This window comes from Sorangium sp. So ce363 (assembly GCF_051520435.1).
GTDB classification, from domain to species: domain Bacteria; phylum Myxococcota_A; class Polyangia; order Polyangiales; family Polyangiaceae; genus Sorangium; species Sorangium cellulosum_B.
Genome location: NZ_CP150333.1, coordinates 7,280,145 through 7,337,815, shown reverse-complemented (window position 1 = coordinate 7,337,815; position 57,671 = coordinate 7,280,145). Strand labels below are relative to the sequence as shown.

Below are 57,671 nucleotides of genomic sequence, written 5' to 3'. Positions count from 1 at the left end.
CGGGGAATGTCCGGTCGATCGACCCGATGAGCTCGTCGGCCCAGGCGGCGTCGAGCGGCGCGATCGAGACGGCGGGCGTCGCGTAGTCCTCGGTGACGCACGAGTACGGGTGAGCGCAGCTGCTCCGGGACACCTTGTTGCACGTGCCCGCGCGGTTGGGACAGCGCTCGCCGATGTCACCGCAGATGACGTCCGTGTTCTGGGAGCAGACGCCGATGTCGATGCACTCGTCGCCGTCCGGGCAGTCCGAGTCGGCGACGCAGACCTGGAGGCCCGTGCGGGCGTCGAACGAGCTGCGACAGGCCCGGAGCGCGCACGGCCCGCTGACGCCGCACTCCTCGTTGGTCCTGCAGCTCATGGGCTGGCCGGCGTTCAGCAGAGGGAAGTACTGGAGCCCGACGCCGAGCCCCTCCGACTTGGGGTCGGTGAAGAAGGCCTCGAGCGCGTCGGTCACGGCGGTCCACTTGGTGCCGCCCGTCGCGAGCTGATCTCTCATCGACCCCGACGAGTCGAGCATGATGTAGAGGTCGAGCGGCACGAGCTCCGCCGTCTTCGTCTCCCCCGCGCACGACGCCTCGCCGCCGGCGCCCTCTCCGGCGCCGCTGCTGGGCCCGGTGGTGATCTCTCCAGGCCCGTCGGTGCCATATCCGGTGCTCGTCTCCCCGCCTGTTCCCGGGCCATTCCCCGAGCCATTCCCCGGGCCTGTCCCCGTGCTGGCCCCGGCACCCGCTCCGCCGGCTCCGCCGGCGGAGACCGAGCCATCGGCCCCCCCGCACGCCGCGAAGATCACGCTGATCCCCGTCGCGGCGAGCGCCACCATCGTTGACCGGTTCCTCATGAGAAGAATCGAAACACCCTGGAAGCGCTTTGTCGAGCGCGTTGACTCGAACCCTCTGTCCGCGCTCCGGTTCGGTGTGGGACGGGGTGAGACGCTTCAGGGGAGGTCGGGCGGCAGCTGAGCTCCCCGTGTGCTTGCGGGCACAGGATTGCTCCGAAGCACAGGATTGCTCCGGCCCGCAAGGTGCTTTGGAGCACACGTCTGCTCCGGAGCTTAGGGCTCCGCCGCAGCGCAGCGTGCTTTGGAGTACAGGGGCCTCCGGCGCGTGGCGCTTTGCCGGAATGCAGGGGTCGGGAGCGCCGGGGGGCTCCGTAGGGCGGCGCGGCGCCGAGCTCAGGGGTGCTTCTTCGGACCGACGAGGCTGCGGAGGACGGCGCGGGCGACCTCGGCCCCCGTCGCGTCGCGCAGGCTCACCGGGATATCGTACTCCCTGCGCTCGCTGGTCTCCGGGAGAGGGCACTCGCAGACGGCGCGGATCGTCCCGCGCGCCTTCTTCACGTACTCGATCGAGAGGCCCGCGACGATGAACCGGGCGTCATCGGGGAGCGCGTAGGACAGCGCCGTGTTGCCGGTGAGCTCGGCGAGGTTGACGAGCGCGACGGCGTGCACCGAGCGGAGGTGGTTGCGCAGCCCCGGCCGGTCGCGCATCGACACCTCCGCGCGGCCGCGCTCGAGGACCTCGACCTCGGCGCGGATCGTCCCCGTGTACGGGGCCATCGCGCCGATGAGCCGGCTGAACAGGCGCTTGCCCCCTGGCAGGAGGCTCAGCTTGTCCCAGACGTCGCGGATGGTGTTGCGGCGCGAGCTCGCCGCGATCGATGCAAGAGAGAAGTCGGTGAGCTTCATGCGCTGGATCCGCCGGGCGGGGGCGCCAGCCTGCCTCGAGTCGCGCGCGGACGCACCCGGAATCCCCGGCGAGCCGGTGCGTCCCGGCGCCTCCTCGCGCCGCAACCTGGGCGCAGCATGATTCATTCTCAGCATGAATTGTACTTCAGAATGATATTCGATAATCGGATGGCTCCGGAGCGCCCTGGCGCCCCCGTTTTCGCGAGGATTCTGCGGCATTTCCGGGCTCCGGACGCCCGTGAGCAGCCGTCCGGGCCCCCCGTCCGTCGCGCATGGCCTGCTTCGGGCGGCAATCTCCCGTCCGTGCCCGGAACTGGACTTGTGTATGACAAGACCTCGACGTCCGGGCCAAGGTGGCCCACCCGAGAAAGAGCGCGCTTTCGAGCTTCTCTTTCGTGAGCAAACCTCCGCGCTCGTAGGGCGCTGGCTGACGGGCCTGGGGGTCCCGCTGCGCGATCGCAAGGACCTCGCGCAGGAGGTCCTGTTCGCGGCGTACCTCAGCTTCAACAAATACAATCCCGAGATCTCCCGGCCCGAGCGCTGGCTGAACAGGATCACGGTCCACACGGCCTCGCACTACCTGCAGCGGGCCCAGCACCGCTACGAAGAGCTCGTGCCCGACGATGAGCTCCCTCCCCTCGTCGACCCCTCCAAGACCTCGGAAGAGCTGCTGATCTCGGATCAGGAGCGGCTCGTCGTGCTGGAGCTCATGCAGCAGCTCGACGCCGACGCGCACTGGATCCTGGTCGGGCACGATCTCCACAGCACCCCGATGGCGGATCTCGCGCAGCAGCGCGGCATCCCGCTGTCCACCGCGTACAAGTGGCGCGCGCGCGCCATCCGCCTGTTCCACGACATCGTCGTGAAGCGCCGGCGCGAGGACCGGAAGAGGGAGGGCTTTCGCCTCGTGTTGCCCCTGGATCTGGCGGCGCTCCTCGCCACCGCGCGGATCTCGCCGCGCGTGCCCGACGACGTCCGGGTCTCGATCCTCCGCGGCGTGCAGGAGTCGGTGGGGGCGCTCAAGGCGGGCAGCGCCGGGAACGCCGCCGGGGGCGTCGGCCAGGCGCTGAGCGACGCCGCGGCGTGGCTCAAGGGCCTCGCGAAGCTCGTCCAGGTGCCGACCCTGGGCGTGGCCGCGCCCGTCGCGGCCACGGCGGCGGCGGCCACGGGGGCGGCATGGCTCGCGCTCCAGGCCCCGGAGCCGCCGCCTCCGCAGGAGGTGAGGCACGTCGTGCCCGCGCTCATCGCCGCCATGCCGCCGCGCCGGCCCGCCGAGCCGCCGGCGCCGCCCGTCGCGCCGCCGGCGGCCCCGGCGCCCGTCGAGGCGCCGCGGCCGAGCCCCCCGGCCCAGCGGCGCGCGCGCGTGCCGCCGCGCGACCGGGGGGAGCGCTCGCCGGCGCCGGTCGCCGCCGAGACGATCGAGAAGCTCAAGATCGAGATCGACGGGCCCGGCAGCAATCACGACATCGCCCTGTTCGACGCGGTCACCGAGGCGCTGCAGGCGCGCGATCCGGACCGGGCGACCGCGGCGCTCCAGCGCTACGAGCGCGAGATGCCGAACACCCTCTTCGCGTCGGAGCGCAAGGTGCTCTGGATCCGGGCGTTCGTGATCGCGAGGCGTTACCCGGAGGCGCGCGCCCTGCTCGAGGAGGTGCGGCTCGATACCGCGATCCAGCGGCAGGCGATCGAGGAGCTGGACATGATCCTGAACCCCCGGTGAGCGGGCGACCGGGCCGCCGCGCGCCCCGCGCCGCGGCGGCTCAGTCGCCGGCGTAGGTGCCGAAGCTCGCCCGGCCGCTCGTGGAGACCTGCGGGGCGGCCTGGCCCACCTGCACGACCGCGGACACGAACGCGGCGGGCTTGAGCCCCTCGTCGGGCCCGGCGTCGTTGGTGATGTACTCGAGCCCGAGCCCCGCCAGGAAGCCGAACGACGTGGTGTTGCCGCCCGAGCCGAGGATGGGGATCGTCGGCGCGACGCCGACGTAGCCGAGGAGGCCGACCCGCCCCTCGCCGAGCGTCTGCACGAAGCCGCCGAGCTGCGCCGCGATCGGGAAGGCCCGGCGCTCCACCGGGTCGTAGCGGTCGATCGCGAGCGCGACGCCGACGGCGCTGAGCACGCTCCGCGTGACGAGGGGCTTCTCCACCCACGGCGCGCGGGTGACCTGCAGCGTCGCCAGCATCGCCGGGACGGTGAGGTACGCGCGGAAGCAGGTCCCCGCGGCCTCGAGCGTCTGGAAGTTGTCCTCGCCGCACAGCGGGACCGAGTGGATCGCCACCGATCCCACGAGGCGCCGGGCGCGCTCCGGCTCGCCGGGCTCGTTCGAGCGCAGCGAGCTCGCGACGCGGCCCGCGTCGGAGACGAGCACCACCTTGCCCTGCGGGCTCAGCGGATCGCTGTAGACGGCCAGCCGGAGCCGCGCGTCCCCGTCGAAGTCCTCCGCGAGCGGCGGGAGCGCGAACTCCGCGCTGCTCGGCGTGACGATCCACGTGCCGTTCTGGAGGAGCTCGATCGGCGTGCCGCTCCGCATCTGATCGGTGCGCGTCAGCGAGACATGGAGCGCGAGCGGCGCCACGAGCCGGTGCTTGGCCTGGCCCGTCAGCCGGATCCGGCAGTTGCCCAGCCGGAGCGGCGCCGGCGAGATGACGACCGCGCCGTGCGCGAGCGGTTGTGGCCCGGGGCGCGATGGATCCACGTCGGGCGCCCGGCGAGGAGGCGGCAGCCCGGCCGGCGGCTGGGCCTGCGCCGGAGGCGGGGCCTGCTCCACCGCGCCGGGCTGCGCCGTCGGACCGGCCTGCGCCGCCGTCGAGGGCCGCCGGCCGGCGCCTGCGCCGCCCTGGAGCTGTCCATTCGCGCGCGCAGGTACCCGGCCCGCCGGCGGGGCAGGGGACGCCGCCCGCGGCCCGGGCGGACGGGCGCTCCCGGGCGGCGGGAGGCTCCCGGCATCCGCGCGGGGCGCGATCGGCGTGGGGCCGCAGTCGACCTTCAGGTCGTCGGCGAGCGGATCGGGGAAGAGGAGCCGCGCCGGGTTCGACTCGACGAGGTTCTCGAGCGGCGGGATGGTGACCCGGTACGTCGCGTTGACGACGTTGGCCGCCGCGGGCGCGTGGAGGTTGAAGGCGGTGACCCGGAGCCAGCCGCCGCCCGGGAAGACGCGGAGGACCTTGCCATCGGGGCGCCCGCAGCCGCCCGAGGCGACCTCGAGGACCGGCACGGTGAACGTGCGCTGGAACGGCTGCACCCGGGCGTTGCCGCAGCTGTCGACGATGGCGAGGTAGTGGAAATCGGCCATCTCCGACTGCTTCGGCCACTGCATGCCCAGCGTGAGCTCGCCCGCGTCGGCCGGCGGCGGCTCGGGCCGGCCGTCGCGGCAGACGTCCACGCGATCGGACGACAGCGGCGATAGCGGCGACGGCGGCGACGGCGCGGCGGGCGCGCCCACGGGAGACCGCGGGGCGTCGGCGACCGGGCGGTAGGCGCAGACGTGCCGGTACGAGCGGCGGCCGAGCAGCACCGGGTCGAAGTCGAGCAGGCGCTGGCCGTCCTCGGTGAGCCGCCCCCACACCGTGAGCGGCAGGGGCAGCGTCGGGGTCTGGAGCTTGATCGAGCGCAGCATCTGGTCGCCGATCGGGCTCTGCCCGGGATCGCCGGTCTGCGCGGCGCAGCCGCCGCCGCTGCACAGCCAGCGGCCGCCGCGGCGCGCGGCCTCGATCGGGACCGGATCGGTGTCGCGGACGCTCATCCAGACGCGGCGCGCGTCCGGGAAGATCTCCGGCCCGCCGGCCGACGAAGCGGCGCTGGCCGTGCCCGCCGGCGCGCGCACGACCTGCAGGCTGCCGCCGAAGTCGGCGGGGACGGCCATCGGCGCCGCGTCGGTCGGGCGCCTCAGGGAGGTGGCCGGCTCCGGCGTCTCCTCGTCTTCGGTCTCCCCGGTGTCCGTCTCGGGATCGTCCTGCGCCGGCGCGGTGGCGGGCGCGGCGATCGCGAGCGCGAGCGCCACGGCCGACAGGAACATGGCGGATCTGCGTGCGCTCACGGCGAGCCTCCCCCTCCGGCGCCCGGCTCAGGCTCCGGCTCCGTCTCCGTTTCGGCGTCCTCTTCCGGCTTTGGCTCCGGCGTGACGGTGATGGGCTCGGAGGAGCACTCCGGGCTCGCGAGCAGGCGGGGCGTCACACGGAGCGTCGTCGTCCCCGGCGCGACAGCGACGCCCTGGATGATCGTCGCCTCGCTGTCCTCGCCGTGCAGGGTCACGGACGCCTCGCCGAGCGCGATCACCTGGTCGTCGCCGACGGTCAGGTCGACGGGGACGGCGATGCGCACGCGCTCGGCGTTGTAGGCGCTCACCTCGAAGAGATCGCCGGGCGTCCCCGCGGCGACGACGCTCCGGAGGGCGCGCACGCGGAGCAGGCGCGGCTCGGGGTCGACGGTGAGCGAGGGGATCGGGTCGAGCGCCTTCTGCCCCGAGCTCACGGCGATCTTCACCTCGCCGCCGAGGTCGCTGAAGCACAGGATGAAGGGCGGGCTCTCCCCGGTCGCGCCGAGCAGCACGCGCAGGCGTGAGGCCCGCTCGAGGCAATCGGGGGTGAGCGAGAGGGCGGCCTCGCTGTGCAGCGACTCGATGATCACCGGCGCGTGCTCCACGACGCCCGGCGCGTCCAGGGGAGGCGACGCGCGGACGCGCGCCTCGCGCGCCCGGATCGCGCCTGGCCGCCAGGTGGCGCCGAGATCGTCCGGCAGGGGGCCGATCGTGCACATGAGGGGGACGTAGGTCGCGAGCACCCGGTCGCTGTCGCCGAGGCCCCCCGCGATGAGCGCGAAGTTGGTGGCGTCCTCCGGCAAGCCCGCGGGGAGGATCGTGATCGGGAGCTCCTCGGTGCGGTCGGCCCACGAGACGACGAGCCGCGCCTCGCCGGACCAGTCGCCCTCCGAGGCGGCGGTGAAGCGGGCGTAGCCCTGGGTTCCGGCGGTGCAGCGGAACGCGCCGTCCTTCAGGCCGCACGAGGCCCCGTTTTCCTGGTCGCGTTCCACGGGGTGCAGCGCGAGCGCCTCGCTCGGGACGGCGCGGACCTCGACGTAGCCGCCGTACGCCGGCTCGTTCGCCTCGGTCAGCTTGAGCGAGACCGCGGTCCGCCAGGGGCTCTGGCGGGGCAGCACCGGCTTGCCCGCCTCGTCGAGCGTGTCGGCGGCGAACAGCGGCCCGGCGACGTCGGCGCGGAGCTCGACCTGCCCGCTCCCGGCGAGGGGATAACCGCGCTCGATGCAGGCCGAGGCGAGCGAGGCGAGGAGGAGCGCGCCGGCGGCCGCCGCGAGGAGCGGCGCGCTCGGTCGGCGCAGGCGGCGCGGGCGAGCTTTCGCGTGGAGCGCGCGTGGAGCGCGAGGCGCGCGAGGCGCGCGCGGGCAGGAGCGGGGCACGGCCGGCCGGGGCGCGCTCACTTCTGGTAGATCTCGGTGTACTCGGTCCCGAGCGGGTGGCGGTGCCAGGCGTAGGCGCTCTGCGGGAACCCGCTCTCGTCGGTGTAGTCGCAAGGGCCGAGCTCCCACTCGGTGTGCCAGACGCTCGCGCCCGTCGCGGGGTCGACGGACATCCCGTGGGCGGTCACGTCGCTCTCCGGCTCGGCGGGGTCGTGCACGACGCGCGTGGCCTCGTCGAGGTAGCGCTCGAGGACCGCGACGGGGATGCGCGCCACGCGCTTGCCGGGCATCGGGATGAGGAACACGTCGCTCTTGTCATCGGTGCTGGTCATGGAGCTCTCTCCTGGCGAGCAGCGGGGGGCGGCGTTCCGGGCCGCGGAGCGCCGGCTCCGTGGCCGCGGGTCGCGCCGGAGCGCGGGCTCTCGCTGGTGCTCGGCGCCATCCCTCCAACGCGGCGCAGAGCATACCTGCTTCCCGCAACGCGAGGGAGCGCTTCGCGCGGCGCGCGTCAGGGAGGCGATGTCTGCAGAGGCGTGCCGGGCGGCAGCTCCTTGAGGTCGGTGACGAGCGACGTCGGGTACCGCTCCCAGTCGACGACGAACGTGAACTCGATCGTGTCGTCGAGCGCCAGGCCATCGAGCGACACCTCTCGGGCGACGCCGAACGGCATCGCCATCGAGGCCATGCCCCTCTTGCGGCCGTCGCGGCTCACGAAGTCGGGGATCGGCTCGTGATGGATGAGCAAGACCCGCTGACCGTCCGGATACGCGATGTTGCGGAGCACGCCCCGGCTGTGATAGCGGGCGCCGTCCTCGCCTCCGCCGCGGCAGGCGAGGACGGTCATCAGCGGGGCGAGCGCGAGCCTCGCGAGGGTGCTTCGGGGCGGCGTCACGGGTGGACCGGCGGCAGCTGGCTGACCTCGGCGGGCGCGCGGGGCGCGACGCCGATGCCGGGGCGCTTTTCTTGCGGGAGCATCCAGAGGATCTGCTCCAGCATGACGTCGGGGTTCGTCAGGCAGGGGCACGCGGCCCACTGCTGGTGGGCCACGTTCCCGTACAGGACCACGCCGATATGCGACGATGCGCTCCCGTCGATCTCCGGATCGGGGTCGACGAAGCCGAGCTTGCGCCGCACGAGATCGAGATCGCCGGCGCTCCCTGTCAGGAAGAGCCAGCCCGGCTTGACGCCGTGGGCCGCCGCGTACGTGCGCAGCACGTCGGGCGTGTCTTCTTCGGGCTTGAGGGTGAACGAATACATGAAGACGTCGCGGCCGACCGCGTCCCCGAGCCTGTTTTGCACCCTGCGCAGGTTGGCGGTGGTGCCCGGGCAGATCCCCTCGCAGCGCGCATACATGAAGTTGATGACGACGACCTTGTCCTTGAGGAGGTCGTCATAGAGGCGAACCTCCTTTCCCTCGTGGGTGCGCAGCGTCACGTCGGGAAAGTAGTCGGCGCCGAAGCCGCCCGGGCTGGGCGCGAAGCGCGCCACCGCCCGCGGCTTCGCCGGGAGCCCCTCGCTGGCCATGACGTAGGCCGCCGGGGCGAGCGCGCACAGCGCGTACAGGCCCCAGCGGAGCATCCGGACACGGTTCGACATACGGCGTCTCCAGCTCCGGTCAGGGGATGATGTCCCAGCGGAGCATCATGGCGTGGTCCTCGTGGAGCGTGTTGTGACAGTGCATCACGTAGCGCCCGACATAATCGCGGAACCGCATGAAGATCTGAATCTCTGAGCCCGTGAGTCGACCCACGTCGATGACGTCCTTCCGCCCGGCGAGGCGCGGCGGCGGCGGCGCGCCGTCGATGCTGAGGATCCGGAACTCTTCGTGGTGAATGTGGAGCGGGTGCGACCATCCGCCCGACGAGTTGTTCAAGGTCCAGATCTCGGCGGTGCCTCGGGTCGGGTTCGCCCGGACGACGTTCGGGTCGTAGAACTGGCCGTTGATGGCCCACGCGCCGTTCGTTCGCTCCAGCTCCCACGTGCGCGTCGCGACGACCTCGTTCAGGTTGACTGGCGGCAGCTGGCGCAGCGTGGCGGGCACCTGGCTCGGGTCGGGGGCGTTGCGGTCGACCTCGAAGCGCAGGACGGCATTGCCCTGCCCTGCGGGCAGGATGTCTTCATCCGGCCCGCGGCCGTCGTCCTGGGCCTGGCGGTTCTCGAGGATGATGTTGGTGCCGATCGCCGCGTTCGTGAAATCGATGATGACGTCGACCCGCTCGGCCACGGCGAGCCGCACGCTCTGCGCGGTGATGGGCGCCGGCAGCAGGTTGCCGTCGCTCGAGATGATCGTGAAATTGGCCCCGTTGCTCAGGTAGAACCGGTAGTAGCGCGACGGCCCGCCGTTGAGCAGGCGGAATCGGTACTTGCGCCGGGCGACCTTGAAGAATGGCTGGATCTTGCCATTGACGAGGAACTTGTCTCCCAGGATGCCGTCGAAGTTGAACATGTCGAAGTAGATCTGGCCGTCCTCGTCGAAGACCCGATCGGTGAACAGGAGCGGCACGTCGTACTCGCCGCTCGGGAGCCGGAGCGCCGTCGGGCTCGTGTCTCCCTCGTCGCCCGAGTCGACGTCGTCGAAGAGCAGATAGAAGCCGGCGAGGCCACGGTAGACGTTCTGCGACGTGAAATCGGCGCGGTGGTCGTGATACCAGAGCGTGCCGAGCGCCTCGCGCGGGTCGCCGAGCGGGAAGTACGCGGGCGTGTCGAAGCCGGCGTACGCGTTGATGTAATGGTGATCCTTGAACAGGCCCGTGGCGTAGAAATCGTTGGGGAAGCCGTCGCTCGGCGGCGCCGTGTGCAGGTTGTGCAGGTGGGTCGAGACCTCGGGCCGGCCGAAGCCCGCGTGCGCCGAGAGCGCCGGCAATTCGTTGTGAAAGCGCACGGAGATCGGCTCGCCATAACGCGCCATGATCGTCTTGCCCGGCAACGTGCCGCCCCAGCCCCACGCCGTGTTCGAGGGCAGCTCAGGGTGGTAGCTGTGCTGGAACACCTGGGCCCGGAGCTCGTACTTCTTCTGGGGCAAGAAGCGGGTCCAGAACGGGTGCGCCGCCCGCGGCGCTTCCCCGGTCACGGCGAGCTCCGCCGGCGCCGGCGTCAAGGTGACGGGGGAGGCAACGGGCGGAACGACCAGCGGCTGAGACCACGGCGTCGTGGGCGGGCTCTCGGGCTCGTCGCTGGCGCGCGCGCTCAGCCCGCTCTTGGTGACCAGGTACCCGCTGCCCGCCATGAGCCCCATCTTGACGAGATCGCGCCGGGTGAGGCCGGCCTGGATGAGCTCCTGTCGGTTCCTCCGGGCGGTGACGGCCAGCTTGCTAGGTTTGTATTTCAGCAGTCGCATCCATTTCTCCTGAGCGGATGACACGAGCGATTCACGCGCTGCCGCAGATCCCGGCCAGGCGCGGCGATAACCGGCCAGGAGCGCGCAACGACGCACGCCCGGCGGCCGAGCGCGTGCTCGCCAGCGTGCGAATGCGATCGCCCCGCCTCCTCGTGATTCGACGCCTTGAAGCGCACGCTTCCTATACCGCCAATCGATGCTCCTGGAGAAGTGTTATTCGCAATGTGATTGCAGATAACATTCAAGTGACACAGGCGTGCGGCGCCGGTGAATGACGCGATGCGTTGCCGTGGGGCTTGCGCCGATCCGAAGGAGCGGCTTCGCCCAACCCGGGCTCCGTCGCGGAGACCACGTGAGAGCCCCGGGCGAACATGCCGAGCGGGGGCTCGGGCGCCGCTCTCTCTCCCGAGGACACCTCACGGTGGGACGGAAACCGCCGATGGCGGGGCGTCGGCGCCCCCTGTGGTAAGCTGCCGCCGCCGTGGCCCCTCCCGAGCTCGTCCCGGTCGCGGCCGCCTCATGCTCTCTCCGGATTGCCCGCTCGTCCTTGGTGGCCGTTACCGTCTCCTGAGCGAGATCGGCCGCGGCGGCGCGGGCGTGGTGTACATGGCCGACGACCTCGACGGAGGCGGTCAGGTCGCGGTGAAGGTCCTGCTCCGGACACACGCGGCCGGCACGGCGGCGGCCTCCCGGTTCGAGCGCGAGATCCGGGCCATGCGGCTCCTCGACGCGCCCGGGTTCGTGCGCATGCTCGACGCCGGCTTCGCCCGCGAGCTCGACGATGCCCCCTTCCTGGTGATGGAGCTGCTCCGGGGCCACGACCTGGAGCAGCTCGTCACCACCCAGGGCAGGCGCTCGCCCGGCGAAGTGCAGCGCTGGCTCGGCGAGGTCGCCGAGACCCTCGAGCTCGCCCACGCGCGGGGCCTCTCCCACCGCGATCTCAAGCCCGCGAACCTCTTCCTCGCGATCGGCGACGACGGGCGGGAGCGCGTGAAGATCCTCGACCTCGGCCTGGTCAAGGCGGTCGACCCGGGCGCGCTCGGCGCGTCGGGCGGGATCACCGCCACGGGCACGGCGATCGGCACGCCCATCTACATGGCCCCCGAGCAGGCGCGCGGGCGCTCGGACCAGATCGGCCCCGCGGCGGACGTGTGGGCGATCGGCCTCATCGCCGTCCGCCTCCTGACCGGCGACATCTACTGGACCGCGAACAGCATGGCCGAGCTGATGGCGGCGCTCCTCGTGATGCGGCTCTACCCGCCGTCGACGCGCTGGCGGTGGCTCCCGCCCGCGTTCGACGCGTGGTTCTTGCGGTCGTGCGACCGCGACCCGGCCGGGCGTTTTCCTTCGGTCCGCCAGCAGAGCCTCGCGCTGCGCGCAGCGCTCGAGGGCTCTTCGGCGGCCGCCGAGCCGCCCGGCGCCGGCGGGCCGGCGTCGCGCAGGGGCGGCGTGCCCGCGGACATGCTCAGCACCGACACCATCGAGCTCGCGGGCACGGTCGAGGCCCCGCCCCAGGCGCTCCCCGGCGGCGCGCACCGCGACTCGGACCGCTTCTTGCCGCCGCCCGGCCTCCACGGCACCTCGCCGCCCGGCCTCCACGGCGCTCCGCCGCTCGGCCTCCACGGCGCTCCGCCGCTCGGCCCCCACGGCACCTTGCCGCCCGGCACCTCGCTGCCGCTCGGCTCCTATGGCACGCCGCCGCTCGGCACCTCGCCGCCGCCGCCCGGCTCCTACAGCACGCCGCCGCTCGGCCTGTTCGGCTCGCCGGAGGCCGAGCGGCCGCGCCACAACCTGCCGGTCCAGCGCACGCCGTTCGTGGGCCGCGCCCGCGAGCGCGCCGAGATCGCCGCGCTCCTGCTCGACCCCGAGGCCGGCCTGCTCACGCTCACCGGCGTCGGCGGCACCGGCAAGACCCGGCTCGCGCTCCAGGTCGCCGAGGAGCTCGTCCCCGTGTTCCCGGGCGGCGTCTGCTTCGTGCCCCTCGCGTCGCTGCGCGAGGCGGCGCTGGTGCCCTCGGCGATCGCGCAGGCGCTCTGCCTCGGCGAGGGCGGCGCGCGGCCGGATCTCGAGCGCGTGGTCCAGTTCCTCCGCGACCGCCGCCTGCTGCTCCTGCTCGACAACCTCGAGCACCTGACGGCCGCGGCGCCGGCGATCGCGCACCTCTCCGCGAGCTGCCCGCACCTCTCGCTCCTCGTGACGAGCCGCGCCGCGCTGAACCTCTCGGGCGAGCGGCGCTACGTCGTGCCGCCGCTGGAGGTGCCGGAGCCGCGCGACGTCACGGTCGACGCCGCGCTGGCGAGCTCGGCGGTGAGCCTGTTCTGCCGCCGGGCCGCCGCGATCAAGCCCGGCTTCCAGCTCGGCCCCGACAACGCCGCGGAGATCGTGGAGATCTGCGCGCGCCTCGACGGCCTGCCGCTCGCGATCGAGCTCGCCGCGTCGCGCCTCCGGGTCCTCACCCCCGCGGCGCTGCTCTCGCGCTTCGGCGACCGCGGGGCCGCCGGGCGTTCCTCCGCGCCCGCGGGCTCGTTCCGCCTGCTCACGGGCGGCGCGCGCGATCTGCCCGAGCGCCAGCAGACCATGCGCGCCGCCATCGACTGGAGCTACGGCCTCCTCGATCCGGAGGAGCAGCTGGCGTTCCGCACGCTCGCCGTGTTCGCGGGCGGCTTCTCGCTGGCCATGGCGGACCAGATGTGCGCCTCCCGCGATCCGGCGCTCGACACGCTCGGGATCCTCGAGTCGCTGATCGACAAGAGCCTCGTGCTCCAGGTCGCGGGCGAGGAGCCGCGGTTCCAGATGCTCACGATCCTCCGCGAGTACGGCCTCGATCGGCTCGCGGAGGAGGGCGCCGCCGAGGCGTGCAACCGGCGCTTCGTCGAGCTCTCGCTGGAGCTCGCCGATCGCGCGGCCGAGGCGCTCGGCGGGACCGAGCAGGCCGCGTGGCTCGCGGCGCTCGATCTCGAGCACGACAACCTCCGCCTCGCCCTGGAGCTCGCGCTCGCGGGCGCCGACGCGGGCGCCGCGGTGCGCCTCGCCGCGGCGCTCTCGCGGTTCTGGTACATCCACGGGCACTACCAGGAGGGCCGCGCGTGGCTCGGCCGGGCGCTCGCGGGCGCCGGGGGCGTCGCGCCCGAGCACGTGGCGTCGGCGCTCCGGGGCGCGGGGAGGCTCGCGCTCCTCCAGTGCGACTACCGCGAGGCGCGCGCGCTGCTCGAGCGGGGCGCGACGCTCTACCGCGAGCTCGGGGACGAGGGCGGGCTCGCGTCGGTGATCCAGATCCTCGGGAGCGTCGCCCGCGAGCAGGGCGACTACGAGCGCGCGCTCTCGCTGCACGGCGAGAGCCTCGCGCTGGCCACGCGCCGCGGCGACACGCTCGAGGCGGCGCGCGCGCTCGGCTACTCGGGCTTCGCGGCGTGGCTCTCGGGCGACACCGCGCGCGCGGAGGGCGCGTGCCGCCTCGCCCTGCCGGAGCTCCGTCGCGCGGGCGATCGCGAGGGGACCGCGACGGCGCTGCTCTACCTCGGCTGCGCGGCGTTCTACCGCGGGGAGCTCGGCGAGGCGGTCCGCCTCTGCGAGGAGAGCGAGGGCCTGTCGCGGCAGGTCAAATTCAAGGAGGGGATCGCCTGGACGAGCAACATCCTGGGCCTCATCGCCATCGAGCGCGGCGATCTCGCCCTCGCGGAGCGGCGCCTGCGGGCGAGCCTGCGGCTGCACCGGGAGCTCGGCGATCTCTGGCGCTCCGCGAGCGTGCTGGAGGCGCTGGCGTGCGCGGCGGTGCGGGCGGGGAAGGCGGAGCGCGGCGCGCGCCTGCTCGGCGGCGCCGCGGCGCTCCGCGAGGCCATCGGCACGCCGGTGCCGCCCATCGAGCGGCCGGCGCTCGAGGCGTGCGTCGAGGCCGCGCGCGCGGCGCTGGGGGAGGCGATCGACGATGCGCGCTTCCTCGAGGGCCGGGGCGCCGGGCTCGACGCGACGATCGCGGCGGCGCTCTCGGAGTGAGCCTGTTCGCGTCGCGTGAGGGGACAGGTCTTCAACATGGGTGAACGGGGCGGATCGAGCAGGATTTTGCGCCCTGGAAACAGTGCGGTTCGCTTCCGTTATCGAGCGCGCTGTGCTCGATGGTGGATATGAAGAGCGCACGATGGGTGTTCGCAGGGTTGATGGGGATGATGTTGGCCTTGCCCGCATGCTCCGATGACACGCAGGAAGGCCCGGGCGGCAGCACGGGAGAGGGCGGCGGCGGCAGCACCGGAGAGGGCGGCGGGGCGGGGGGATTCACGGTCACCGGACCGATCACGGGGGAGACGGCTCCAGAGGGCGCCGTGGTGGCCGTCGTCTGGATCGTGAGCTCGTCCAGCCCCGACTACGGCTTCAACTTCGGCGAGGGGAGCCTCTCCGGCGCGACGTTCACCGTCGGCTTCGGGTCGGCGCCGCCGCGCGAGGCGCTCAACAGCAACGGTGTCGGCATGGGCTTCGTCATGCTCCTCGCGCCGGGCACCCAGATGCCCGGGGGCGAGATCGACCCCGACGTGCTCGATACAGCGCTCCTCGGGGTGAGCTCGCGGCACGTCATCGTCTGGCGCGACGACTCCGGCCAGGGGTTCGACTGGTCCGAGAGCTTCCCGGCCGGGTTCGGCTGCGGCAAGTGCGTCGCGGCGCCGCAAGGCGAGGGGTTCGACTCCTACGAGCCTGTCGACTGCTCTGAAGTGGAAGTCCAGGTCGCATCGGACCCGGATTCGCTCGAGTTCTGCAACTGGACCTGACGTCGCGACCTGCTCACCGTGCGCGCTTCGCCGCCGGCAGATCCCATCTTTTCAGGATGCCTCTCGCCCGCGCAGGCGCGGCGTGGCGACGCCGGCCTTTCACCGCGCGCCTGGGCCTTCTCCCGCCGCCCCGCTCCGCCCCGCGGCCCGGCCGAGGCGCTCGGCGAGGCGGCGGAGCTGGTCGATGAGCTCCTCGGGCTCGTGCACCTCGAACTCGAACCCCATGAACCCGAGGTGGAACGCGAGCGCGTCGAGGCTCCCGCCGCCGGTGTGGACCACGCAGCGGTCCGGCGAAAGCGCCTCGATGCGCCCCGCCACGCCCGAGAGCCGCTCCGAGACGGCCTGCGCGGGGGCGTGCACGGTCACGCGCGCGCGGATCGGGTAGGCGTCCGTGGAGACCGACCTCGACACGTAGGCGGCCACGTCCTCCGCGGGCAGCGGGCGCGGCTTGAAGCGGCCCGCGGCCTTCGGCCTGCCCTGGATGCGATCGACGCGGAACGTCCGCCAGGCGTCTCGCTGGAGATCGTACGCGAGCAGGTACCAGCGGCGGCTCGTGTGCACGAGCCGGTAGGGCTCGACGGCGCGCGTGCTCGCGGCGCCGCTGTGGCTGCTGTAGTCGAAGCGCAGGGCCTCGGCGTCGCGGCACGCGTTCGCCATGGCGGCGAGCGCGTCCGCGTCGACGGTGGGGCCGCTGTCGCCCAGCCGCACGCTCACGGCGCCCAGCGCGGTCACCTTGCGCCGGAGCCGCTTGGGGAGCACCTGCTCGAGCTTCCCGAGCGCGCGGACCGACGCCTCCTCCAGCCCTCTCACCGGTCCGGTCGCCGCCGCGCGCAGCCCCACGGCGACGGCGACGGCCTCGTCGTCCTCGAGCGGCAGCGGCGGCAGCTCCTTCCCGGCGCCGAGCTGGTAGCCGCCGCCGATGCCGGTGGCCGCGTGGACGGGGTACCCGAGGCTCCGGAGCCGGTCCACGTCGCGCCGGACGCTGCGCTCGGTGATCGCGAGCTCGCGGGCCAGCTCGCCGCCCGTCCAGAAGCGTCGGGATTGCAGCAGCGACAAGAGCTTCAGCAGCCGCGCGGAGGTCTGGACCATGTGTCGCCTGTCTCCTTGCGGACCGAATCTGTCCGCAATCCAGTCTAGCTTCCTCTCATCCCGCGGGCGAGGCGCCCGAAGGCGCGTCTCGACGAGCCCTACGGCCCCCGCCCCCAAATCCCTGGAGCCACCGCCCATGAGCAACGCCGCTTCCGAGCACACAACGACGCCCCCCGGCCTCCGGACCTACAAGGGCAGCTGCGCTTGCCACGCCGTCCGCTTCGAGGCCGACTTCGACCCGAGCGCCGGGACGGGGCAGTGCAACTGCACGATCTGCGCGAAGACAAGGTGGTGGGGCATCATCGTGAAGCCGAGCGCCTTCCGCCTGCTCGCCGGCGAGGAGGTCCTCGGCGACCACTCGCGATCGGAGGCCGGCCATGCCCGGTTCTGCAAGACCTGCGGTATCCGCGTGTTCGCGCACGGGCACCTCCCGATGCTCGGCGGCGATTACTGCTCCGTGAACCTGAACTGCCTCGACGACGCGGACCTCACCGGCGTTCCGGTGGTGTACGTCGATGGGCTCCACAACACGTGGGCGCCGATCGGCTCCATGACGTACGTGGACCCGTTCCGCGCCGCAAAAGGAGCTTGATACCGCCTCTCCTTGCGGACCGAATCTGTCCGCAATCCAGTCTAGCTTCCTCTCATCCCGCGGGCGAGGCGCCCGAAGGCGCGTCTCGACGAGCCCTACGGCCCCCGCCCCCCATCCCTGGAGCCACCGCCCATGAGCAACGCCGCTTCCGAGCACACAACGACCACCGCCGGCATCCGAACCTACAAGGGCAGCTGCGTTTGCCGCGCCGTCCGCTTCGAGGCCGACTTCGACCCGAGCGCCGGGACGACGCAGTGCAACTGCACGATCTGCACGAAGACGAGGTGGTGGGGCACCATCGTGAAGCCGAGCGCCTTCCGCCTGCTCGCCGGCGAGGAGGTCCTCGGCGACTATTCGCGGTTCGAGGCCGGCCATGCCCGGTTCTGCAAGACCTGCGGTATCCGCGTCTTCGGGCACGGAAACATCCCGGAGCTCGGCGGGGAGTTCTGCTCCGTGAACCTGAACTGCCTCGACGACGCAGACCTCACGGGCGTCCCGGTGGTGTACCTCGACGGGCGCCACGACACCTGGGCACAGATCGGCGCCACGACGTACGTGAATCCGTTCTCCGCCGCAAAGGGGGCTTGAGCCGGGGCGCGCCGCGGCTCGGCCTCGCCGCTGCGATGGCGACGGCGCTCCCGGCGTGAGCGGCTCTCAGCGCCCCCCGGCGTCGTCGGGGAGCCCGTCGAGCAACGGGACGAGCACCCCGGCGTCGATCGGCTTGACGAGGTGCAGCCGGAAGCCCGCTGCGTCGCTGCTGCGCTTGTCGCTGTCCTGGCCGTAACCGCTGAGGGCGATCAGGATCGGCGGGGCGTCCTGGAGGCGCGTGTGGAGCTCGCGCCCGAGCGTGTAGCCGTCCATCACGGGCAAGCCGATGTCGAGGATGGCGATCTGGGGCCGGAAGGCGTCCACGAGCGACAGCGCGCGTGACGCGTCGTGAGCGATGCGCACCTCGTGGCCGCTCTTGCTCAACATCTCCGCGATCAGCTCGGCGCCGTCTCGGTTGTCGTCCACGACCAGGACGCGCCGGCGCCGCGTCTGCGGCGGCCGCGATTGAGGCGGGCGAGCCTCGGGCGCCGCCGAGGGCGGGGCCGCCGCCGCTGGAAGACGCACCGTGAACTCGCTGCCTCGACCGACGCCGGCGCTCTTCGCGCTCACGACGCCCCCGTGCATCATCGTCAGCGTTCGCACAAGGGACAGCCCGAGGCCGAGCCCGCCCAGGGCTCGGTCCGAGCCACGTTCCCCTTGCACGAACATCTCGAACACGTGGGGCAGCAGGCTCGAATCGATGCCCTCGCCGTCGTCCCGGACGCGCAGCACGACATCGCCGCCCTCGCGGCGGGCGGTCACCTCGATGTGGCCTCCGGGCGGGGTGTAGCGCGCGGCGTTCGTGAGCAGGTTGTTGACCACCTGGGTGAGGCGGACCTCGTCGCCCTCGATCGGGAGGCCCTCGGTGGGCACCGACAAGGTGAGCTTGTGCCTTCGCTGCGCCAGGAGAGGCTCCGTCGCCTCGACCGCCTGCTCCACGACCCTCGCCAGCTCGAGCCACTTCTTCGAGAGCGTGACCTTGCCGCGCGCCACCCGCGCGACGTCGAGCAGGTCGTCGACGAGCCGTATCAGGTGCTGCGCCTGGCGCGCGATCACCTCGCGTTCGCGCGGCGTCGCGACGTTGCCGCGCAGCTCCATCAGCTGGACCGCCGTGAGGATGGGGGCGAGCGGATTGCGGAGCTCGTGGGACAGGAGCGCCAGAAACTCGTCCTTCTGGCGCGCCACCTCGTGGAGCCGAGCCTCTGTCTCCTTGAGCCGCGTCACGTCGACGAGCGCGCTGATGGCGCCGCGCGCCTCGCCGCTCGGCTCGCGCAGCGTCACCGCCCCGCCGTACAGGTGGATCGCGCGCCCGTCCGGGAACTCGAGCACGATCTCGTGGGGCGTCACCTCGTCGCCGCGCGCCGCCCGCTGGAGGGGCAGCTCCCCCGGGGGCAGGTTCACGCCGTCGACCAGCACCTTGAAGCCGCGGTCGTCTACCGCGTCGTCGCCCGCGCCCAGGGCCGTCCGTGCCAGGTTTTGCCCCGGATCGCTCCCGAGCAGCGCGTGCAAGGCGCGGTTGCCGTGCAGCTCCTGGCAGCCTGGGTCGCGGGCGACGAGCACCGCGGCCGGGACGGCATCCATCAGCACCGCGAGCTCATCTGCGCGCGCTCGCGCGAGCGCTTCGGCCTCCTTTTGATCATGCATGTCGAACACGGCGGCCACCCATCGCGTGACCTTGCCGTCGTCGCCCCGAATCGGCACCACCCGGCCGAGGTGGAAGCGATAGACACCCGCCCGGGTGCGGAGCCGGTATTCCATCTCGCACGTGCTGGAGGTGGAGAGGGCCTCGGCGAAGCACCGCTGTACGTGCGCCCGATCGTCGGGGTGCACGGCGGCGAGCGCACCCTTGTCCCGGAGCGACTCCTCGCGGCCGAGGCCGGTGAGCTCCGTCCATCGATCGTTGACCCAATCCAGGCGTCCCTCGGCGTCGCACGTCCAGATGATCTGAGGCAGCGCGTTGGCGAGTTTCCTGTAGTCCCCCTGATCGCCGTCGTCAGAGCTCATATTCCCTCGCCTTCCTCGACGCGTGGGACCGGCCTTTCACGCCCAGATGACCTCCGACCAGGACAATCTCGTTCGTCTCGGGCGGCTTGATCGGCGCGCGGACGGGCATGATAAGGCCACTTATCATTTATAGGACCGACAGACAATCATTGCATCTTCGATGCTCGCCCCGTCGAAGAGACGGGCGCGGGGGCTCGAATGCGAGCGCTGCGGGGGATCTGGGACGCGCACCTTGGGCGGATTCGCCGCGCTCGGCGTGCCAGCGGAGGACGGCGGCGGAGCGACGAGCCACCGCGAGCTCCGCGGGGCGCAGGCGATCGCGACGGATCGCCGCCGCCCTTGGTTACGGGGAGGTCGCTTTGACGACGGCGTTGATGATCGCGTCCAGGTCCACCGCGTTCGCCATCGCCTGGTACCCGGCGTCATTCGGGTGCAGCTTGTCCGCGTCGTAGGCCGGGAGCAGGCGGCTCGGATCGGCCGGGTCGCGCAGGGCCTTGTCGAAGTCGATCACCCCGTCGAAGGCGCCGCTCGTGCGGATCCACGTGTTCAGCTTCTGCCGCTCCTGCTCGCCCTTGGCGGTGCCGTAGTCGCCCTTGTAGGTGCCGTTCGAGCCGGCGAAGGGCACCAGGGTGCCGCCGTAGATCTTGAGCCCGGCGGCGCGGGCAGACTGGATGATCTGCTGGATCGCCGGGATCAGATCCGCGGCCTTGGCGGAGCGATCGCCGATGTCGTTGATGCCTGCCAGCAGGATGATCGCGCGCGCTCCGGGCTGGGTCAGCACGTCGCGCGCGAGGCGGGCAGGGACCGGATACCCGAACTGGAGCTGCGGACGGACGGTGAGCAGCTCGTTCCCGATGATCCCGGCGTTCGCCACGGCGAGGGTCGGCCCCTTCCGGCTGGCGAGGCGCTGCGCGAGGTAATCGGGGTAGCGATGGTTGTCGTTCTTGGTCGACAGGTATCCATCCGTGATCGAATCGCCGAGCGTGATCAGGGTGCCGACGACGTCCGGTGAGGCCTTGACGTCGACGCCCGACACGGCCATCCAGCACGAGATCTTCCGTGTGAACTGCTTGTCGGCGCCGTTCCCTGTCTGGTTGCCCGCAGCGAGGAAGTTGTCCTGTGCTGCAAAGTAGTGTTGCGTGATCGGCCCGGTCTTGCCCGGAAGGTAGACGTTCACCGCCAGCGCCTGCAGCGGCTGGACCTTCAGCGCCACGGGGTCGCTCACCGCCTCGCCGCCCGCGGCGATGACGATCGAGGTCTGGCCTCCGAAGCGCAGCGGCAGTGAGCTCCCCGCGACCGTGGCGGCTCCACCGGCCGAGAGCGCGACCGACGCCGAGCCCACCTTGAGCGGCTCGCTGCCGCCGGCGTTGGAGATGCGCACGCGCGCCGAGCTCCCGCCGGCGCTCACGCGGACGATGTTCCGGACCGTCTGGTCGGCGAGGCCGACGTCCGAGGGACAATCCTGCGAGTTGAACGTGCCGCCGGGCGTCGGGCTGCTGTGCCATCCAGCGACCCATCGCCCCTCAGGCGCCTTGTCCGCGGCCAGCGCGGGGCGCCCCGGCGCGCTGGTGATCAGCGCGACCACCGCGGCGACGAGGGAGACCCGCGATGAGCGACCGACCTTCGCTAGCAGCTCGAGCGAGGAGCGCCGGGCGTCGCGGCGCGGTGAGGTGACCCCGTCATGTCTCTGTCTATCTGCCATCGGCTCTCTCCCGGTTGTTGGCGTGGAGCGCGGAAGACCCCCTGGCTCGTCGGTCGCAACGCGCTCGCTTCGCCTGGATCCGCTCGGACTGTGTTGTCGGTCTCGCCATGAGCGCGCCCAGGGGGCGGGCTGCCGGCGCGGAGGAAGGAAATGCAAACGCGTCGGAGGCGTCAAGCCGCGGCGGGCGTCGCGCGGCGGTGCAGAGAGGCCGCCGAGGAATGCGCCCCAGCGCATTTGCGTTGAATTTGCCGTGGCGCGGTGCGGTAATCGCCCGAGGGGCCCCCCGGATGCTCGGGGAACGCGGCTCGCGGGATCACCATGGACAGGGACGCGTGACGGGCGGACGAGACAGCGGCGGGGACCTTCCGGCGGGCGAGAGCGTCCCGCCCGCGCCCGTCGAGGCGAGCGGCCCCGAGGGCGCGCCCGGGGCCGAGCTGCGGTCGGTCGCGGCGGGCGGCGCCACGCTCTGGCTCACGCAGGCGCCCGGGTTCTCGCTGTGGCGCGGCGAGGTGGCCGCGCCGGATCGGCTGCGGATCGAGGGGCGCGACGGCTACCTCCACGAGCTCCGGCTCGAGCCGGTCGGCGCGCTGCGGCTCGGCCGCGTGGAGCACGTGGGCGACGAGCGCAACGAGCTCGTCTACCCCGACGTGGCGTCGCGGCTCGCGGCCTCGCTGCGCCACGACGGCGTGCGCTGGTGGCTGCGCCGCCGCGAGGAGTGCAGCGTGCCCGTGCAGGTCGGCGCGCGGCACCTCGCGCGCGGGGAGGAGTCGCCGCTCGTGCACGGCACCTTCGTCTGCGTGGGCGGCATGCGCGCGACGTTCTTCGACCGCCGCTACGCCGCGCTGTCGGTCCCTGCCGGGGCGGTGGACCCGGCGACGGGCCTGCTCGCGCGCGCTGGGCTGGAGCAGGAGTGCGCGTCGCTGCTCGCGCGGAAGGGCCAGGGCGCGCTCGTCCTGCTGCGGCCGATCGAGGCGGGCGCGCCCTCGCGCGCGGCGGCCGCGCTGGTCGCGGTGCACCGGCTTTGGCCGGATCGGCCGGTCGGCGACGCGGACGGCACGGCGGTGGTGCTCGTGCGGGGCGGCGCCGCGGAGGCGGCCGCCGCGGCCCGGCAGGCCCTGGAGGCCGCGGAGGCCGCGGGGCTCGGGGCGTTCGCGTGCGGTTACTTCACGGTCGCCGGCGAGGCGGACGTCGCCGGCCGCGAGGTCGAGCTCGGCCTGCACGCGATCGCGTCGCTCGCGGCGGAGCGCGAGCGGGGCGCCTCGCTCGCGGCGGAGCGCGAGCGCGGCGCGGCGGGCGTGGACGGCGCGTCCACCCCCGTGGCGGAGCTCCGCGACAGCGCGGCCAGCGCGCGTTTCGCCGCGCCGTTCGAGGTGATCGAGGCGTCGCGGAGCGGGCGCCGGGCGACGGTCCTGTTCGGCATCGAGGAGCAGAGCGCGCTCGGCGGCGTCGGGCCGCACGTCATCGGGGCGCTCGCGCAGGAGCTCGCGGCGGTCGTCGCGACCCACGCGGGCGCCGGCGCGCTGATCGCGCCGCTCGCGCCTGGCGTGGTCGCCGCGTGTGTGCCCCGCAAGGCGGATCCGGCGGTGATGGCGAGCGCGGTGCAGTGCGACTGGCATGGCCGGCCGCCCATCCTGGACGGGAGGGTCGAGCACGCGCGGACCCTGTCGTGGGAGCTCCTGCACGACGCCGACGCGGGCGCGCGGGCGGCGGAGATCTCGCGCGAGTGCGGCGATCCGCACGGGGTGCTCTCGGCGCTGAGCGGCGGGCTGCCCTATCCCATCGCGGGGCGGGTGCGGGCGGCGATCGGGGCGTCGAGCGCGATCGAGCGGGTGAAGATGCTGTTCGACGTGCTCGAGGGCACGTGGCGCTTCATCGCGACGGTGCTCGTCTCGGCCTTCTTCAGCGGCGGCAGCGCGCCCCCGACCTCGGCGCGCAGCGGCGTCGCGAGCGGGCCGGGCGCGGGCGGGGGGAGCGCGGGCGCGAGCGGTCCGGGCGCGGGCGGGGCGCCTCCCGGGTGGGGCGCGTTGCTCGATTTCCACGGCCGCACGCGCACGCGCGACGGCCTGGCGCTCGGCGCGTGGCGCGAGCTCGCGCGCACGGCCGCGCGGGCGTTCGGCGATCGCGACGATCCGATCGGCTCGATGGCGAGGGAGGTGCTCGACGTCAAGCTGTCGCACAACCAGACGTTCGAGACGCTCTCGAACCTGATGCAGGCCGAGCGCAACCAGTTCGCGCACGGCCACTACACCGAGGCGCGGGCGGCCGCGGATCTGCCCGACTTCGAGCAGATGACGCGCGCGCTCCTGCGGGCGCAGCGGCCGCTCTGCGCGTGGACGCTGGTGACGGTCGAGAAGACGGAGCCGGACCTCTACGGCGATCTCCAGACGGTGGAGTTCATCGATCACACGGGCCCTTACGCGTCCGGGACGCGGCGGCGCATCGGGCTGAACTCCCCTGTTCGCCTGTCGAACGTGGTCTATCTGGCCCGCTTCCGCGAGGGGCTGATGCTGCCGCTCGAGCCGATGGTGCGGCGTCTCGCGCCGGACGACCGGTTCGATCTCTACTGGATGGATCACCTGCCGCGGCCAGGGACGTGCCATATGAGCGCGGTCGTCGCGGGCCGGGCGGTGAAGGCGCCCTGCGATCCGCGGCGCACGCCGCCGCTCCTGCGCGCGATGCTGGACGCCGCGGGCGGCTGAGGGGCCGCGACGAGCGCGGCTCGCCTGGCAGCCGCTGCCTCGGCCTGTCGATGTCGCAGAGGTAACCGTCGTGGTATCGTCCACGGCAGGCCATGTCAGCCGTTGAATCCACGGCCCGCCCGTCCGCTGCATCTCGTCCGGCCGCCGCACCCCGCCGCCGGATGGGAGCCCACGTCTACAGCCGCCCGCCCGAGCCGGTGTACTTCCCCGAGGCCGAAGAAGTGCCCGAGACGAACCGCCACCTGGAGCTCCGCACCGCGCTGTACCTCATCCTCAAGCGCGAGCTCGCGCACACGGCGACCCTCGGCTCCGACCAGTTCGTCTACTGGGACCCGAGGACCTCGAAGAAGCGCCTCGCCCCCGACGCCTTCGTCCGGCTGGGTATGCCTCATCGGACCTTCCGCACCTGGAAGATCTGGCTGCACGGGGCGCCCGACCTCGGGGTCGAGATCGTGAGCGACTCGGACGAGGGCGAGCCCGACTGGGACGAGAAGCTCGAGCGCTACCGCGCCGCGGGCATCCCGGAGGTCGTGCGCTTCGATCCCGAGGATCGAGAGCGACCGATCCGCATCTGGGACGCCCTGGAGGGCGATCTCGTGGAGCGGGCGTCCGGCGACCCCGATCTGCGCGCTTGCGAGACGCTGGGCCTCTGGTGGACCGTCGTGCAAGACCAGTCGCTCGGCCCGATGCTCCGGCTGGCGCGCGACCGCGAAGGCCACGATCTGCTGCCGACGCCGGACGAGGCCGAGAGCAAGGCGCGCGAGGCCGAGAGCAAGGCGCGCGAGGCCGAGAGCAAGGCGCGCGAAGCGAACGACAAGCTGCAGGCCGAGGTGCAGGCGCTGCGGGCAGAGCTGGCGCAAGCCCGAGGGAAGCGGAAGACGCGGCGACGCTCCCCGGGATGAGGCGCCCGCTCGGCCGGAAGGCGTCCAGGACCATCTCGGAAGCTAGGTGGACTTCGCCGGAAGCGCCGGACCACGTTCCAGCTCGCCGTCCGCACTGCGCCGGAGGTGGCCGTCTGGCTCAGCTTCCGCGACCGGTGAGCCCTGCGGTCACTGGAGGTTCGGCGGCGTCCACGTCATCCACCGGCTCAGGTCGGCCTTCGCCCCGTCGCTCTCGAGCAGGTTGGTGTCGTCGGTGCCGCCTCCGACGAGGAACTTCTTCACGTACGCCTCGAGGATCGCCCTCTGCTGCGCGGGGAACTGGCAGTGCTCATGGCCGCCGAGCTGTGAGTAAGCCATCCTGTCGGGCACGCCTAGCCCCTCCCAGATCGCGTGGGCGATGGACCCGGCCGTGAAGGTGCTGTCGATGCCGAGCCAATCGATTCGATTGTCGACGACGAGGAGCGCGCGCGGAGCGACGAGACCCATGACCATGTGATGATCGAAGGGGAGCGTCGTCACCTTGTTGCCGAAGGTCGAGCCGAAGCTCTCACGGAACCATGGCTGCTCACCGGCCGCATGGGAGAGGGTCTGCACGTTCTCCCCGGCGTCCTTCGCCGCCTGTGAGACGCGCCAGCTCGCCGAGCCGCCGGCGCCCGACTCCTGCGGGATCGTCAGCACGATGCGCTCGTCGAACGCTCCTGCCGTCAGAGCCCCCTTTCCATCTCGCGAACAACCCGTCACGGCGATGCGCCTCGGATCGATGTTGGCCGAAGGGGTCTTCTCCAGCGCGTCGATGATCCGGCTGATGCCCCAGGCCCACGCGATCATCGAGCTGGCCGGGTGGTCCTTGCCGTAGAGGTCATAGAAGATCCCCGTCCCACGCGTGCCGCCGCCGCCCTGGGCGCCCATGTCGTTGTTGTTGAAGAGGGCCGTCGCGACGCCGTTCTGGCTGAACACGCTCGCGTCCAGGGTCACGCTGCCAAAGCCATAGAGACTGATGAGGAGTGGAATCGGAGCGGAGGGCGCCCCGGCAGGCCGGTTGATGTCGATGGAGAAGGAGACGCTCTTCGAGCCCTCGTTGACGCCGACCGTCAGCTTGTTCCCCGAAAAATCCCCCGTCACGTCATCCTTGGACACCGCGGGCTTCGGTCCGGACTCGTACTCCTCGATCTGCGCCTTGATCTCTGCGCGTCGACATGCCCATTCCGACTTCTTCGTGATGCGCGATCCATCCAGCATCGTGAACGGATCGTGATGCGTTTCGTATACAGGGAGAGACGCCGCGGCAGGCAACGTCGGCTCGGGGCAGCTCGCGCTGCTGTCTTCGACGCCGCTTGGGCCACCCGTGCCGGTGGATCCACTCCCACCCCCTCCCGAGACCGACGAGCTGCCGGAAGAGCCCGCTCCGCCGCTGTTGTCCCCGCCGGTCGACGTCGTGGTGTCGGAGGGATCATCACCGCAGCCGGGGATCGACACGAACAGCAGAGCCAGAAGAATTTTTCTCATTGTCCTCGATGCCCGAAAGTTGGTTTGGTTCGCGACCGCTCGAGTTGCTCAGCGGAGCAGCGCCGAGAGCGTGTCCGCCGCTCCTGCGCAGGCGTGGTCCGGTTCGCGCGAAGAGCGCATTGGGTCGCGTGGCGCTGTCCGCTGTACGTCGATGTCCATGTGAGCGCTCACAATATCATGCCACTCTCACGCAATAATTGCTGTATCATAAGAGAAGTCGAAATTCTACTCACGCGCCTCGCCCCGGCGCCTTGCAAACCAGCGGATTTGCCGGGCGAAAGCAAACTTGCGCCAAGACGAAAATACGAGAAAACTCGTGATCTGCGACCCGCGACAAGGCATCCTGATGTCTGGGCGATGCTCGATGTGAGAGCCCCTCGGATGAGGTGAGTTCTATGGACACGTGGGCGAGACGGTTCATCGTTCCTGTGCTGCTCACGGCGAGTTATGCAGCCATGGGCGGTTGCACCGCGATGATAGGCGGCGATGACCCGGAGGCGAGCAGCGGCTCTGGCGACGGGCCTGGGAGCGGCTCTGGCGACGGGCCTGGGAGCGGCTCTGGCAACGGGTCTGGCAGCGGAGACGGCGCCGGAGGGGACGGCTCGGCGGGGGGCGGCCCCGGCGTCGAGCCGACGGTGTGCGTGCCGGGCGTCCCGCGAACGTCGGCGCTGCCGCGTCTGACGAGGGCGCAATACGACAACACGATTCGCGATCTGGTCGGCATCGACAACCAGCCGTCGTCGATGCTCGCGCCGGACGGGGTCGGGAGCGTCGATCAGCGCGCGTGGGACGGGTACAAGACCGCCGCAGCGACGGTCGCGGCGGCGGTGATGGCAGACCCGAGGGCGCGCGCCAAGACCATCCCCTGCGCTCCGGCCGGCGACGGCGCCGCGTGCGCGCACCAGCTCATCGATACGCTGGGACGGCGCGCCTTCCGGCGCCCGCTCACCGACGAGGAGAGAGGGCTCTTCCAGGCCCTCTACGCTCGCCGCCAGGCGCTCACGCCGACCGGCTCGTTCGACGACGGCGCCCAGCTGATCATCGAAGGGTTCTTGCTCTCGCCCTCCTTCCTGATGCGCGCAGAGATCAGCGAGAAGCCCGAGGGTGAGTACTTCGTGCTGAACAGCCACGAGGTGGCGTCGCGCCTCTCGTACCTGATCTGGGGAACCATGCCGGACGACGAGCTGTTCGCCGCAGCAGACGAAGGCGCGCTGCAGACGCCGGAGCAGATCCTCGCGCAGGCGCAGCGAATGCTGGCGGATCCGAAGAGCCGCGGGATGGTCAAGGCCTTCCACGAGCTCTACCTCCACATGGGCCCCGGCACGCGCTGGTCGGACATCCAGCGTGATCCGGCCGCCTTCCCGGACTTCAAAGCGTCGATGATCCCGCTGCTGTCGGAGGAGACCGATCGCTTCATCGAGCACGTGGTCTTCGACCAGGCCGGGACGTTCCAGGATCTGGTCACCACGCCGGTGGGCTTCGTCAACGCTTCGCTCGCGCCGCTCTATGACCTGGATCCTGCGGAGTTCAACGGCGCGGAGCTCGTGCCGGTCGAGCTCGACCCGACGCAGCGCTCTGGCCTCTTCACTCGCCTGGGCTTCCTGGTGTCGCACTCGGGGTACGACCGGACGTCGCCCATCCTGCGCGGGGCGTTCTTGCAGAAGGAGGTCCTCTGCGCGGACATCCCGCCGCCACCTCCGATGGTGGAGGGCACGCCGCTGCCCACGGACGCGAGCCTCACGACCAACCGTGCTCGGGTCGACGCGCAGACGGCGGGAGACTCCTGCAAGTTCTGCCATCACACGTACATCAACCCGGCGGGCTTCGCGCTCGAGGCGTACGACGCCGTCGGCGCCTACCAGCAGACCGAATCGTTTTCGGGCGCACCCATCGACACACGGGTGGACGTCGGCGTGGGCGAGGACCTCGTGGCGATCGACGGCCCGGTGGCGCTCTCCGAGGCGATCGCGAGCTCCCCGGCAGCGCACAAGTGCTACGTGCGAAAGTGGGTCTCGTTCGCTTACCAGCGCGAGCTGAACAGCGAGGACTCCTGCACCGTGGACGAGCTGACAGCCAAGCTCACCCAGGGCGGCTACACGGTGCTCGACCTCATCGCAGACCTCACACAGAGTCAATCGTTCCGAGTTCGTGCACTGCAGGCGGAGGTGGAGCCGTGAACCGAAGACTGTTCCTGCGTGGAATTGGTGGCGCGGCGCTCGCCGTCCCCTTCTTGAACTCGCTCGGCCGCTCCGCGCGAGCGCAGGAGGTGCCGTCGCCGCGCCGCCTGGTGATCTTCTACACCAACAACGGTTGCCTGACGAACCGCTGGTTCCCGACGATCGAGAACGGGGCCGGGAGCGTCACCGCGGCGTCCCTGGAGACGACGCAGGCGGACGGGAAGCCCCGGACCCTCGCCCCGCTCGCGCCCTTCGCGGCGAAGCTGCTCTTCCCGCGCGGGCTCGCGATGCCGCTGAACGGCTTCAACAACAAGGTGGACGGCACGGAATATTTCGATCCCCACGATCAGGGCATGGGCAGCAAGCTGACCTGCGCTCCCCTCGATCCCGCCGGGGATCACTGGGCGCTGTCGCACTCGCTCGACCACGAGATCGCGCAGCGCTTCAACCCGGGCACCAACAAGGTCCCGCTCGTGCTCTCCGTCGGCAATGCCTTCACGAACGTCAAGGGCATCGTGTCGTACTCGGCGCCGAAGACGCCGTACGCGCCCGTGACCAACGCGCGCACGGTGTACAGCAGCCTGACCGGGCTCTTCGTGAGCGGCTCCGAGACGGAAGCGGATTATCGCGTGGCTCGCGGCGAGAGCATCATCGATCTGGTCAGCCGCGATCTGAACGCCTACAAGGCCCGCAAGATGAGCGGCGCCGATCGGAAGAAGATCGACGACTGGCTCTCCCTGCTCCGCGAGACCGAGCAGCGGGTCGTCCCCTCTGCGTGCACCGCGGAGTCAGCAACCGCGCTCGGCGTCACGGACGCCGCCCTCACGCAGGCGGGCTACCCCGCTCGCGGCGGCGGCTTCCCCAACAGCGAGACGGTGTACACGCTCGGCAGCGAGATGATGATCCGGCTCATCGCCCTCACGATGATGTGCGACAACAACCGATCCATCGTGCTCCAGTGGCCGGGCTTCGTGACGTTCAAGTGGGACGGCATCGCGCACACCCACGATCATCACGGGCTCTCGCACCGGAACGGGAGCGCCGCTGTCGGCGGCCAGTGCGTGAGCGGCGTCATCGAGCAGATCCACGAGATCGACCGCTGGTACGCGGGTCGGTACGCCAAGCTGGTCAAGACCCTCGACAGCATCGAGGAGGGGGGCGGCACCATGCTCGACAACTCCGCGGTCATGTGGCTGCCCGAGCTCGCCGACGGCAACGCGCACAACAACAACAACCTGCCCATCGTGATCGCCGGCAGCGCGGGCGGTTACCTCAAGCAGGGCGTCTCGGTGAACGTCGCGGGCGGGAAGCTCGAGGCAGGCAACAGCGAAGCCACCTGCTCGAGCGGCACGGAGGGCGAGAACAACAGCGGCAACACCGGCTCGTCGGGCGGAACCGTCCCGCTGAACAAGCTCTACACGACGTTGATCAACGCGCTCGGCGCCGGGACGCCCGACTGGACTCCGGTCGATCGCTTCGGCGTCTCGGATGCGGTCGCGGTTGGCTTCGGTGGCAGCGGCCCGTCGTTCACCACCGACGGCGCAGGCAAGGTCACCGACGGGCCTGGCATCAGCAACCCGGGGGAGCTCGACGCCATCAAGGCGTGAGGCGACCGAAAGTACGCCGCAGGCCCGGGCCAGCACGTGCACGAGAGCGCCGTCGGCGCTCTCTGACTTTCACGATCGGTTTTGAGCGTGACCGCCCGACCCTCACCTCGCCGGCGGGCGCGCGCGGGCTGGCCCCGAGGACAGCGGCGCGCTGATCCCGGTCGACTGCCCGGCGCGGCGGAGCGCATAGGCGATGCCGCTCTGAAGGGTGCCCATGGTGACGATGGACTTCAGCTCGATGTCCAGGCTCACCATCGCCTGGGCGACCTCGGCGCGCGTGCCGGTGAGCACGGCCTCCGTGCCGAGCAGCCGCAGCGCGTTGGCGGTCCCCACGAGCGTCTGCGCGATCTGGGTATCGATGTGTTTCATCCCGGTGATGTCCAGGATCACGACGCGCGCCTGGTGGCGCTGGGCGCCGTCGAGCGCGACCTCCAGCACCTGAGCTGCCCGCGCGGCGTCCATGGTGCCGATGAGCGGCATCACCATGATCCGGTCGGTGATCGGGATGAGCGGCGTCGAGAGCTCTGCCAGCCTCGACTGCTGCGCCTCGAACATCTGCCGCTGCAGCGCGGCCCGCTCCCGCTCCGCCTGCTCGCGCTGCGCGAGCTCGATCTGCAGGCGCTCGTTGCTCGCGCTGAGCTGCGTGTTGGAGCGCTGGAGCTCCTCGGTGCGCTGCGCGACCTCGGCCTCGAGCCGCCGGTTGGCGTTCTGGACCTGCTCCTTCACCTCCCGCATGCCCGAGAGGAGCAGCGCGTTCTCGATGGATATCGCGGCCTGGGACGACAGAAGGCCGAGCAGCTCGACGCGGCTCGCGTTGAACGCCCTGCTCGCGGCGTTGTTCTCCAGGTAAAGGACGCCGTTCATGCGGCTCTGGTGGAGCAGCGGAAGGCACAGGACGGATCGCGTGCCCTGCCCGAGGATGCAGGGATCGTCGGAGAACCGGGCATCGGCGCTGGCGTCGTCGAGGACCAGCGGCTCGCGGGTGCGAGCGACGAACAGCGCCACCTTGTGCGGCAGATCGGGGCGCGTATCGAGCGGCTCGCTCGGCCCGAGCGCGAGCGTCCCGGGCTCGACCCCGAAGGTCGCCTCGACGAAGAGCCGCCCGTCCCGCTCCAGGACGAGCGCCCCCCGCTGCGCGCCGGAGTTCCCGAGCACGAGCGTCACCAGGCGTTCGATCACCCGCTCGAGCTCCGTCTCGCCGGCGATGCCCTGCACGGCGCGCACGATCAGGGCGGCATCCCGCAGGTTGCCGACCGTCGTCCGGCCGAGGATGGTCCCCGCGTGCGCCGGGCCCGACGTCGCCGAGGGGATGGACGAGATCGGCACGCTGTCGCTCGAAGAGGGCAGCAGCGCGGCGTGATCGCGCGCGAGCGCGTCCGCCTTGGCCGTCGCTCCCCAGTGCCGGTAGCCGAGGTACGCGTCAGCCATGTACGCGCGCGCCACCTTCGTCCTGCCCTCGTGGAGGTGCAGCTTCGCGCACAGCTCGTTCGCGAGCGCCTCGTCGTGAGGAAACTCGTTCTCCCGGGCCAGGGAGATCGCCCGGTCGTAAAGGCCCATGGCCTCGAGCTGGTCGCCGGCGACGCGCGCCTCCTCGGCCTGGATGAGCAGCAGCAGGTGCTGGAAGTTCATGGGAGCGCTCGCCGCGAGGCCCGCGATCCGCTCCTTGTGGCGGGTGATGGTCCGCGCGCGGCGCTCCGCGTCTTCGGGCGACGCCGCGGCGGGCAGCCCAAGGAACGCCATGCAAGCGTAGAAATGCAGCTTCGTCGGTTGATACAAACCGAGCATGCCGGCGCCGTAGGCCTCGGCGTCCGCGGCGTTCGCCGCGGCCTTCTCGCAGTCGCCGTACAGATAGGGAAGCTGCAGCTTGAGCAGCGCGTAAAAGAAGAGGCCCGCGATCAAGTCCCTCTCTTTGAGGCGCGCGACGAACTCGTCCTCGTCGAAATGGTCGTCGCTCAGGCTGCCCGGGGCCCGCGTCCGCCCCTGCAGGCTCGCGATCGCCTGCCTCATGAGCGTCATCACGGCTGTGCCGCTGACGTCCCCGGTTCGCCGTAACACGACGAGGCCTCGCTCCACCTCCTCGCGCAGCTCCTCGAGCGGATAGCCCGCGGTGAACATGTTGCTGGTCACGCAGTTCCATACGTTGCTGAGATGGGCGAAGTCGCCCGATTCCAGCAGCCCTTGCCGCGCCTGCAGGAAGCGAGAAATCCCGTCGCGCACGTCGTGGAACAGGTGGGAATACGTGGCGAAGACGTAGTTCACCCTGGCGGCCAGAGCGGCGTTCGAGAACTTGTCGCTCAAGGTGATGGCGAGGCGGCCGAACGCGTGGCCGTCCGCGGGCCGCCCCTGCAAGACCGCGAGCAGGAATCCGTACGAGGTGTACGCGAGGGCGGACACGTCCGCGTGGCCGTACCGCAGGGAGATGTTGACCTGCTTGAGGACGAACAGCGGGTAAAGCTCCGGCCTCAGGCAGAAGACCGGCCCCATCATATCGCTGATGAGCTGGACGAGCGCCCTTTGCTCCGGGTTGTCCATCACCGGCGCGTCGATCAGGTCTTCTATGCGCCGGCCCGCCAGGTTCGCGTCCACCTCTGCAAGCTCGGCCCCGACGCGCGCCTGCAGCTCCGCCTCGCTGCTCGGCAGCGTGAAGCCGAGAACGCCGATGCCCTCGCCGCCCAGGCGCACCGCGTCCGCGAGGTTCCCCAGCGTCACGTGGAGCAGCACGCGGAGGCTGTAGATCTGCGCCCGCTCCACGTTCGACCGCGCCAGGGGCATGAGGGACGTGAAGAGCTCCTCGGCCCGCTCGGGCGCGCCGCTCAGGTACACGCACTCCGCGTTCTCGCGGCTGAGCGCGAAGCAGAGCTCCTCGTGGCGCGCCCAGCGCGCGTCCCCGAGAAGCTCGATCCCCGCGCTGAAGTGGTCTGCGGCCGCCCGATAGGCTGTCCTGATCTTGGCCGCCCTGCCCGCCCGCTGGTTGAGCCGGGCCAGGGCCAGCCGCCCGGCCTCGTCGGCGATGCCCCGCGCACCCAGGTTCAGGTGGCGGACGATCTCGATCAGGTCCTCGTCCGGCGGCGTCTCGCCGGCCCGCGCCCAGAGCAGCCGGCCGATCGCCAGGTGCAGCGCTTCCCTGCGCGAGGGCTCGACCAGCGAGTAGGCCGCGTGGCGCACCCGGTCGTGCAGGAACCGGTACGATACCTTGATCTCCTGGGGGGCCGAGGGCTCGGTGTCCGCGCTCTCGTCGAAGAAGCGATAATCGCTGTCACGCGGCACGATCAGGCCCCCGCGCAGCGCGTCCCACAGGTCGGCGGCCGTCGCGGCGGGCGATTTCTCGTGGACGGCCGCCAGCGTGGTGAGATCGAACGTGTGGCCCAGGCACGCGGCGAGCTTCAGCGCGCGCTGCGTCGCCGGCGGGAGCCGGTGCAGCCTGTCGAGCATGAGGTCGACCACGTTGTCCGCTGCGACCGCCTCCCGGACGCGCGTCACGTCCCATGCCCAGGCCTCCGAGGGCGCGTCGAACCACAGCGCCCCCGCGTCGTGGAGCTCGCCGAGGAGCTGGCCCAGGAAGAACGGGTTGCCCTCGGTCTTCTCGAAGACCAGCGTCGCGAGCGTCGCGACCGCATGCGGCCACGCGCTCAGCGTGTCGGCGACGATCTGTGTGACCGTCGGCATGTCGAGGGGCTTGAGCGTGAGCTCGGCGATCGCCACGCCCGACTTGCGAAGCTCACCCAGCGTCGCGTGCAGCGGGTGGGCGGCGTCCACCTCGTTGTCCCGATAGGCGCCGATGATCAGGAGATGGTTGCCCTCCACGTCCGTGAGGAGGCGCTCGAGGATCCTGAGCGACGCCGGATCGGCCCACTGCAGATCGTCGAGGAAGAGGGTCAGCGGGTGGGTCGGCGCAGCGAAGACCCGCAGGAAGCGCTGCACCAGCAGATCGAAGCGGTTCCGGGCCTCGGTCGGCCCGAGCTCCGGCACGGCCGGCTGAGGCCCGAGGATCAGCTCGAGCTCCGGGATCAGCTCGATGAGGAGCTGCCCGTTCGCGCCGACCGCGGCGAGCAGCTTGCGTCTCCACTCCTCGACGGCCGCCGCCGACTCCGTCAGGACCTGCCGGATGAGCTCGCGGAACGCCTGCGCCACCGATGCGAGCGAGACGTCCCGGTTGATCGGATCGAACTTCCCCTTCGCGAAATACCCTCCATGACGGGCGATGGGCTTGTGGATCTCGTTCACCAGCGTGGTCTTGCCGACGCCGGAGTAGCCCGAGATGAGCACCAGCCCGGCCGCGCCCCGGCGAGCCCGCTGAAAGGCGGACAGGAGCACGTTCACCTCGTGATCCCGGCCATAGAGCCGCTGGGGAACGCGCAGATCCAGCGGCCGGTCGTGCTGGCCCAGCGGGAACGGATCGGCGCGGCCCGTCGCCTCCCACCGCCGGAGGCACTCCTCCAGGTCGAGCTTGACCCCGCGGGCGCTCTGGTATCGGTCCTCCGGCATCTTGGCCAGGAGCTTCACGATCACGTCCGACAGCGCGTGGGGCACCCCCGGCGCGCGCTCGTGCGGCGGCGTCGGCATGCGCGCCATGTGGCTGTGAATGAGCGCGGTGGGATCGCCCTCCTGGAACGGGAGGGCCCCTGTCAGCATCTCGTAGAGCGTGACGCCGAACGAGTAGAGATCGGCGCGCAGATCCACGCTCCGGTTCATGCGGCCAGTCTGCTCAGGGGCGATATACGACAAGGTGCCCTCGAGCGCGTCCGGCGGGAGCGTCTCGGGGGTCTCCCTCGAGAGGCGGGCCGCGATGCCGAAGTCGACGAGCCGCGGGCGCTGCGTCTTCTCGTCGATCAGGATATTGTGCGGCTTGATGTCCTTGTGAATGATCCGGAGTCCGTGGAGCGTGTCGAGGGTGCCCGCGAGCGCGATGGCGGTGCGGAGCGCCGTGCCCACGTCGAGCCTGCGCGCCTTCAGGACGGCGTGCAGCGAGGAGGGGCCGAGGTCCTCCATGATGAGCGCGAGGCCTCTGCCGCACTTCTCGATGGCGTGCGCCCTGACGACGCCGGCCACCTCGCCCGCGTCCCGCAGGATGGCGAACTCGCGCCGCAGCCGCGCGAGATCCCTGGCCGTCGGGAACTCGGACCGAGGCATCTTGACCGCGACCGGCGCGCCGTCCTCGTTCCGGCGGCCGCGGTACAGCACGGTCTCGGAGCCTTCGTATACCCTCTCGAACAGCGTATGACCTGACAGATCGATCATTGCAGCAAGACCCCGTATTCCGCGTCAGCCATCCAAAGGAGCGTGACGCCCCCCACACATCGGCTCGAGCATCCGCCGTCCCCCCGCCGGACAGAGACCCGCCCGCCGGCAGAATACGCGGCAAGGCATGGAAGTCCAGCCTGGCGGCGCTCAGCGCGCTCAGCGCTCCTCGCGACCTCGCGCGGCGTCCTCGGGGCGTCTCCCCGGGCGTTCCGTGCGGGAATGGAGCGAATTGGCGAACTTGGCGCCAATACGGTTTTCGTCGTGAACCGGGGCGACTCCCCGCTACAGCGCTGGTGGACCGGTTCGATGCGGTGTCGCTGAAACTACAGATTCAGAGGAAGGCCGTCGAGCGACGTGCCTCCCCGGTACACGTCGCGATCGCGAGGGCCGGGTTCAGGCGGGTGTCGCGCCGCTCGACACCTCTCGCCGCGCCGGTGATACCGTCGTCTCGCGATGGACCGCACGCTCGTCGACGAGGGGAGCTCCTCCCGCGATCCGGGCCCGGTGCCCATGCCCGCGGGCGGGCTCGCGCACGCCCCCGGCGACGTGCTCGACCGCCGCTACCGGCTCCGCGTCCGCCTCGGCCGCGGCGGCTTCGGCGACGTGTGGCGCGCCGAGGAGCTCCTGCCCGACGGCGCGCCGTTCCGCGAGGTCGCGCTCAAGCTGCTCGTCTCGGACTTCGCCGACGCCGCCGACTGGGCCGACGAGGCCAAGCTCCTGGCCTCGTTCCGCCACCCGTCGCTCGTCACCATCTACGCCGCCGGCATCCTCCACGGCGCGCCGAAGACCCCGTTCGTCTCGATGGAGCTCCTCGAGGGCCGGAACCTCGCCGACCTGATCCGCTTCCGCCGCCGCATCCCCTGGCGCCGCGTCGTCGCCTGGGCCCGCGACGTCGCCGGCGCGCTCGACGTCATCCACGCGCGCAGCGTCGTCCACCTCGACCTCAAGCCCGCCAACCTGTTCCTCACCCAGGACGGCGCCCTCAAGGTCCTCGACTTCGGCATCTCGCGGCGCGCGGGCGCCCCCGTCTCCCGCGCCCCCGCCGTCGCCGTCGGCGGCGGCCATGACAGCGGCGGCGGCGACCTCGGCACGGCGGCCTTCCTCGCCGAGCGCGACGTCTACGCCTCCACGCGCCGCGCCTTCGCCGGCGCGGACAGCCCCGCCGCCGCGCGCAACGTCATCGGAACACCGGGCTTCATGGCGCCGGAGGTGCTCGAGATGGCCGAGCCGACCGCCGCCACCGACGCCTACGCGCTCGCCGTCTGCATCGCGCAGCTCGCCACCGGGCGCCTCCCGCACGCCGTGCCCGACGAGCCGGACGACTGCTCCGACCCCGCGAGCGTCTCCGCCTGGTGGACCGAGCTCCGCGCCGCGACCCTGCGCGGCACGATGCGCGACCTCGAGCGCGACCCCGCGCGGCTGCCGCGCGGCCTCGTCGCGCTCCTCCAGCGGCTCCTGTCCGTCGATCCAGCGCACCGGCGCGTCGCGCCAGGGAAGCTGACGCAGCTGATCGACGAGGTCTGGGAGCGGCCCCACGGCGTCCCCGAACGTCCGTACAGGGGCCTCGCGCCGCTCTCGTCCACCGACGAGGGGCTCCTGTTCGGGCGCGACGACGACACCGCGCGCCTCGGGCGCGAGCTCGAGTTCGAGCCGTGCGTCGTGCTCCAGGGGCCGCGCGGATCGGGCAAGAGCTCGCTCGCCTCCGCGGGGCTCGTGCCCCACCTCGCGCGCCGCCACGTCGACCAGAAGGACGACTGGATCGAGGCGCGCCTCACCCCGGGCGACCACCCCGACGGCGCCCTCGCCCGCGCGCTCGCCGCCGTCTCGCCGGAGCTCGAGGCCGCGGACCTCGACGCCCTCACCAGGTTCTGCATGGCGTCCCCCGTCGGCGTCGCGCTGATCGTCGACCCCATCGCGCCCCTCGGCGACGGGCGCCTCGCCGCCCTCGTGGGCGCGCTCGCGACCGGCGAGCCGCGGCGAGGCCTCCGGCTCATCGGCGTGCTCGACGAGGCCGACGACCGCACCGCGGCCCTCCTCGCCACCCCGGCCGGCGAGGGCCTCCGGGCCGCGCTGCGCTACGTGGGGCTGCCCGCCGCCGCCGCCGTGAAGGACCTCGTCGCGGGCCCGGCGAAGCTCGCCGGCGCCGAGGTGCGCGGGCTCGCCCTGGTCGCGGCCGAGGCGCAGCGCGAGCTCCGGAGCGGCGGCGCGGCGCTCTCGTTCATCGCGCTCGCCCTCGCGGAGTGGTGGGAGCGCGCGCGCGACCGGCGCGGCGCGCTGAGCGGCGAGGCCTGGCAGGAGCTCGGCGGCGTGCGCGGCGCCCTCGCGCGGCACGCCGACGCCGCCCTCGCCGCCCTCGCCACGGAGGACCGCGCGATCGCCGACGAGGCGCTGCTCCGGCTCGGCGCGATGGACGGGTCGCGCGTCCGCTGGGTCGAGGCAGAGCTCGCCGAGGCCGTCGCCGCGCCGCCCGACGATGTCGACCGCGTCCTCGGCGCCCTCGAGCGCGCGCGGCTCCTCGTCCGCCGCGACAGGTCCGTGGAGCTCGCCCACGAGTCGCTCGTCTCGAGCTGGCCGCACGCCGCCGCCACCCGCGCGCTGCACATGGAGCGGCTCATCCTGCTCGAGCGGCTCCGCGAGGCCGCCGACGTGTGGGATCGCTCCGGCGAGAGCCCCGATCTCCTCCTCCGCCGCGACCTGCTCGAGCAGGTGAGCAAGAGCGCGGCCTTCGCTTCGCGGCTGCCGCGGCGCGAGCAGGCGCTCGTGCGCGAGAGCCTCCGGCGCGCCCGCGCCCAGCGCGCCAAGAAGATCGGCGCGGCCCTGGCGCTCGGGCTCACCGTCGCCTCGGCGTTCATGGCCGAGCGGTGGACCGCGGCGCGCCAGGCGCAGACCGAGGCCAAGGCGCGCGAGGCCGAGGAGCGCGCCGAGCTCGCCGAGCTCATCGGCAAGGCGCGCCGCACGGAGGACCCGTACCACCGCGCCGCGTGGATCGCCGCGGCCCTCGCGCGGCGCGCGGATGACGCGGCGCTGCCGCTCGATCTCGCGTCGGCCGCGGTGGGGCTGCCGCGCGCGCGCTTCCTGACCGTCGACGCCGTGGTGGGGCCGGCGCTGCCGTGGGACGATCGGTGGGTCATCGCCGGCGGCCCCGGGGGCTCGCTGCTCGTCGCCGACCTGCGCCCGCCCGACCCGGAGGTCATCGACGACGTGGCGCTCGACGCCGACCCGGAGAGCATCGAGCGCGCCAAATCGCCGCGCGTCCTCGCGCTGCGGCCGCACGACGCCCCGCACGTGGAGCGCGTGCCGTTCGCGTTCGACACGGCGCTCGCGACGCGCTCGGTCACCGGCGAGGTCCGCGTCTTCCGGCTGCGGGAGGGCGGCACCGTCGCGCTGGCCGCGGTCGCGCCGGTGCGCTGCAGCAGCGCCGTCCACGCGGCCGAGGCGGCGCCCGTCCTCGCTTGCTCGACCGACGGCGGGATCGCGCGCTGGGACATGCGGCGCGGCGGCGGCGCCGAGGCGGTCGATCGGCACCCGTTCCGCGGCAACGTGCTCGGCGTCTCGCCCGACGGCGCGCGCGTGGCGGCGGTGCTCGGGCGCAGGGCGCTGCTCTGGGGGCCCGGCGGCGGCGCGGGCGCCGAGATCACCCTGGGCGCGCCCGCCGTGCTCGGCCGCTTCAGCCCGCGCGATCCCGTGATCGCGCTCGTGCAGCAGAGCAGGACGTCGATCTACGCCCTCGACCGGCCCGAGGCGCCGCTCTTCGAGCTCGACACGGATGCGGCGCCCGCGTCGGCGCGCTGGGACGCGGGCGGGCTCGATCTGGGCGTGTGCGGCAGCGGCGGCAGCGCCTGGCACTACCTCCGGAAGGGCGGTCGCGCCGCGGGCGATCCGCCGCCCGAGGGCTCGCCGTGCGAGGCGTCCCCGGGCAAGGGCGCGCCGCGGCCGCTGCGCGCGCGCGGCGAGATGGCCGATATCGCCGAGCGCGACGTCGGTCCGCACGCGCTCCTCGGCGGGTGGCGGCTGCCGGACCGGCGCGTGCTCACGCGCGACCTCGTCCTGTTCAGCCCGGGCGCGCCCGCCGCGGAGCGCCTCCTCGGGTTCGAGGGGCTCGACCCGGAGGGGAGCCCCGAGGTGCGCGGCGCGGCCGCCTCGGCCGCGGCCGCGCTGCGGCGCGGGGGCGTGGTCGCCTTCGAGATCGGCGGCGAGGTGCGCCTGTACGACGAGGGCTCGCGGCGCCGCACGGCCGCGCGGCGGGGCCACCTGCTGCGCGCCTGCGACGACGGCCGGCTCATGGCGTACCGGCGGGACGAGGGGGTGTGGACGCTGTTCGACGCGACGACCGGCGCGACGGTGGAGGTGGTGCCGAGGGCGCCGGCGCTCGTGCTCGGCGTCGACGCCGCCTGCCGGACGCTGTTCACGCAGGAGCTCGACGGAAACGTCGTCGCGACGTCGCTCCGCGACCTGTCGTCCCGCACGATCGCGGTGACCGACGGCTATGTCTACGAGGCGCGCCCGAGCGCCGCGCGCGGCGACGTCGGCCCCGGGCTATGGCTCGCGTTCAGCTCGGGCGCGCTGGCGCGCATCGACGAGGCGCGGGGCGAGGTGCGGGTCCTCGGGTACGCCACGCCGCGCGCGACCGCGATCGCGGACGGCCCGCTGCCGGGAGACGCGGCCTTCGCGGACGCGACGGGCGTCGTCGTGATCCGCCGCGCCGGCCTCACGGAGCGGGTGCTCGAGGGCGTGAGCGGGGCGGAGTGGGAGGACATCGCCGCCGCGCCCGACGGCAAGACGTTGCTGCTCTCGTCGGCGGACCGGATCGCGGCGCTCGACCTGGAGCGGCACGAGATCGTCGGCGCCATGCCGTCCGACGGCCGCGAGCGGCTCGCGCCGTGGGACGCCGACGGCTCGGTGCTCTCATGGTCCTTCGGCCGCGTGGGCGGGGCGACCGGCCTCGTGGTGCCCCGGGGGCTGCCGCTCGCCCAGCGCGTGGGAGAAGCGGTGTCGAACCTGAGGGCCCAGGGCAAGCGGCTCGTCGCGCGGCCGTGAGGCCGCGCGCCCAGTGAAGAGCGCGGCCGTGAGGCCGCGCGCCCAGTGAAGAGCGCGGCCGTGAGGCCGCGCGCCCAGTGAAGAGCGCGGCCGTGAGGCCGCGGCCGACGCGCCAGGTCAAAGCCAAAGCCCGCCGTCGCTCCGTATTGTAGGGTCTGCCCTCACCCGCGCGCTCGCGCGAGAGCAGAAGGCGTTGGCTCCGCTGCGGGAACGACGTAGGCTGTGGCAATCGTGCCCGCGTCCGAACCGAACCTGAATGCATCACTGTTCCTGTGCATCACGTTCTTCCCGAGCGACCGCATGGCGACCGCGGTGCTGCGGCTCGTGTCCAGTTTCTGCGGGATGATCCTGGACGACGCGAATGTGAGCTCGCGGTTCTACATGGCCGCGCACGAGCTCGCCGAGAACATCACCAAGTATTCGACGGGCCCCAGGGTCAGCCTGGAGCTCGCGCTGGAGGAGACCGAGAGCTCCTGTATCCTGAAGATCCGCGCGCGAAACGAGGCCTCTCTCGAACGCCTACGGGAGGTGGAGAGGCGCCTGCTCGAGCTGAAGACGACGAGCGATCCGGTGAAGCACTACGACGAGCTTATCCATGAGACGGCGATGGTAGAAGGGGTGTCGGGGCTCGGCCTCGCGCGGGTGCGCGCGGAGGGCGGGCTCGACGTGGACTACAAGATCGAGGGGAACGAGCTGACGATCATCGCGCACGCGCCGGTTGGGAGATGGAGGGGAGATGAGCAGCTTAAGGGTTGAGTCCGTCGTCACGGACAGCTTCGGGATCGAGCCGACCCTGAGGGAGGACACCCTCAGCGTCAAGCTCACCGGCACGGGCGACATGGCGGCGGCCGCCCCGCTCGGCTCCTATTGCAAGGCCCTCCAGGCGGAGGTGGTGCGCCTCTCCGTGAGTGCCGTGGAGTTCGACGTAAGGTCTCTTTACTTTCTCAACTCAAGCTGCCTGAAGGCGTTCATCAGCTTCATTTGCGGTCTAGCCGCGCAGGGGCTGAAATGCAAGATACAGTTCGTCACGGACGCCAGGCTTGGGTGGCAACGGCGGAGCTTGACGGCGCTGGAGCGCATGTCCCCCGAGCTGGTCTCCATCGCCGACGCTTGAGCAGGAGCCGCAGGGATGAGCAAGAGACGCCGGACGATCGCCCTCCTGATGGACTACGTACGAGGTGAGTACCAGTCCGAGGTGCGTTTCGGCGTCGAGCGTGCCGCCGAGGCGCACGACGTCAACCTCGTCATCGCCTTCGGCGAGACGCTCGCCCTCCCCGGGGCGGCCAGCACGGCCCAGAACAGCATCTATCACCTCATCGGCGCGGAGACGGTCGACGGCATCATCGTCGCCTCGACGACGCTCTGCCACCACGTCGGCATCGAGGGGATGAAGCGGTTCTGCCGGTCCTACGCGCCGCTGCCGATCTGCAGCCTCGGGATGGCGATCGACGGCATCCCGAGCCTCGTGGTCGACAACGGCCTCGGGCTCGATCTCTCGGTCGGACACATCGTCGAAGACCACGGGTGCCAGCGCGTCGCGTACATCGGCGGGCCGCCGAGCAACGAGGAGGCGGAGGTCCGCGCCGACGCCTACCGGCGGGCGCTCGCGGACCGCTCGCTCCGCGTCGACGAGCGCCTCGTCGCGTTCGGCAGCTTCACGATCGACACCGGGCGCGCCGCGATGCGAGAGATCATCGGGCGCGGGGTCGCGTTCGACGCCGTGGTCGCCGCCAACGACAACATGGCGCTCGGGGCCATCGAGGAGCTCAAGGCGCACGGCCTGAGCGTCCCGAAGGACCTCCCCGTGTGCGGCTTCGACGACGCCGTCATCGCGCGCTTCGCGAAGCCGTCGCTGTCCACCATCCGCCAGCCCATCAAGCGCATCGGCGCGCGCGCCGTGGACATGATCGTGCGCATGATCGAGGGCGAGCCGGTCCCCGAGTACAACCTGTTCCCGGTCGACCTCACGCTGCGCGAGTCCTGCGGCTGCGGGTACCAGGTGGAGCCCGCGGGCGCGCCCCCGAGCAAGGCGTGGAGCGCGCCGCTCCCGTCCGCTGGCCAGCGGGACGATCTGGAGCGCCTGCTCGAGAAGAGCGTCGCGATCCCCGCCGGATCGCTCGACGGCTGGGCCGGCCTGCTCCTGTCGGCGCTGGAGGAGGAGCTCGAGGGGACCGAGGGCCGCTTCCTGCGCGCGGTCGAGTCGCTCCTCGACGCGGCGGGGCGCGAGGGCGCGATCCTCGAGCACTTCCAGGGCATGATCACGCTCCTCCGCGAGCAGTTCCGCCGGGGCCACGGGGCCCTTCGGGATGCGGTCCTCGACGAGGCGCTCGAGCGGATCTGGCACGCCTCGCGCATCGTCATCGGGAGCGCGTCCGTGCGCGCCGAGGGGCAGCAGCGGCTCAACGTGGAGCTCGCGTCGCTCTACCTGAGCTGGAGCGCGCGGAGCTTCTCGACCTGCCTGAGCCTGCCCATCCTGCGGCGCATGATGGCGTCGGAGCTGCCGCGGATGCAGTTCTCGCGGGTCGCGGTGTCGCTCTATGACACCGCGCACGACCCGCAGCGCACCACCATGAAGGCGCTCTTCCTGATGGAGGACGGGCGCGAGCTGGAGCCGCCGGCGGAGAGCTTCCCGGCGCGCCGCCTCGCGCCCGAAGGGTTCCTGGGAGGCCGGGAGCGCACGAGCATGATCGCGCTCCCCGTCGCGTTCGGCGACGAGGAGAAGTTCGGTGTCGCGGTGCTCAACAGCGGCGCGAACGAGATGGTCTATGACGCCCTCCGCCTCCAGATCGGCTCGGCGGTCAAGGCCGCGGCGCTGCACTGGGAGGTCGTGCGGCAGGTGGAGCTGCGCGAGCGGCTGGAGCAGGAGAAGGTCCGCCAGGAGAGCGTCGTCGCGGCGCGCATCCAGACGACGCTGGTGCCGACGCAGCTCTCGGTCGAAGGCCTCGAGCTCTCCGCCGTCATGAAGCCGGCCGCGGAGGTCGGCGGCGATTACTACGACGTGCTCGCGACGGACGAGGGCGGTTGGCTCGGGATCGGCGACGTCGCGGGGCACGGGCTCGCGGCGGGGCTCGTGATGCTGATGATCCAGAGCATGATCTCGGCCCTGACGCGCAACGACCCGCGCGCCAGCCCCGGGGACATCCTCTCTGCGGTGAATGGGGCGGTGTACGAGAACGTCCGCAGTCGGTTGAAGCGGGACGAGCACGCGACGCTGCTCCTCTTGCGGTACGAGCGGAGCGGGCGGGTGACGTTCGCGGGGGCGCACGACGACATCATCGTGTGCCGCGCGCGCACCCGCCGCTGCGTGTGCATCCCGAGCTCGGGCGTCTGGATCGGCGCGCTGCCCGCCATTGACGCGATGACGCGAGACGCCGAGTTCGTCCTGGAGGACGGGGACGTCCTCGTGCTCTACAGCGACGGCGTGACGGAGGCGCGCAACGCGCACCACGAGCAGTTCGGCCTCGAGCGGCTGTGCTCCACCATCGAGTCCTCCCAGAGCGCGCCCGCCGAGGCGATCCGGGACCGGATCCTCGGCGAGGTCGAGGGCTGGTGCCCGAGCCCCGATGACGACATCACGGTGGTCGTGGCGAGGTACAGCGCGCCTCGATAACTGTAACTGTGGCAACTGTGGCCCGAGGCCGCCCGCTTTCCTACATGAGCGCTATCGTCGGTGTCAGCAGAAGGGATTGGATCCGGGTTGAGAACCACGTACGCTGCGCCAATCGTGTCAGTGTCCGAACCGAGTCCGAACGGGTCACTGTTTCTATGCATCTCGTTCCACCCGAGCGAGCGTATGGCCAACAGCGTGCTTCGGCTGGTGTCCAGCTTCTGCAGCATGGTGCTGGACGACGCCAACGTGAGCTCGCGGTTCTACATGGCCGCGCACGAGCTCGCCGAGAACATCATCAAGTACTCCTCGGGCCCCAAGGTCAGCCTCGAGCTCGCGCTGGAGGAGCGCGAGAGTTCCTGGGTCATGAAGATCTCCGCGCGGAACGAGGCGTCGCCGGAGCGGCTGCGCGAGGTGGAGAGGCGGCTCTTCGAGCTGAAGGCGGCGAGCGATCCTGTGAAGCACTATGACGAACTCATCTGTGAGACGGCGATGGTAGAAGGGGTGTCGGGGCTCGGCCTCGCGCGGGTGCGCGCGGAGGGCGGGCTCGACGTGGACTATACGATCGAGGGCAACGAGCTGACGATCATCGCGCACGCGCCGGTGGGGAGGTGGAGGGTCGATGAGCAGCTTAAGGGTTGAGCCCGTCGTCACGGACAGCTTCGGGATCGAGCCGGCCCTGAGGGAGGACACCCTCATCGTCAAGCTCACCGGCACGGGCGACATGGCGGCGGTCGCGCCGCTCGGTTTGCTCCTCAAGGACCTCCACGCCGAGGCGGCGCGCCTCCGCGTGAGCGCCATCGAGTTCGACGTGAGGGCCCTTTACTTCCTGAACTCGAGCTGCCTGAAAGCGTTCATCAGCTTCATCGCCGGCCTCGCGAGCCAGGGGCCGAAGTGCAAGGTGGAGTTCCTCACCGACGCGAGGCTGGGCTGGCAACGGCGGAGCCTGACGGCCATCGAGCGCATGTCTCCGGAGCTGGTCTCCATCGCCGATACCTGACGCGAGAGCCGCGGGAGATGAGCGAGAAGCGCCGGACGATCGCCTTCCTGATGGACTACGTCGGGGGAGACTACCAGTCCGAGGTGCGCTTCGGCATCGAGCGCGCCGCGGAGGCCCACGACGTCAATCTCGTGATCGCCTTCGGAGAGACGCTCGCGCTGCCCGGCGAGGGGGGGGCGGCCCAGAACAGCGTTTATCAGCTCATCGGCCCGGAGACGGTCGACGGCATCATCGTCGCGTCGGCGACCCTCTGCCATCACATCGGCATCGAGGGCATGCGCGAGTTCTTCCGGGCTTACGCGCCGCTGCCCGTCTTCAGCATCGGGATGGCGATCGATGGTATCCCGAGCCTCATCGTGAACAACGGTCTCGGGATCGAGCTCTCGGTCGGGCACATGATCGACGTCCACGGGCGCCGGAACGTCGCGTACGTCGGCGGACCGGCCAACAACGAGGAGGCCAAGGCGCGCGCCGACGCCTACTGGGGGGCGCTCGCGGCGCGCGGCCTCCCGCTCGACGAGCGCCTCTTCGCGGTGGGCGCGTTCACGATCGACAGCGGCCGCGTCGCGGTACGCGACATCCTGGACCGCGGGGTCGAGGTCGACGCCGTGGTCGCCGCCAACGACAAGATGGCCCTCGGCGTGATCGAGCTGCTCGCGGAGCGGGGGCTCCGCGTCCCGCAGGACATCCTCGTGTCCGGCTTCGACGACGCCTTCATCGCGCGCTTCTCCAAGCCGTCGCTCACCACCGTTCGCCAGCCCATGAAGCGGCTCGGGGCCCAGGCGATGGACACGATGATGCGCATGCTCGACGGCGAGGTCGTAGAGGACGTGGCGCTCCTCGACGTCGAGCTCACGTGCCGTGAGTCGTGCGGCTGCAGGGTCCAGGCGAGCGCCTCGCTCGCGCCGTCGGCCTCGACGCCGCGCGACGGGGCGTCCCTGGTCGCGGCGCGGCGGGAGTCGCTGGAGACCGCGCTCAGGAGGAGCGTGGCCATCCCGACTGGCTCGCTCGATGGCTGGCCTGGCGAGCTCCTGTCGGCGCTGGAGGACGAGCTCGCGGGGCGGGAGGGCCGCTTCCGGCACGCGCTCGAGGCGCTCCTCGACGCGGCGGGGCGCGCGGGCGCGATCCTCGATCACTTCCAGGGCATGATCGACGTGCTCCGGGAGCGGCTCGGCCGGCCGCCGTCGGGCGGCGGGGGCGTCGCTCTCTACGATGCCCTCGAGCGGCTCTGGCACGTGTCGCGCATGGTCATTTCGAGCGCGTCGATGCGCGTCGAGGGGGAGCGGCGGCTGACCGTGGAGCTCGCGGCGACGTACCTCAGCTGGAGCGCGCGGAGCTTCTCGACGTGCCTGAGCCTGCCCGGCCTGAAGCGCGTGCTCGCGTCGGAGCTGCCGGTCCTCGGGATATCGCGGGCCGCGGTGTCGCTTTATGACGACGCTCCCGAGGCGCAACGAGGTGTCATGAGGTCGCTCTTCCTGATGGAGGACGGCCGCGAGGTGGACCCGCCGGCGGCGAGCTTCCCGGCGCGGCGCTTCGCGCCCGACGGGTTCCTGGGAGGCCGGGAGCGCACGACGATGATCGCGCTCCCCGTCGCGTTCGGCGACGAGGAGAAGTTTGGTGTCGCGGTGTTCAGCAGCGGCGCGCACGAGCTGATCTACGACGCGCTCCGCCTCCAGATCGGCTCCGCGACCAAGGCCGCGGCGCTGCACCGGGAAATGGTCCGTCAGGTGGAGGCGCGCGAGCGGCTGGAGCAGGAGAGGGTCCGCCAGGAGAGCGTCGTCGCGGCGCGCATCCAGACGACGCTGGTCCCGGAGCGGCTGTCGGTCGCGGGGCTCTCGCTCTGCGCCGTCATGAAGCCGGCCGCCGAGGTGGGCGGCGACTACTACGACGTGCTTGCGACCGCCGACGGCGGCTGGCTCGGGATCGGCGACGTGGCGGGGCACGGGCTCGCGGCGGGGCTCGTGATGCTGATGATCCAGAGCATGGTCTCGGCGCTGACGCGCAGGGACCCGAGGGCGAGCCCAGCCAGGGTGATCTCGGCCATCAACGCGGCGCTGTACGAGAACGTCCGCGGCCGCCTGAAGCGGGACGAGCACGCGACGCTGCTCCTGCTCCGGTACGAGCGGAGCGGGCGGGTGACGTTCGCCGGGGCGCACGACGACATCCTCGTGTGCCGCGCGAAGACGCGCCGCTGCGTGTGCATCCCGAGCTCGGGGGTCTGGATCGGCGCGCTTCCATCCATCCACGAGATGACGCGAGACGCCGAGTTCGTCCTGGAGGACGGCGACGTCCTCGTGCTCTACAGCGATGGAGTGACCGAGGCGCGCGACGCCCACCATGAGCAGTTCGGCCTCGAGCGGCTCTGCACCACCATCGAGGCCGTCCAGACCGAATCCGTCGTGGTCATTCGTGACCGGATCCTGAAGGAGGTCGAGGGGTGGTGCCCGAGCCCCGACGACGACATCACGGTCGTCGTGGCGAGGTACCGCGCCCCCCGGCAGCCCTGACGCATCGGTCGAGGCGCGGCCGGCGCGCCCGGCGAAGCGGCGAGCGCGCGGTCGAGACGGACGCCGTGAACAGCGCGCCGGGGCGCTCGCGATCGTTCGCTCGCCTACATGGGCACACGGCCGACCAACGGGGATTGGATCCCGTGCAAGAATTACGTACGCTGCGTGAACCGTGTTAGCTTCCGGACTGAGCCAGGACGCTTCACCGTTCTTGTGCATCACGTTTTTCCCGAGTGAACGGATGGCTAGCGCGGTGTTACGGCTGGTGTCCAGCTTCTGTGGGATGGTGCTGGACGATGAGAGTGCGAGCTCGCGGTTCTACATGGCCGCGCACGAGCTCGTCGAGAACCTCATCAAGTACTCGTCCGGCCCGGAGGTCAGCATCGAGCTCGCGCTGGAGGAGGGCGAGGGCGCGCGGGTCCTCGTGATCCGCGCGCGGAACGAGGCGTCGCCGGAGCGGCTGCGCGAGGTGGAGCGGCGGCTCTCCGCGCTGAGGTCGGCGAGCGATCCTGTGAAGCACTATGACGAACTCATCTGTGAGACGGCGATGGTAGAAGGGGTATCCGGGCTCGGCCTCGCGCGGGTGCGCGCGGAGGGCGGGCTCGACGTGGACTACACGATCGAGGGGAGCAGGCTGACGATCATCGCGCAGGCGCCGGTTGCGGGATGGAGGGGAGATGAGCGGTTTAAGGGTTGAGCCTGTCGTCACGGACAGCTTCGGGATCGAGCCGACCCTGAGGGACGACACCCTCGGCGTCAAGCTCACCGGCACGGGCGACATGGCGGCGGCGGCGCCGCTCGGCCTTTGCCTCAAGGCCCTCCAGGGAGAGGTCATGCGCCTCTCCATCAGCGTGGTGCAGTTCGATATAAGGGCTCTTTACTTTCTCAACTCGAGCTGCCTGAAGGCGTTCATCAGCTTCATCTGCGGGCTCGCGGGCCAGGGGCTGAAGTGCAAGGTGCAGTTCCGCACGGACGCGCGGCTAGGATGGCAAAGACGGAGCCTGGCGGCGCTCGAGCGCATGTCTCCGGAGCTGGTCTCGATCGAGGACACCTGACCGGAGAGCCGCAGGACAAGATGAAGAAGCGCCGGACGATCGCCCTCGTGATGGACTATGTGCGCGGCGAGTACCAATCCGCGGTGCGGATCGGGGTCGAGCGCGCCGCCGAGGCGCACGACGTCAACCTCGTGATCGCCGTCGGGGAGACGCTCTCCGCCCACGGTCCCTCCGAGGCCGCCCAGAACAGCATCTACCGCCTCGTCAGCGCGGAGGCGGTCGACGGCATCGTGGTCGCGTCGGCGACGCTCTGCAATTTCGTCGGCGCCGAGGGGGTGCAGCGCTTCTGCCAGGACTACGCGCCGATGCCCCTGTGCAGCATCGGGATCCCGCTGGAGGGCATCCCGAGCATCCTCGTGGACAACGGCCTCGGGATCGAGATGGCGGCCGGCCACCTGCTCGACGATCACGCGTGCCGGCGCGTCGCGTACATCGGCGGGCCGGTCAACAACGGGGAGGCGAGGATCCGCGCCGATGCGTTCCGCAAGGCGCTCGTCGCGCGGGCGATCCCGTACGACGAGCGCCTCGTCGCGAGCGGCCAGTTCACGATCGACACGGGCCGCACCGCGATGGCCGAGATCCTGGACCGCGGGGTCGAGATCGACGCCGTGGTCGCGGCGAACGACAACATGGCCCTCGGCGCGATCGAGCTCTTGAAGGCGCGGGGCCTCCACGTGCCGAGGGACATCCTGGTGTGCGGCTTCGACGACGTGGGCGTGGCGCGCTACGCGAAGCCGTCCTTGACGACGGTCCGCCAGCCGATCAAGCGGCTCGGGGAGATCGCGCTCGAGACGGTCCTGCGCATGCTCGACGGCGAGGCCGTCCCGGATCGGAGCATGCAGCAGATCGAGCTCACGCGGCGCGAGTCCTGCGGCTGCGCGTACCAGGCGATCGCGATGCGGCCGCTCACGAACCCGCCGCGCCTCGGGGCGATGTCGCTCGGCGGCCGGCGCGACGAGCTGGAGCGGGCGCTCGAGCAGGCCGTGGGTATCCCGGCCGCGTCGCTCGGCGGCTGGGCCGGCGGGCTCCTGTCGGCGCTTGAAGAGGAGCTCGAGGGCCACGAGGGGTGCTTCCTGCACGTGCTGGAGCGCGTCCTCGACACGGCCGGGCGCGAGGGGGTGTTCCTCGATCTGTTCCAGGGCGTGGTGACGCTCCTGCGCGCGCGGCTCCGGCGGCCGGTCGAGGAGGGGGGCGATGCCGCCGTGAACGAGGCCCTGGAGCAGCTGTGGCATGCGTGCCGCGTCCTCATCGGGAGCGCGTCCGTGCGCGTCGAGGGGCGGCAGCGCCTCGACGTCGAGGTCGCCTCGATCGACCTGAGCTGGAGCGGGCGGTGGTTCTCGACGTGCCTGAGCTTGCCCCTCTTCCAGCGCATGCTGGCCTCGGAGATGCCCAGGCTGCACTTCACGCGCGCCGCCGTCTCGCTCTACGACGACGCCCAGCGAGCCACCCTGAAGACGCTGTTCCTGATGGAGGACGGCCGCGCGGTGACGCCGCCGACCGAGAGCTTCCCGTCGCGCTCCCTGGCCCCTCCCGGGTTCCTGAGCTCGAGCGAGCGCACGAGCGTCGTCGTGATGCCGCTCACGTTCGGTGACACCGAGTATTTCGGGGTGATGGCGCTGAACAGCGGCATGAACGAGATGGTCTACGACGCGCTGCGGCTCCAGATCGGCTCCGCGGTGAAGACGGTGGCGCTGCACCGGGAGATGGTGCGTCAGGTGGAGCTGCGCGAGCGGCTGGAGCAGGAGAGCGAGCGGCAGGAGACGGCGCTCGCGGCGCGCCTCCAGACGACGCTGGTGCCGGAGCAGCTGCACATCGAGGGGCTGGAGCTCTCCGCGGCCATGACGCCGGCGGCCGAGGTGGGCGGCGACTACTACGACGTCATCGCGACGCCCGAGGGGGGGTGGCTCGGGATCGGCGACGTCGCGGGGCACGGGCTCGCTGCGGGGCTCGTGATGCTGATGATCCAGAGCATGGTGTCGGCGCTGACGAGCAGGGACCCGGGCGCGAGCCCGAGCGAGCTGCTCGCGGCGCTCAACAAGGCGCTCTACAAGAACGTGCGCAGCCGCCTGAAGCGTGACGAGCACGCGACGCTGCTCCTGCTCCGGTACGAGCGGGGCGGGCGGGTGACGTTCGCCGGGGCGCACGACGACATCATCGTGTGCTCGGCGCGCACGCGGCGGTGCGTGTGCATCCCGAGCTCGGGCGTCTGGATCGGCGTGTTGCCCGTCATCGACGAGGTGACACGGGACGCCCAGTTCGTCCTGGAGGACGGGGACGTCCTCGTGCTCTACAGCGACGGGGTGACGGAGTCGCGCAACGCGCACCGCGAGCAGTTCGGGCTGGAGCGGCTCTGCACCGCCATCGAGGCCGTGCAGGCCGCGCCGGTCGAGGCGATCCGCGACAGGATCCTGAGGGAGGTCGAGGGGTGGTGCCCGAGCCCGGACGACGACATCACGGTCGTCGTGGCGCGGTACCGCGCGCCGGCGTAGTAGCGCCCGAGGCTGCCCTTACCGTCGCGTCGCCTCGGCATGGCGGCGCTCGATGACGCTGCTGTGGAGGAACGGAGACGTCCTGTCGTCGCCGGCGCTCTTCCGGCGTGGGGCGCTGGACTGGCCTTGCGCGCGGTGCTGGACTCGACTCATCGGCGCGCGGCGCGCTGCAGCGGACGCGAGGGGCCGCGCGCCGGAGCCCGGAGGAGATCGCGCCATGGTTTATCCCGACCTGCAGGTTGTCGAGCGCGCCCTCGCCGCCGTCGAGGCGCTGCGGGCGAGCGCCATCGAGCACGAGCTGCGAAACCGGCACCTCGTCGATGCGGTGCACCCGAAGCACCGGGCGGGAGCGACGAACCTGCTGCATTACCTCGCTGTCCGGCAGCAGGACATCCGCGACCTGCAACGGCAGCTCGCCTCGCTCGGGCTGAGCTCGCTGGGGCGCCTGGAGCGCTGTGCGCTGGCTTCCCTCGACGCCGTGCGCGGCGCGCTCGACGCGCTCGCGCGGCGCCCCGAGGTGCGGCCGCCCGGCGAGTCGCCCACCACGTTCGCGTCGGGGGGCGCGCTGCTCGAGGAGCACGCGCGGGCGCTGCTCGGGGAGGGGCGCCAGGGGCGAACGACGCGGGTGATGGTGACGCTGCCCGGGGACGCGCGGAAGGGGGAGCTGAAGCGGCTGCTCGAGGGAGGGATGGACGTCGCGCGGATCAACTGCGCGAAGGAGGACGCGGGCGCGTGGGCCGGGCTCATCGAGCGGCTCCGGGAGGCGGGACGGGAGACCGGGGTGCGGTGCAAGGTCCTCTGCGACATCGCCGGGCCCAACCCGCGCGTGAGCAAGATCGACGGGGATCCGGCGCGCGTCATGCTGTCCGAGCGGGGTGAGCGGCCCTGGCTCTGGCTCTGCAAGGACGTGAAGCGGGCGCGCCCCTCGGCGGGCAGCACCGGCGCGGGGGAGGTGCTCGCGCTCGGGTGCACCATCCCGGAGATCGTCGACGACCTCCGGCCCGGGCACCGGGTGTTCTACGACGACGGGCGGCTCGGCGGCACGGTCAAGCTCGTGACCAAAGGCGCCGCGCTCGTGGAGGTGGATTTCGCGCGCCAGGGCTCCGTGAAGCTGAAGCCTGGAAAGGGCCTGAACTTTCCGGACACCGAGCTCGGGATCCCGTCGCTCACGCCGAAGGATCTCGAGGATCTCGACTTCATCGCGCGCCACGCGGACATGGTGGGGCTCTCGTTCGTTCGGTCTCCTTCCGATGTGGAGCGCCTCCAGGCGGAGCTCGCCGCGCGCGGGGCGGCTCACCTCGGGATCGTCCTCAAGATCGAGACGACACCTGCGTTCGCGCAGTTTCCGAGGCTCCTGCTCACGGCGATGCGCAGCGAGCAGGTGGGGGTGATGCTCGCGCGCGGCGATATGGCCGTCGAGATGGGGTTCATGCGGCTGGCGGAGGTCCAGGAGGAGCTCCTGTGGCTCTGCGAGGCCGGGCTGGTCCCCGCGATCTGGGCGACGCAGGTGCTCGAGAGCCTGAACAAGACCGGCGTGCCGACCCGCGGGGAGGTGACGGACGCGGCGATGAGCTCGCGCGCGGAGTGCGTGATGCTCAACCAGGGCGAGAACATCGTCGCGACGGTCGCGTTCGTGGTCGACGTCCTCCGCCGGATGCAGGAGCACCAGGACAAGAAACGGGCGCTCATGCGATCGCTCGGGGTCTCACGCCTCGACTGAGGCGACCCAAACCCCGGTTGACCCGACCCCGGTTGACCCGACCCGGGTTGACCCGACCCGGGTTGAGGGAGGGCGAGACCCGGGTTGGGCGTCCAGGTTGGGCGGGCGTCCAGGTTGGGCGCACCGACCCGGGTTATCTTTACGCTTTCAGCAGTCGCTTTCCGCTTTCAGCGGTCGGCGGTTGACCCCGGTTGACCCAACCTGGGTGGGTAGCCCCGACCCAACCTACCCAACCTGGGTGGGCAGCCCGGATGACCCAGCCCGGATGACCCAACCCGGGTGGGTAGCCATGGACGACCCAACCCGGGTGGGTAGCCCCGATGGACGACCCAACCCGGGTGGGTAGCCCCGGGGGGTAGCCCCGAGCCCGGGTCGGCGGTCTGCGGGCGGGGAGCCCGGAGTTGGCAGCCAGCACGCCCGCCGGGTCCGCTGAGTTAGCAGCCAGCACGCCCGCCGGATCCGCTCCGGCTCAGTCGACCGAAGGCACGGTGGCGTCGACCCGGGTTGGGAGCCCGCGGGCGCCTGCCGGCGCGCGGAACGCTGCGCCCGACAGCTCCCGCCGCATGCAGGTGGCCGCCTCGTCGTAGCGGGGGTCGGGCGCACTCCCGATGATCGTCGGCACCACGATATAGCCCTCGGCGTCGACGTTGAACTCCACCCGGATGGCGTCAGGCGGCAGCAGGCTCCCGCCCGGGCCGCGGCAGCGCTGCACGAGGTCCCAGTAGAGCTGCGCCCGCGCCGCCTTCTCGATCGCCGGGCTCGACATGTTGGCCTGCACCATGGGCGCGCCGATCTCGACGCGCGAGCGGGGGGCAGGGGTGGGGGCGGGCGCCGGCTCCGGCGGGAGCGCGGAAGGCGCCGGGAGGCCGGTGCTCGTGCCGATCTTCGCGATGCTCACGCCATCGGCCGGCCTGGGGGCGGCATCCCGCGCGGCGGCGAGGATCTCCTCGAGCGCATCCGGCTCGACGGACCCCACCGCCGGCGCGCTGTCCGTCCGGAGGCGGGCGCCGCGGTCGTCCAGCGACGCGGCGCCGCCGCGCGCCCAGGGGGTGAGCGCCCCGGCGTCGGCCCCCGCCGGCGGCGCGGGCGGCGGGCGCTCGCAGGCCGCGAGCAGCGGGAGCAGGGCCACGAGCGCGGTGCGCACGAGGAGAGGGTCGATCGAATGCGCGTCGCGCGCAACGGCGTCGGCAGTGTACCGTGGCATCGCACGTCGATGCGCGCGCTCCTCGCGATCCTGCGGATCGGTCTTCGCTCGCTGCGCGAGGGGAGCGTGTCGCCCATGTCGTCGTCATCGGGAGGCCTGCGAGGCGCCTCTTCCAGGGCCGCCGCGCGCCTCGCCCTCGTCGTGGCGCTGTCGTCGCTCGCGGGCGCGCTGTCCGGCCTGCTCCCGGCGATCGCCGGCGTGGCCCTCGGCGCCGTCTCCGGGCGCGAGGCGCCGCCCTCGGGCGGCATCGGCGGCGCGCTCGCCCGGCTGCTCGCCGGCGCACCGCCGGCGGCCCTGGTCCTCGCAGCGCTCGGCGCCACGCTCGTGTCCGCCTCCCTGGCGGTGCTCTCGGGCCGGAAGAGCTCGGAGCTCGGCGGCGACCTCACCGCCGCGCTCCGCGTCGCGCTCTTCCGGGCGGCGCTCTACGCCTCGCCTCGCGACGTGGACGCCGCCGGGCGCGCGCTCATCGCGGCGCAGGCGGCGGGGCCCGCGCCGCGGCCGCCGAGCGCCGGGCCCGCGCCGCCCGTCCGGGGCGCGGAGGTCGTGCGGCTCGCGATCGCGCGGGACGCCGGCCTCGTCGCCGATTTCGCGATCGCCGTCGCGACCGGCTTGCCCCAGGCGCTCGCGACGCTCGCGGTCCTCGCCGGGTCGCTGGTCTCGAGCGGCATGGCGCTCGTCCTCGCGGGCGGCGCGGCGCTGTTCGCGGCCTCGCGCCTCGCGGCCGACCGGGCCTCGGGCCGCGTGGCGCGCGCGATGCGGGAGATGCAGCACGCCGACACGGCCGTCTTCGGCGCGGTGGGCGAGGCGCTGGCGGGAGCGGAGGACCTCCGCCTGCTCGGCGCGCGCGCCCAGGCCGAGGGAGAGCTGGTTGGGGCCGCGCGCCGGGTCGCGGACGCGCGCCGCCGCTTCGGCCAGGCGCTCGCCGTTTCCGGCCAGATCAAGGGCACGCTCGCGGCGCTCTCGCCGCTCGTCATCGTCGCCGCGCTCGCGGCCTCTCGCGGGGTCGCCGGCGCGGGCGAGGTCGGAGAGCTCCTGCTCGTGGTGCCGCTGCTGATGGCGCGCCTCGAGGCGCTCGACGCCCTCCGCGCCGGCTTCATCGAGCGCGCCCCCCTGCTGCGCGCGACGCTCGCGCTGCTGCGCTTGCCCGAGCACCCGCCGCCCCCCTCCGGCGGCCTCGCGGTGCAGCTGGACGGCGAGGCGAGGCGCCCCCTGTCGATCGCCTTCGAGGGGGTCACGTTCACGCCGCCGGGCGCGAGCCGCCCCGTCCTCGATGGCGTGTCGCTCTCGATCCCCGCCGGAGCGGTGGTCGGCGTCTGCGGTCGCTCCGGCAGCGGCAAGTCGATGCTCCTGCGCCTGCTCCTGCGCCTCGACGAGCCGTCGTCGGGCGCGATCGCCGTGGGTGGCGTGGATCTGCGGCAGATCCCGCCCGAGGAGCTCCCGCGGCTGTTCGGCGTGGTGGGGCAATCGGCGCGGCTGTTCGAGCGGAGCATCGCGGACAACCTGGCGCTCGGCCTCGAGCCCGCGCCCACGGAGGAGCGCATGCGCGAGGCGCTCCTTCGGGTGGAGCTCGACGAGCTCGCAGGCGCGCCGCCGGCGGAGGGCGAGGCGCGGCCCGCGCGCGGCCTCGCGACGGAGGTGCGCGCCTCACCGCCGAGCCTGTCGGGCGGTGAGGCGCGGCGGCTGCTGCTCGCGCGGGTGCTGCTGCGCGAGCCGCGGGTCTTCGTGCTGGACGAGCCGGAGGCGGGCCTGCCGGGCGCCACCGCCGAGGCGATCCTCCGCACGGCGTGCGAGGTCGCCGCTGGGCGCACGGCCATCGTCGTGACCCACGCGCCGCACCTCCTCAGGTCGACGTTCAACGTGCTGCTCGACGGCGGTCGGGTCGCGGCGGTGGGCACGCACGAATCCCTCCGCGAGAGCTCGCCGCTCTATCGTTCGCTTCTGGCCGAGGCGCTGCAGCGATCCGCGAGGTCGGCGGCGGGCTGACGAAGACGCGCGCGCGGTTACCCCGCTCGCGCGGAGGTCACGGATCGCAGGGACCGCCTGCCCGCGCGGCCTGGCGGGCGAGATGCTCGGCGTCGACGGCAGCGCCGCGCGCCTCTTCGGGCACGTCCGCCGAGATTCCCAGCGGGCGGCCCGCGAGCCCCCGTGCGAGCCAGACGAGGATGGATACGGCTCCCCAGGCGAGCGCGAAGGCGACGCCTGCGTCGACGATCGCGCGGTAGGGCGGGGGCATCTGCCGCACGAGCAGGATGAGCGCCACGATGCCTGCGACGAGCGCCCACGTCGCGATCAGCCGGCGGCGCGTCGCGTGGAGGAGCGCCATGCAGTAGAGCGGCGCCAGCGCCACGTGGAGGGGCCGCCCGTGCTCGGCGAGGTGGAGCGCGCGCGCGACGACCCGCGGCGAGAAGCGCTGCTGAAAGCCGCGGTACCCCTCGAAGTAGGCGATCGTGACCGTCCAGGCCGCGAGCAGGACCAGCTGGCCCGTCGTGAGCGTGTGCCCCGTCAGGATGCGCGCCGCCGTCGCGCCAAGACGACAGATGGCCTCGACCAGGACGGCCACGACACCAAGGACACCCCACAGGACGACGGCGAGGCGGCGCCGTCCCTCGCGGACGGGCGGGCTCATCGCGCCCGCGCCGGATCGAGGGGCCTCGCGGCCGTGGATCGCGCTCGATCGGCCGCGCGCTCGGACGAACGCTTCGGACGGTGCGCCGGACAGCCGAATCGCCGCATGTCGCTGCATGCTAGGAGAGGAGCTGGGCACGTCAACCGGATCCCACGGGTGTCATGGCGGTTCGCTCCGGCGCGGTCCGGCGGTAGCATCGTAGGCCCATGCCGCTCGCCGACCGCTCCGCGCCGGGTGTCCCGCCCGCCCCGGCGCGGGCCCTCCCGCCCCACCCGCACGCGCTGCGCTCGCCGCTCGCGCCCTTCACGGCGCGCCTCCGCGACCTGCTCTCGACCGTCGAGTCGGCGGCGCTCCTCGGCGCGGTGGAGGCGCGGGTGCGCGGGCTCGGGGAGCACCTGCGCTTCGCGTGCCTCGCGATGCCGTGCTCGGAGGCGCTCGTCGCGCTCGAGATGGAAACGCTCGGGCGGCTCACGGTCCCCGTCGTCGCTGACGCGGTCGGCTTCCGCGCCCCGGGCGCGGAGCTGCCGCCGAGCGGTACCCCGTTCGCGTACCTGCTCGGTGGCGGCGGCGGGCACGCGGTGGAGCTGTCCGACGGCGATCCGATGATCGCGCCGCTCCGGCCGCTCCTGGCCGCCGCGCCGGCGTCCGCGATCTTCGTGCCCATCCGCGTCGGCGCAGCGACCGTGGGCGGCGCCGCGCTGTTCTCGCACGAGGCGCCCCTCGGCGGGCGGGAGCTCGACCTGGCCGAGCGGCTGGCCGAGGTCCTCGCGCTCACCGTGGAGTCGTTCCGCACCGAGCGCGTCGTCTTCGAGCTCTTCGCGCGCGCGATGCCGGACCTGCTCGCGCAGGCGCCAGGCCAGCCGGCGGCGGGGCCGGGCGGGCGCGCAGCCTCGGGCGCGGAACCTCCCATCCCGGACGGGGCGGCTCCGCCGCCGACCTCGCTCCGCGCCGCGCTGGAGCGGCACATCCACGCGCTGCGCCTCACGCCCGAGTACCGCCGCCGCCTGGAGCTCGCCGCGGTGGTGGGCAGGCTCGCCGAGCGCGGCGAGGCGGAGGCCCGCCTGGCCCTCGACCTCCTCGCGCGGATCGACGCCTACGCGAGCGGCGCCGGCGATGCAGGGGAGCCGGCCTCCGCGGGGGAGGGGAGCTCCG

At 72.2% G+C, this 57,671-nt stretch carries 37 protein-coding genes (2 of these 37 cut by a window edge); 22 read left to right on the top strand and 15 right to left on the bottom strand.

Annotation, left to right across the window (positions count from 1 at the left end; translation table 11 throughout):
• Together WMF12_RS27515 and WMF12_RS27510 are read right to left on the bottom strand one after the other, a co-directional pair.
• Nucleotides 1-838 carry the 5' portion of a hypothetical protein gene (locus WMF12_RS27515; RefSeq protein ID WP_437850199.1) on the bottom strand. Its footprint begins 650 nt before the window's first position, so the window shows 838 of its 1,488 coding nt (coding positions 1-838); it begins with the start codon at nt 836-838; the stop codon falls past the left edge of the window.
• Between the two features lie 333 nt (nt 839-1,171).
• Entirely contained in the window at nt 1,172-1,684 is a 513-nt protein-coding gene (locus tag WMF12_RS27510) for a hotdog fold domain-containing protein (RefSeq protein WP_437739662.1), read from the bottom strand.
• 325 nt (nt 1,685-2,009) lie between these two features.
• Between WMF12_RS27510 and WMF12_RS27505 the strand changes: the two genes are divergently transcribed.
• Nucleotides 2,010-3,404, top strand: a complete 1,395-nt coding sequence (locus WMF12_RS27505) for an RNA polymerase sigma factor (protein WP_437850198.1) — start codon at nt 2,010-2,012, stop codon at nt 3,402-3,404.
• Between the two features lie 40 nt (nt 3,405-3,444).
• Here the strand turns inward: WMF12_RS27505 and WMF12_RS27500 are convergent, their stop codons facing one another.
• The 6 genes from WMF12_RS27500 to WMF12_RS27475 form a co-directional block, all read right to left on the bottom strand.
• Nucleotides 3,445-5,718: a hypothetical protein gene (locus WMF12_RS27500; RefSeq protein WP_437850197.1), complete on the bottom strand. Its 2,274-nt coding sequence runs from the start codon at nt 5,716-5,718 to the stop codon at nt 3,445-3,447.
• Nucleotides 5,715-7,115 carry a hypothetical protein gene (locus tag WMF12_RS27495; protein ID WP_437850196.1) on the bottom strand — a complete coding sequence of 467 codons (1,401 nt, stop codon included), beginning with the start codon at nt 7,113-7,115 and terminating at the stop codon, nt 5,715-5,717. The genes WMF12_RS27500 and WMF12_RS27495 overlap by 4 nt, the downstream gene beginning before the upstream one ends.
• Nucleotides 7,112-7,426 (bottom strand): hypothetical protein, encoded by a 315-nt coding sequence (locus WMF12_RS27490; protein ID WP_437739658.1) that lies wholly within the window; start codon nt 7,424-7,426, stop codon nt 7,112-7,114. The genes WMF12_RS27495 and WMF12_RS27490 overlap by 4 nt, the downstream gene beginning before the upstream one ends.
• Before the next feature lie 176 nt (nt 7,427-7,602).
• Nucleotides 7,603-7,986, bottom strand: coding sequence for a hypothetical protein (locus tag WMF12_RS27485; protein WP_437850195.1), 384 nt, complete (start codon nt 7,984-7,986; stop codon nt 7,603-7,605).
• Nucleotides 7,983-8,690, bottom strand: coding sequence for an SCO family protein (locus tag WMF12_RS27480; RefSeq protein ID WP_437850194.1), 708 nt, complete (start codon nt 8,688-8,690; stop codon nt 7,983-7,985). Before WMF12_RS27480 ends, WMF12_RS27485 begins: the two co-directional genes overlap by 4 nt.
• Nucleotides 8,691-8,709: 19 nt before the next feature.
• Entirely contained in the window at nt 8,710-10,431 is a 1,722-nt protein-coding gene (locus WMF12_RS27475; RefSeq protein ID WP_437850193.1) for a multicopper oxidase family protein, read from the bottom strand.
• 519 nt (nt 10,432-10,950) lie between these two features.
• Here WMF12_RS27475 and WMF12_RS27470 point away from each other — a divergent pair.
• Both WMF12_RS27470 and WMF12_RS27465 read left to right on the top strand, forming a co-directional pair.
• Complete coding sequence (locus tag WMF12_RS27470) at nt 10,951-14,424, top strand: protein kinase domain-containing protein (protein ID WP_437850192.1); 3,474 nt, start codon at nt 10,951-10,953, stop codon at nt 14,422-14,424.
• 128 nt (nt 14,425-14,552) lie between these two features.
• Nucleotides 14,553-15,188, top strand: a complete 636-nt coding sequence (locus WMF12_RS27465) for a hypothetical protein (RefSeq protein ID WP_437850191.1) — start codon at nt 14,553-14,555, stop codon at nt 15,186-15,188.
• A 99-nt stretch (nt 15,189-15,287) separates the two neighbouring features.
• Here WMF12_RS27465 and WMF12_RS27460 read toward each other — a convergent pair whose 3' ends face one another.
• A complete protein-coding gene (locus WMF12_RS27460) occupies nt 15,288-16,277 on the bottom strand; it encodes a helix-turn-helix transcriptional regulator (protein ID WP_437850190.1) in 990 nt (329 codons plus the stop codon).
• Nucleotides 16,278-16,413: 136 nt separating this feature from the next.
• Here WMF12_RS27460 and WMF12_RS27455 point away from each other — a divergent pair, with 136 nt between their 5' ends.
• Complete coding sequence (locus WMF12_RS27455; RefSeq protein WP_437850189.1) at nt 16,414-16,869, top strand: GFA family protein; 456 nt, start codon at nt 16,414-16,416, stop codon at nt 16,867-16,869.
• 132 nt (nt 16,870-17,001) lie between these two features.
• On the top strand, nt 17,002-17,457 hold the full coding sequence (locus WMF12_RS27450; RefSeq protein ID WP_437850188.1) for a GFA family protein: 456 nt from the start codon (nt 17,002-17,004) through the stop codon (nt 17,455-17,457).
• Between the two features lie 66 nt (nt 17,458-17,523).
• On the opposite strand, the gene WMF12_RS27445 is transcribed toward WMF12_RS27450, so the two are convergent.
• Both WMF12_RS27445 and WMF12_RS27440 read right to left on the bottom strand, forming a co-directional pair.
• Nucleotides 17,524-19,461: a PAS domain-containing hybrid sensor histidine kinase/response regulator gene (locus WMF12_RS27445; protein ID WP_437850187.1), complete on the bottom strand. Its 1,938-nt coding sequence runs from the start codon at nt 19,459-19,461 to the stop codon at nt 17,524-17,526.
• 343 nt (nt 19,462-19,804) lie between these two features.
• Nucleotides 19,805-21,163 carry an SGNH/GDSL hydrolase family protein gene (locus WMF12_RS27440; RefSeq protein WP_437850186.1) on the bottom strand — a complete coding sequence of 453 codons (1,359 nt, stop codon included), beginning with the start codon at nt 21,161-21,163 and terminating at the stop codon, nt 19,805-19,807.
• 332 nt (nt 21,164-21,495) lie between these two features.
• Here WMF12_RS27440 and WMF12_RS27435 point away from each other — a divergent pair, with 332 nt between their 5' ends.
• Together WMF12_RS27435 and WMF12_RS27430 are read left to right on the top strand one after the other, a co-directional pair.
• The gene (locus tag WMF12_RS27435) at nt 21,496-23,862 is read left to right on the top strand and encodes a hypothetical protein (RefSeq protein ID WP_437850185.1); all 2,367 of its coding nucleotides are present in this window, start codon (nt 21,496-21,498) and stop codon (nt 23,860-23,862) included.
• A gap of 161 nt (nt 23,863-24,023) precedes the next feature.
• Nucleotides 24,024-24,764 carry a Uma2 family endonuclease gene (locus WMF12_RS27430; RefSeq protein ID WP_437850184.1) on the top strand — a complete coding sequence of 247 codons (741 nt, stop codon included), beginning with the start codon at nt 24,024-24,026 and terminating at the stop codon, nt 24,762-24,764.
• 147 nt (nt 24,765-24,911) lie between these two features.
• Here the strand turns inward: WMF12_RS27430 and WMF12_RS27425 are convergent, their stop codons facing one another.
• The gene (locus tag WMF12_RS27425) at nt 24,912-25,982 is read right to left on the bottom strand and encodes a glucuronyl esterase domain-containing protein (RefSeq protein ID WP_437850183.1); all 1,071 of its coding nucleotides are present in this window, start codon (nt 25,980-25,982) and stop codon (nt 24,912-24,914) included.
• A 662-nt stretch (nt 25,983-26,644) separates the two neighbouring features.
• Between WMF12_RS27425 and WMF12_RS27420 the strand changes: the two genes are divergently transcribed.
• Both WMF12_RS27420 and WMF12_RS27415 read left to right on the top strand, forming a co-directional pair.
• Nucleotides 26,645-28,426: a DUF1592 domain-containing protein gene (locus WMF12_RS27420; RefSeq protein ID WP_437850182.1), complete on the top strand. Its 1,782-nt coding sequence runs from the start codon at nt 26,645-26,647 to the stop codon at nt 28,424-28,426.
• Complete coding sequence (locus tag WMF12_RS27415; protein WP_437850181.1) at nt 28,423-30,033, top strand: DUF1552 domain-containing protein; 1,611 nt, start codon at nt 28,423-28,425, stop codon at nt 30,031-30,033. The genes WMF12_RS27420 and WMF12_RS27415 overlap by 4 nt, the downstream gene beginning before the upstream one ends.
• Nucleotides 30,034-30,135: 102 nt before the next feature.
• Here the strand turns inward: WMF12_RS27415 and WMF12_RS27410 are convergent, their stop codons facing one another.
• Entirely contained in the window at nt 30,136-35,271 is a 5,136-nt protein-coding gene (locus WMF12_RS27410) for an AAA family ATPase (RefSeq protein ID WP_437850180.1), read from the bottom strand.
• A 456-nt stretch (nt 35,272-35,727) separates the two neighbouring features.
• On the opposite strand from WMF12_RS27410, the gene WMF12_RS27405 reads away from it, so the two are divergent.
• The 11 genes from WMF12_RS27405 (at nt 35,728) to WMF12_RS27355 (ending at nt 52,689) form a co-directional block, all read left to right on the top strand.
• Nucleotides 35,728-40,311, top strand: a complete 4,584-nt coding sequence (locus WMF12_RS27405; RefSeq protein WP_437850179.1) for an nSTAND1 domain-containing NTPase — start codon at nt 35,728-35,730, stop codon at nt 40,309-40,311.
• A gap of 222 nt (nt 40,312-40,533) precedes the next feature.
• On the top strand, nt 40,534-41,067 hold the full coding sequence (locus tag WMF12_RS27400; protein ID WP_437739638.1) for a hypothetical protein: 534 nt from the start codon (nt 40,534-40,536) through the stop codon (nt 41,065-41,067).
• Nucleotides 41,048-41,425, top strand: coding sequence for a hypothetical protein (locus tag WMF12_RS27395; protein WP_437739637.1), 378 nt, complete (start codon nt 41,048-41,050; stop codon nt 41,423-41,425). Before WMF12_RS27400 ends, WMF12_RS27395 begins: the two co-directional genes overlap by 20 nt.
• Nucleotides 41,426-41,440: 15 nt before the next feature.
• Complete coding sequence (locus WMF12_RS27390; protein ID WP_437850178.1) at nt 41,441-43,921, top strand: SpoIIE family protein phosphatase; 2,481 nt, start codon at nt 41,441-41,443, stop codon at nt 43,919-43,921.
• 183 nt (nt 43,922-44,104) lie between these two features.
• Nucleotides 44,105-44,560: a hypothetical protein gene (locus WMF12_RS27385; protein WP_437739635.1), complete on the top strand. Its 456-nt coding sequence runs from the start codon at nt 44,105-44,107 to the stop codon at nt 44,558-44,560.
• Nucleotides 44,541-44,918 (top strand): hypothetical protein, encoded by a 378-nt coding sequence (locus tag WMF12_RS27380; RefSeq protein WP_437739634.1) that lies wholly within the window; start codon nt 44,541-44,543, stop codon nt 44,916-44,918. Before WMF12_RS27385 ends, WMF12_RS27380 begins: the two co-directional genes overlap by 20 nt.
• A gap of 17 nt (nt 44,919-44,935) precedes the next feature.
• A complete protein-coding gene (locus WMF12_RS27375) occupies nt 44,936-47,425 on the top strand; it encodes a SpoIIE family protein phosphatase (RefSeq protein WP_437850177.1) in 2,490 nt (829 codons plus the stop codon).
• Between the two features lie 241 nt (nt 47,426-47,666).
• On the top strand, nt 47,667-48,122 hold the full coding sequence (locus tag WMF12_RS27370; RefSeq protein ID WP_437850176.1) for a hypothetical protein: 456 nt from the start codon (nt 47,667-47,669) through the stop codon (nt 48,120-48,122).
• Entirely contained in the window at nt 48,103-48,480 is a 378-nt protein-coding gene (locus WMF12_RS27365; protein ID WP_437850175.1) for a hypothetical protein, read from the top strand. The genes WMF12_RS27370 and WMF12_RS27365 overlap by 20 nt, the downstream gene beginning before the upstream one ends.
• Nucleotides 48,481-48,500: 20 nt before the next feature.
• A complete protein-coding gene (locus tag WMF12_RS27360; RefSeq protein ID WP_437850174.1) occupies nt 48,501-50,969 on the top strand; it encodes a SpoIIE family protein phosphatase in 2,469 nt (822 codons plus the stop codon).
• A 217-nt stretch (nt 50,970-51,186) separates the two neighbouring features.
• Nucleotides 51,187-52,689: a pyruvate kinase gene (locus WMF12_RS27355; protein ID WP_437850173.1), complete on the top strand. Its 1,503-nt coding sequence runs from the start codon at nt 51,187-51,189 to the stop codon at nt 52,687-52,689.
• Nucleotides 52,690-53,158: 469 nt separating this feature from the next.
• On the opposite strand, the gene WMF12_RS27350 is transcribed toward WMF12_RS27355, so the two are convergent.
• Nucleotides 53,159-53,893 carry a hypothetical protein gene (locus tag WMF12_RS27350; RefSeq protein ID WP_437850172.1) on the bottom strand — a complete coding sequence of 245 codons (735 nt, stop codon included), beginning with the start codon at nt 53,891-53,893 and terminating at the stop codon, nt 53,159-53,161.
• Between the two features lie 9 nt (nt 53,894-53,902).
• Between WMF12_RS27350 and WMF12_RS27345 the strand changes: the two genes are divergently transcribed.
• Complete coding sequence (locus WMF12_RS27345; RefSeq protein ID WP_437850171.1) at nt 53,903-55,876, top strand: ATP-binding cassette domain-containing protein; 1,974 nt, start codon at nt 53,903-53,905, stop codon at nt 55,874-55,876.
• A gap of 37 nt (nt 55,877-55,913) precedes the next feature.
• Here the strand turns inward: WMF12_RS27345 and WMF12_RS27340 are convergent, their stop codons facing one another.
• The gene (locus tag WMF12_RS27340) at nt 55,914-56,519 is read right to left on the bottom strand and encodes a hypothetical protein (protein WP_437739626.1); all 606 of its coding nucleotides are present in this window, start codon (nt 56,517-56,519) and stop codon (nt 55,914-55,916) included.
• Nucleotides 56,520-56,725: 206 nt separating this feature from the next.
• On the opposite strand from WMF12_RS27340, the gene WMF12_RS27335 reads away from it, so the two are divergent.
• Nucleotides 56,726-57,671, top strand: the 5' portion of a protein-coding gene (locus WMF12_RS27335) for a hypothetical protein (RefSeq protein WP_437850170.1). It continues 5 nt past the right edge of the window; only the first 946 of its 951 coding nucleotides appear in the window; it begins with the start codon at nt 56,726-56,728; its stop codon lies off the right edge, out of view.

Excerpts from the sequence above, each read along its gene's own strand:
- WMF12_RS27510 (WP_437739662.1), bottom strand. The coding sequence starts at position 1,684 with ATGAAGCTCACCGACTTCTCTCTTGCATCGATCGCGGCGAGCTCGCGC.
- WMF12_RS27505 (WP_437850198.1), top strand. The coding sequence starts at position 2,010 with ATGACAAGACCTCGACGTCCGGGCCAAGGTGGCCCACCCGAGAAAGAG.
- WMF12_RS27490 (WP_437739658.1), bottom strand. The coding sequence starts at position 7,426 with ATGACCAGCACCGATGACAAGAGCGACGTGTTCCTCATCCCGATGCCC.
- WMF12_RS27480 (WP_437850194.1), bottom strand. The coding sequence starts at position 8,690 with ATGTCGAACCGTGTCCGGATGCTCCGCTGGGGCCTGTACGCGCTGTGC.
- WMF12_RS27475 (WP_437850193.1), bottom strand. The coding sequence starts at position 10,431 with ATGCGACTGCTGAAATACAAACCTAGCAAGCTGGCCGTCACCGCCCGG.
- WMF12_RS27470 (WP_437850192.1), top strand. The coding sequence starts at position 10,951 with ATGCTCTCTCCGGATTGCCCGCTCGTCCTTGGTGGCCGTTACCGTCTC.
- WMF12_RS27465 (WP_437850191.1), top strand. The coding sequence starts at position 14,553 with ATGAAGAGCGCACGATGGGTGTTCGCAGGGTTGATGGGGATGATGTTG.
- WMF12_RS27460 (WP_437850190.1), bottom strand. The coding sequence starts at position 16,277 with ATGGTCCAGACCTCCGCGCGGCTGCTGAAGCTCTTGTCGCTGCTGCAA.
- WMF12_RS27455 (WP_437850189.1), top strand. The coding sequence starts at position 16,414 with ATGAGCAACGCCGCTTCCGAGCACACAACGACGCCCCCCGGCCTCCGG.
- WMF12_RS27450 (WP_437850188.1), top strand. The coding sequence starts at position 17,002 with ATGAGCAACGCCGCTTCCGAGCACACAACGACCACCGCCGGCATCCGA.
- WMF12_RS27445 (WP_437850187.1), bottom strand. The coding sequence starts at position 19,461 with ATGAGCTCTGACGACGGCGATCAGGGGGACTACAGGAAACTCGCCAAC.
- WMF12_RS27440 (WP_437850186.1), bottom strand. The coding sequence starts at position 21,163 with ATGGCAGATAGACAGAGACATGACGGGGTCACCTCACCGCGCCGCGAC.
- WMF12_RS27430 (WP_437850184.1), top strand. The coding sequence starts at position 24,024 with ATGGGAGCCCACGTCTACAGCCGCCCGCCCGAGCCGGTGTACTTCCCC.
- WMF12_RS27425 (WP_437850183.1), bottom strand. The coding sequence starts at position 25,982 with ATGCTGGATGGATCGCGCATCACGAAGAAGTCGGAATGGGCATGTCGA.
- WMF12_RS27420 (WP_437850182.1), top strand. The coding sequence starts at position 26,645 with ATGGACACGTGGGCGAGACGGTTCATCGTTCCTGTGCTGCTCACGGCG.
- WMF12_RS27410 (WP_437850180.1), bottom strand. The coding sequence starts at position 35,271 with ATGATCGATCTGTCAGGTCATACGCTGTTCGAGAGGGTATACGAAGGC.
- WMF12_RS27405 (WP_437850179.1), top strand. The coding sequence starts at position 35,728 with ATGGACCGCACGCTCGTCGACGAGGGGAGCTCCTCCCGCGATCCGGGC.
- WMF12_RS27395 (WP_437739637.1), top strand. The coding sequence starts at position 41,048 with ATGAGCAGCTTAAGGGTTGAGTCCGTCGTCACGGACAGCTTCGGGATC.
- WMF12_RS27390 (WP_437850178.1), top strand. The coding sequence starts at position 41,441 with ATGAGCAAGAGACGCCGGACGATCGCCCTCCTGATGGACTACGTACGA.
- WMF12_RS27385 (WP_437739635.1), top strand. The coding sequence starts at position 44,105 with ATGGCCAACAGCGTGCTTCGGCTGGTGTCCAGCTTCTGCAGCATGGTG.
- WMF12_RS27380 (WP_437739634.1), top strand. The coding sequence starts at position 44,541 with ATGAGCAGCTTAAGGGTTGAGCCCGTCGTCACGGACAGCTTCGGGATC.
- WMF12_RS27375 (WP_437850177.1), top strand. The coding sequence starts at position 44,936 with ATGAGCGAGAAGCGCCGGACGATCGCCTTCCTGATGGACTACGTCGGG.
- WMF12_RS27370 (WP_437850176.1), top strand. The coding sequence starts at position 47,667 with ATGGCTAGCGCGGTGTTACGGCTGGTGTCCAGCTTCTGTGGGATGGTG.
- WMF12_RS27365 (WP_437850175.1), top strand. The coding sequence starts at position 48,103 with ATGAGCGGTTTAAGGGTTGAGCCTGTCGTCACGGACAGCTTCGGGATC.
- WMF12_RS27360 (WP_437850174.1), top strand. The coding sequence starts at position 48,501 with ATGAAGAAGCGCCGGACGATCGCCCTCGTGATGGACTATGTGCGCGGC.
- WMF12_RS27355 (WP_437850173.1), top strand. The coding sequence starts at position 51,187 with ATGGTTTATCCCGACCTGCAGGTTGTCGAGCGCGCCCTCGCCGCCGTC.
- WMF12_RS27350 (WP_437850172.1), bottom strand. The coding sequence starts at position 53,893 with ATGCCACGGTACACTGCCGACGCCGTTGCGCGCGACGCGCATTCGATC.
- WMF12_RS27345 (WP_437850171.1), top strand. The coding sequence starts at position 53,903 with ATGCGCGCGCTCCTCGCGATCCTGCGGATCGGTCTTCGCTCGCTGCGC.
- WMF12_RS27340 (WP_437739626.1), bottom strand. The coding sequence starts at position 56,519 with ATGAGCCCGCCCGTCCGCGAGGGACGGCGCCGCCTCGCCGTCGTCCTG.